Source organism: Leptospira andrefontaineae, assembly GCF_004770105.1.
GTDB lineage: Bacteria > Spirochaetota > Leptospiria > Leptospirales > Leptospiraceae > Leptospira_B > Leptospira_B andrefontaineae.
The window spans coordinates 230,686-287,291 of sequence record NZ_RQEY01000018.1; the positions used below are offsets into that span (position 1 = coordinate 230,686).

At 40.2% G+C, this 56,606-nt stretch carries 58 protein-coding genes and 2 tRNA genes (2 of these 60 only partly in view); 31 read left to right on the forward strand and 29 right to left on the reverse strand.

Features of this window, described 5'->3' with window-relative positions; all coding sequences use genetic code 11:
* The 3 genes in view from EHO65_RS12725 to EHO65_RS12735 are tightly spaced (at most 5 nt apart) and all read right to left on the reverse strand, a layout consistent with a single transcriptional unit that may run on beyond the window.
* Positions 1–666, reverse strand: partial view of an ABC transporter ATP-binding protein gene (locus EHO65_RS12725; RefSeq protein ID WP_135774853.1) — the 5' portion only. Its footprint begins 102 nt before the window's first position; the window shows 666 of its 768 coding nt (coding positions 1–666); its start codon is at positions 664–666; its stop codon lies beyond the left edge, outside the window.
* A gap of 2 nt (positions 667–668) precedes the next feature.
* Positions 669–1,448 carry an MlaE family ABC transporter permease gene (locus tag EHO65_RS12730; RefSeq protein WP_135774854.1) on the reverse strand — a complete coding sequence of 260 codons (780 nt, stop codon included), beginning with the start codon at positions 1,446–1,448 and terminating at the stop codon, positions 669–671.
* Positions 1,449–1,453: 5 nt separating this feature from the next.
* Complete coding sequence (locus tag EHO65_RS12735; RefSeq protein WP_135774856.1) at positions 1,454–2,854, reverse strand: hypothetical protein; 1,401 nt, start codon at positions 2,852–2,854, stop codon at positions 1,454–1,456.
* Between the two features lie 38 nt (positions 2,855–2,892).
* On the opposite strand from EHO65_RS12735, the gene EHO65_RS12740 reads away from it, so the two are divergent.
* Positions 2,893–3,948, forward strand: coding sequence for a D-alanine--D-alanine ligase (locus EHO65_RS12740; RefSeq protein WP_135774858.1), 1,056 nt, complete (start codon positions 2,893–2,895; stop codon positions 3,946–3,948).
* Positions 3,949–4,026: 78 nt separating this feature from the next.
* Here the strand turns inward: EHO65_RS12740 and metW are convergent, their stop codons facing one another.
* The 3 genes from metW to EHO65_RS12755 form a co-directional block, all read right to left on the reverse strand.
* The gene (gene metW, locus EHO65_RS12745) at positions 4,027–4,638 is read right to left on the reverse strand and encodes a methionine biosynthesis protein MetW (protein WP_135613504.1); all 612 of its coding nucleotides are present in this window, start codon (positions 4,636–4,638) and stop codon (positions 4,027–4,029) included.
* Positions 4,635–5,744 (reverse strand): homoserine O-acetyltransferase MetX, encoded by a 1,110-nt coding sequence (metX, locus tag EHO65_RS12750; RefSeq protein WP_135774860.1) that lies wholly within the window; start codon positions 5,742–5,744, stop codon positions 4,635–4,637. Before metX ends, metW begins: the two co-directional genes overlap by 4 nt.
* A 117-nt stretch (positions 5,745–5,861) precedes the next feature.
* Positions 5,862–7,166 carry an O-acetylhomoserine aminocarboxypropyltransferase/cysteine synthase family protein gene (locus EHO65_RS12755; protein WP_135774862.1) on the reverse strand — a complete coding sequence of 435 codons (1,305 nt, stop codon included), beginning with the start codon at positions 7,164–7,166 and terminating at the stop codon, positions 5,862–5,864.
* A gap of 334 nt (positions 7,167–7,500) precedes the next feature.
* Here EHO65_RS12755 and impL63 point away from each other — a divergent pair, with 334 nt between their 5' ends.
* Positions 7,501–9,177 carry a cytoplasmic membrane protein ImpL63 gene (gene impL63, locus EHO65_RS12760; protein WP_135774864.1) on the forward strand — a complete coding sequence of 559 codons (1,677 nt, stop codon included), beginning with the start codon at positions 7,501–7,503 and terminating at the stop codon, positions 9,175–9,177.
* Here the strand turns inward: impL63 and EHO65_RS12765 are convergent.
* The 4 genes from EHO65_RS12765 to EHO65_RS12780 all read right to left on the reverse strand — a co-directional run bounded on the left by EHO65_RS12765 (position 9,174) and on the right by EHO65_RS12780 (position 12,706).
* Positions 9,174–9,935, reverse strand: coding sequence for an RsmE family RNA methyltransferase (locus EHO65_RS12765; protein ID WP_135774866.1), 762 nt, complete (start codon positions 9,933–9,935; stop codon positions 9,174–9,176). The genes impL63 and EHO65_RS12765 overlap by 4 nt on opposite strands.
* Before the next feature lie 4 nt (positions 9,936–9,939).
* Positions 9,940–10,455, reverse strand: a complete 516-nt coding sequence (locus EHO65_RS12770; protein ID WP_425269346.1) for a zinc ribbon domain-containing protein — start codon at positions 10,453–10,455, stop codon at positions 9,940–9,942.
* 5 nt (positions 10,456–10,460) lie between these two features.
* Positions 10,461–11,285 carry a flagellar-coiling protein FcpB gene (gene fcpB, locus EHO65_RS12775; RefSeq protein WP_135774870.1) on the reverse strand — a complete coding sequence of 275 codons (825 nt, stop codon included), beginning with the start codon at positions 11,283–11,285 and terminating at the stop codon, positions 10,461–10,463.
* Positions 11,286–11,410: 125 nt separating this feature from the next.
* Positions 11,411–12,706: an AAA family ATPase gene (locus EHO65_RS12780; protein WP_208744082.1), complete on the reverse strand. Its 1,296-nt coding sequence runs from the start codon at positions 12,704–12,706 to the stop codon at positions 11,411–11,413.
* An 81-nt stretch (positions 12,707–12,787) separates the two neighbouring features.
* Between EHO65_RS12780 and fliN the strand changes: the two genes are divergently transcribed.
* Positions 12,788–13,306, forward strand: a complete 519-nt coding sequence (gene fliN, locus EHO65_RS12785) for a flagellar motor switch protein FliN (protein ID WP_086448896.1) — start codon at positions 12,788–12,790, stop codon at positions 13,304–13,306.
* A 46-nt stretch (positions 13,307–13,352) separates the two neighbouring features.
* Here fliN and EHO65_RS12790 read toward each other — a convergent pair whose 3' ends face one another.
* The 3 genes from EHO65_RS12790 to EHO65_RS12800 are packed head-to-tail and all read right to left on the reverse strand — an operon-like array spanning position 13,353 to position 15,726.
* The gene (locus tag EHO65_RS12790; RefSeq protein WP_135774873.1) at positions 13,353–14,279 is read right to left on the reverse strand and encodes an SPFH domain-containing protein; all 927 of its coding nucleotides are present in this window, start codon (positions 14,277–14,279) and stop codon (positions 13,353–13,355) included.
* Positions 14,280–14,287: 8 nt separating this feature from the next.
* Positions 14,288–15,223: an SPFH domain-containing protein gene (locus tag EHO65_RS12795; protein ID WP_135627010.1), complete on the reverse strand. Its 936-nt coding sequence runs from the start codon at positions 15,221–15,223 to the stop codon at positions 14,288–14,290.
* A gap of 32 nt (positions 15,224–15,255) precedes the next feature.
* On the reverse strand, positions 15,256–15,726 hold the full coding sequence (locus EHO65_RS12800; RefSeq protein WP_135774875.1) for an NfeD family protein: 471 nt from the start codon (positions 15,724–15,726) through the stop codon (positions 15,256–15,258).
* A 72-nt stretch (positions 15,727–15,798) separates the two neighbouring features.
* Between EHO65_RS12800 and EHO65_RS12805 the strand changes: the two genes are divergently transcribed.
* The 6 genes from EHO65_RS12805 (at position 15,799) to fliM (ending at position 21,328) form a co-directional block, all read left to right on the forward strand.
* On the forward strand, positions 15,799–16,236 hold the full coding sequence (locus EHO65_RS12805; RefSeq protein WP_135774877.1) for a heme-binding domain-containing protein: 438 nt from the start codon (positions 15,799–15,801) through the stop codon (positions 16,234–16,236).
* Positions 16,237–16,254: 18 nt separating this feature from the next.
* Positions 16,255–17,676 (forward strand): argininosuccinate lyase, encoded by a 1,422-nt coding sequence (gene argH / locus EHO65_RS12810; RefSeq protein WP_135774879.1) that lies wholly within the window; start codon positions 16,255–16,257, stop codon positions 17,674–17,676.
* Positions 17,673–18,575, forward strand: coding sequence for a peptidylprolyl isomerase (locus tag EHO65_RS12815; RefSeq protein WP_135774881.1), 903 nt, complete (start codon positions 17,673–17,675; stop codon positions 18,573–18,575). Before argH ends, EHO65_RS12815 begins: the two co-directional genes overlap by 4 nt.
* Positions 18,575–19,183, forward strand: coding sequence for a hypothetical protein (locus tag EHO65_RS12820; protein WP_135774882.1), 609 nt, complete (start codon positions 18,575–18,577; stop codon positions 19,181–19,183). The genes EHO65_RS12815 and EHO65_RS12820 overlap by 1 nt, the downstream gene beginning before the upstream one ends.
* Before the next feature lie 139 nt (positions 19,184–19,322).
* A complete protein-coding gene (locus tag EHO65_RS12825) occupies positions 19,323–20,306 on the forward strand; it encodes a hypothetical protein (protein WP_135774884.1) in 984 nt (327 codons plus the stop codon).
* Positions 20,303–21,328, forward strand: coding sequence for a flagellar motor switch protein FliM (fliM, locus tag EHO65_RS12830; protein ID WP_020768525.1), 1,026 nt, complete (start codon positions 20,303–20,305; stop codon positions 21,326–21,328). Before EHO65_RS12825 ends, fliM begins: the two co-directional genes overlap by 4 nt.
* A gap of 116 nt (positions 21,329–21,444) precedes the next feature.
* Here fliM and EHO65_RS12835 read toward each other — a convergent pair whose 3' ends face one another.
* Positions 21,445–21,663: a ferredoxin gene (locus EHO65_RS12835; RefSeq protein ID WP_100766811.1), complete on the reverse strand. Its 219-nt coding sequence runs from the start codon at positions 21,661–21,663 to the stop codon at positions 21,445–21,447.
* A 255-nt stretch (positions 21,664–21,918) separates the two neighbouring features.
* Here EHO65_RS12835 and lsa33 point away from each other — a divergent pair, with 255 nt between their 5' ends.
* Entirely contained in the window at positions 21,919–22,848 is a 930-nt protein-coding gene (lsa33, locus tag EHO65_RS12840; protein WP_135774886.1) for a surface adhesin Lsa33, read from the forward strand.
* 55 nt (positions 22,849–22,903) lie between these two features.
* Here lsa33 and EHO65_RS12845 read toward each other — a convergent pair whose 3' ends face one another.
* Together EHO65_RS12845 and queF are read right to left on the reverse strand one after the other, a co-directional pair.
* On the reverse strand, positions 22,904–23,167 hold the full coding sequence (locus EHO65_RS12845; protein ID WP_165782560.1) for a SemiSWEET transporter: 264 nt from the start codon (positions 23,165–23,167) through the stop codon (positions 22,904–22,906).
* On the reverse strand, positions 23,167–23,580 hold the full coding sequence (gene queF, locus EHO65_RS12850; RefSeq protein WP_100710043.1) for a preQ(1) synthase: 414 nt from the start codon (positions 23,578–23,580) through the stop codon (positions 23,167–23,169). Before queF ends, EHO65_RS12845 begins: the two co-directional genes overlap by 1 nt.
* 89 nt (positions 23,581–23,669) lie before the next feature.
* Here queF and guaA point away from each other — a divergent pair, with 89 nt between their 5' ends.
* Entirely contained in the window at positions 23,670–25,481 is a 1,812-nt protein-coding gene (guaA, locus tag EHO65_RS12855) for a glutamine-hydrolyzing GMP synthase (RefSeq protein WP_135774888.1), read from the forward strand.
* 19 nt (positions 25,482–25,500) lie between these two features.
* Here the strand turns inward: guaA and EHO65_RS12860 are convergent, their stop codons facing one another.
* Positions 25,501–25,953 (reverse strand): DUF4505 family protein, encoded by a 453-nt coding sequence (locus EHO65_RS12860; protein WP_135774890.1) that lies wholly within the window; start codon positions 25,951–25,953, stop codon positions 25,501–25,503.
* Positions 25,954–26,012: 59 nt separating this feature from the next.
* Between EHO65_RS12860 and EHO65_RS12865 the strand changes: the two genes are divergently transcribed.
* Positions 26,013–26,083: transfer RNA gene (locus EHO65_RS12865), tRNA-Cys, on the forward strand.
* Between the two features lie 17 nt (positions 26,084–26,100).
* A tRNA-Leu gene (locus tag EHO65_RS12870) sits at positions 26,101–26,187 on the forward strand.
* Positions 26,188–26,190: 3 nt separating this feature from the next.
* Here EHO65_RS12870 and EHO65_RS12875 read toward each other — a convergent pair.
* Positions 26,191–28,161, reverse strand: coding sequence for an O-antigen ligase family protein (locus tag EHO65_RS12875; RefSeq protein WP_135774892.1), 1,971 nt, complete (start codon positions 28,159–28,161; stop codon positions 26,191–26,193).
* A 109-nt stretch (positions 28,162–28,270) separates the two neighbouring features.
* Between EHO65_RS12875 and EHO65_RS12880 the strand changes: the two genes are divergently transcribed.
* The 9 genes from EHO65_RS12880 to EHO65_RS12920 all read left to right on the forward strand — a co-directional run bounded on the left by EHO65_RS12880 (position 28,271) and on the right by EHO65_RS12920 (position 37,872).
* Complete coding sequence (locus tag EHO65_RS12880) at positions 28,271–29,170, forward strand: glycosyltransferase family 2 protein (protein ID WP_135774894.1); 900 nt, start codon at positions 28,271–28,273, stop codon at positions 29,168–29,170.
* A 1-nt stretch (position 29,171) separates the two neighbouring features.
* Complete coding sequence (locus EHO65_RS12885) at positions 29,172–29,951, forward strand: LBBP_01157 family protein (protein ID WP_135774896.1); 780 nt, start codon at positions 29,172–29,174, stop codon at positions 29,949–29,951.
* Between the two features lie 2 nt (positions 29,952–29,953).
* Positions 29,954–30,541 carry a D-sedoheptulose 7-phosphate isomerase gene (gene gmhA, locus EHO65_RS12890; protein ID WP_135774898.1) on the forward strand — a complete coding sequence of 196 codons (588 nt, stop codon included), beginning with the start codon at positions 29,954–29,956 and terminating at the stop codon, positions 30,539–30,541.
* Positions 30,542–30,544: 3 nt separating this feature from the next.
* On the forward strand, positions 30,545–31,330 hold the full coding sequence (locus EHO65_RS12895) for an ATP-binding cassette domain-containing protein (RefSeq protein ID WP_135774900.1): 786 nt from the start codon (positions 30,545–30,547) through the stop codon (positions 31,328–31,330).
* Positions 31,314–32,789 (forward strand): FHA domain-containing protein, encoded by a 1,476-nt coding sequence (locus tag EHO65_RS12900; RefSeq protein ID WP_135774902.1) that lies wholly within the window; start codon positions 31,314–31,316, stop codon positions 32,787–32,789. Before EHO65_RS12895 ends, EHO65_RS12900 begins: the two co-directional genes overlap by 17 nt.
* 125 nt (positions 32,790–32,914) lie before the next feature.
* A complete protein-coding gene (leuC, locus tag EHO65_RS12905; RefSeq protein WP_135774904.1) occupies positions 32,915–34,312 on the forward strand; it encodes a 3-isopropylmalate dehydratase large subunit in 1,398 nt (465 codons plus the stop codon).
* Between the two features lie 12 nt (positions 34,313–34,324).
* The gene (gene leuD / locus EHO65_RS12910) at positions 34,325–34,951 is read left to right on the forward strand and encodes a 3-isopropylmalate dehydratase small subunit (RefSeq protein ID WP_135774906.1); all 627 of its coding nucleotides are present in this window, start codon (positions 34,325–34,327) and stop codon (positions 34,949–34,951) included.
* A 30-nt stretch (positions 34,952–34,981) separates the two neighbouring features.
* On the forward strand, positions 34,982–35,983 hold the full coding sequence (locus EHO65_RS12915; RefSeq protein WP_135774908.1) for a PLP-dependent cysteine synthase family protein: 1,002 nt from the start codon (positions 34,982–34,984) through the stop codon (positions 35,981–35,983).
* A gap of 5 nt (positions 35,984–35,988) precedes the next feature.
* Positions 35,989–37,872, forward strand: coding sequence for an AAA domain-containing protein (locus tag EHO65_RS12920; RefSeq protein WP_135774909.1), 1,884 nt, complete (start codon positions 35,989–35,991; stop codon positions 37,870–37,872).
* Positions 37,873–37,875: 3 nt separating this feature from the next.
* Here the strand turns inward: EHO65_RS12920 and EHO65_RS12925 are convergent, their stop codons facing one another.
* Complete coding sequence (locus EHO65_RS12925; protein ID WP_135774911.1) at positions 37,876–38,502, reverse strand: NrsF family protein; 627 nt, start codon at positions 38,500–38,502, stop codon at positions 37,876–37,878.
* A 124-nt stretch (positions 38,503–38,626) separates the two neighbouring features.
* On the opposite strand from EHO65_RS12925, the gene EHO65_RS12930 reads away from it, so the two are divergent.
* Genes EHO65_RS12930 through gshAB form a run of 7 tightly spaced genes read left to right on the forward strand, consistent with a single transcriptional unit; the run spans position 38,627 to position 47,310 of the window.
* A complete protein-coding gene (locus EHO65_RS12930) occupies positions 38,627–39,214 on the forward strand; it encodes an RNA polymerase sigma factor (RefSeq protein WP_135774913.1) in 588 nt (195 codons plus the stop codon).
* A gap of 3 nt (positions 39,215–39,217) precedes the next feature.
* Positions 39,218–40,387, forward strand: coding sequence for a GNAT family N-acetyltransferase (locus EHO65_RS12935; protein WP_135774915.1), 1,170 nt, complete (start codon positions 39,218–39,220; stop codon positions 40,385–40,387).
* Complete coding sequence (clpS, locus tag EHO65_RS12940) at positions 40,384–40,707, forward strand: ATP-dependent Clp protease adapter ClpS (protein WP_135774917.1); 324 nt, start codon at positions 40,384–40,386, stop codon at positions 40,705–40,707. The genes EHO65_RS12935 and clpS overlap by 4 nt, the downstream gene beginning before the upstream one ends.
* A complete protein-coding gene (clpA, locus tag EHO65_RS12945) occupies positions 40,704–42,947 on the forward strand; it encodes an ATP-dependent Clp protease ATP-binding subunit ClpA (protein WP_135774919.1) in 2,244 nt (747 codons plus the stop codon). Before clpS ends, clpA begins: the two co-directional genes overlap by 4 nt.
* Complete coding sequence (ggt, locus tag EHO65_RS12950; protein WP_135774921.1) at positions 42,947–44,710, forward strand: gamma-glutamyltransferase; 1,764 nt, start codon at positions 42,947–42,949, stop codon at positions 44,708–44,710. Before clpA ends, ggt begins: the two co-directional genes overlap by 1 nt.
* A 30-nt stretch (positions 44,711–44,740) precedes the next feature.
* Positions 44,741–46,282 carry a glutamate--cysteine ligase gene (gene gshA, locus EHO65_RS12955; protein ID WP_135774923.1) on the forward strand — a complete coding sequence of 514 codons (1,542 nt, stop codon included), beginning with the start codon at positions 44,741–44,743 and terminating at the stop codon, positions 46,280–46,282.
* Complete coding sequence (gene gshAB / locus EHO65_RS12960; RefSeq protein ID WP_167482035.1) at positions 46,270–47,310, forward strand: bifunctional glutamate--cysteine ligase GshA/glutathione synthetase GshB; 1,041 nt, start codon at positions 46,270–46,272, stop codon at positions 47,308–47,310. The genes gshA and gshAB overlap by 13 nt, the downstream gene beginning before the upstream one ends.
* Here gshAB and EHO65_RS12965 read toward each other — a convergent pair.
* The 9 genes from EHO65_RS12965 to EHO65_RS13005 form a co-directional block, all read right to left on the reverse strand.
* Positions 47,293–47,550, reverse strand: coding sequence for a glutathione S-transferase N-terminal domain-containing protein (locus EHO65_RS12965; RefSeq protein ID WP_208744089.1), 258 nt, complete (start codon positions 47,548–47,550; stop codon positions 47,293–47,295). The two genes, gshAB and EHO65_RS12965, sit on opposite strands and share 18 nt — an antisense overlap.
* Positions 47,551–47,554: 4 nt before the next feature.
* Positions 47,555–47,866, reverse strand: a complete 312-nt coding sequence (grxD, locus tag EHO65_RS12970) for a Grx4 family monothiol glutaredoxin (protein ID WP_135774929.1) — start codon at positions 47,864–47,866, stop codon at positions 47,555–47,557.
* Between the two features lie 21 nt (positions 47,867–47,887).
* On the reverse strand, positions 47,888–48,112 hold the full coding sequence (locus EHO65_RS12975) for a BolA/IbaG family iron-sulfur metabolism protein (RefSeq protein ID WP_135613465.1): 225 nt from the start codon (positions 48,110–48,112) through the stop codon (positions 47,888–47,890).
* Positions 48,113–48,177: 65 nt separating this feature from the next.
* Positions 48,178–48,450, reverse strand: a complete 273-nt coding sequence (locus EHO65_RS12980; protein WP_135774931.1) for a BolA family protein — start codon at positions 48,448–48,450, stop codon at positions 48,178–48,180.
* A gap of 1 nt (position 48,451) precedes the next feature.
* Positions 48,452–49,225, reverse strand: a complete 774-nt coding sequence (locus EHO65_RS12985) for an ABC transporter permease (protein ID WP_135774933.1) — start codon at positions 49,223–49,225, stop codon at positions 48,452–48,454.
* Positions 49,222–50,139, reverse strand: coding sequence for an ABC transporter ATP-binding protein (locus tag EHO65_RS12990; protein ID WP_135774935.1), 918 nt, complete (start codon positions 50,137–50,139; stop codon positions 49,222–49,224). The genes EHO65_RS12985 and EHO65_RS12990 overlap by 4 nt, the downstream gene beginning before the upstream one ends.
* Before the next feature lie 62 nt (positions 50,140–50,201).
* Positions 50,202–51,581: a dihydrolipoyl dehydrogenase gene (locus EHO65_RS12995; protein ID WP_135774937.1), complete on the reverse strand. Its 1,380-nt coding sequence runs from the start codon at positions 51,579–51,581 to the stop codon at positions 50,202–50,204.
* Between the two features lie 166 nt (positions 51,582–51,747).
* Positions 51,748–52,563: a hydroxyacylglutathione hydrolase family protein gene (locus EHO65_RS13000; protein ID WP_135774939.1), complete on the reverse strand. Its 816-nt coding sequence runs from the start codon at positions 52,561–52,563 to the stop codon at positions 51,748–51,750.
* Positions 52,564–52,590: 27 nt separating this feature from the next.
* Entirely contained in the window at positions 52,591–52,905 is a 315-nt protein-coding gene (locus tag EHO65_RS13005) for an STAS domain-containing protein (protein ID WP_135774941.1), read from the reverse strand.
* A gap of 275 nt (positions 52,906–53,180) precedes the next feature.
* On the opposite strand from EHO65_RS13005, the gene EHO65_RS13010 reads away from it, so the two are divergent.
* Both EHO65_RS13010 and glpK read left to right on the forward strand, forming a co-directional pair.
* Positions 53,181–54,137 carry an MBL fold metallo-hydrolase gene (locus EHO65_RS13010; RefSeq protein ID WP_086448855.1) on the forward strand — a complete coding sequence of 319 codons (957 nt, stop codon included), beginning with the start codon at positions 53,181–53,183 and terminating at the stop codon, positions 54,135–54,137.
* Positions 54,138–54,168: 31 nt separating this feature from the next.
* Positions 54,169–55,662: a glycerol kinase GlpK gene (gene glpK / locus EHO65_RS13015; RefSeq protein WP_135774943.1), complete on the forward strand. Its 1,494-nt coding sequence runs from the start codon at positions 54,169–54,171 to the stop codon at positions 55,660–55,662.
* On the opposite strand, the gene EHO65_RS13020 is transcribed toward glpK, so the two are convergent.
* Positions 55,663–56,606, reverse strand: the 3' portion of a protein-coding gene (locus EHO65_RS13020) for a hypothetical protein (RefSeq protein WP_135774945.1). 349 nt of this gene lie beyond the right edge of the window; the window shows 944 of its 1,293 coding nt (coding positions 350–1,293); its start codon lies off the right edge, out of view; its stop codon occupies positions 55,663–55,665.

Below are 56,606 nucleotides of genomic sequence, written 5' to 3' on the forward strand. Positions count from 1 at the left end.
AAATAAAACCTGTCCTCCATAAAAAAATGAAATGCGGTCGGCTATCATATAGGCGCTGGACATATCATGGGTGACGACTACCTGAGCCGCACCGGTTTCCTTTTTAATACGGATAATCAGTTCGTTGATCACGTTCGACATAACAGGATCTAATCCTGATGTAGGCTCATCATATAAAATGATCTCTGGATTAGAAGCGATTGCTCTTGCAAGTCCTGCTCTCTTTTTCATACCGCCCGAGATATCATTCGGATAATTATCTTTCGCGACTGTCATATCCACTAACCGAAGTTTTTCGGCGACGATTCGTTGGATATCCTCTTCAGGATATAATTTATGCTCTCTTAAGGGGAGGGCAACGTTATCGAAAACAGTCATCCAGTTGATTAGCGCTCCGGATTGGAATAAAACTCCCATTTTGGAACGGATCCTTTCCCTTTCTGGAATTTCTGCTCCGGAGATTTTTTCTCCGAAGATCTTACATTCTCCGGCATCCGGATCGAGTAGGCCGGTGATATGTTTTAAGGTGACAGACTTTCCTGTTCCGGAGGGTCCGAGCACTACCAATGTCTCTCCCTTTTTTACCTGGAGATTCATTCCTTTTAGGATCTTTCTCTGTCCGAAAGCCTTATGCAGATTGATGAGTTCTATTGCGTATTCTTCCATGACTATTGCCTGTAAAAGATCGCTGTGATCACATAACCGAAAAAGATAACCATCAAGAAAGAAGTTACCACAGATTCTCTTGTGGCTCTACCGACTCCGATCGCTCCACCAGAAGTTCGGAGACCATGAGAACAAGAAATTGCGGAAATGATAAGACCAAATACATAACCTTTGAATAAACCTGTGTAAAGATCTTTTAGGCCAGGGATAGAAGTAATTCTTTCATTCACGTCCTGGAAATATACTATATATTCAATTCCCAATTGGAAATGGCCTACGATTGCTCCACCTAAAATTCCTAATATACTGGAATATACGCAAAGGACCGGAACCATTAAAGAGAAACCTAATACTCTTGGAAATACCAGAAATCTCACTGGATCGATGGACATCACTTCGAGCGCATCAATTTCTTCCGAAACTTTCATGGTTCCGATCTCAGCGGCGATTGCAGAACCAATGGACGCTGCTAAAATAAGTGCGGTCATAAAAGGGGACATCTCACGGGTAAGAGTGATTGTAAGAAGAAGTCCGATCTGTCCTTCTGCGCCGAAATCTTTAAGTCCAAGTCCAGTGTTTAATGTAAGAAGCATTCCTGTAAAAACTGCAACCACCGAAACCACAAACAAACTTCCTACACCCGCGATAAACATTTGGTCTAAAATTTCTTTCCGTTTTTCAACAGTGAATCTTAGATTTAAAAAAGTTTCCGCGATCAGAACGATCGTATAACCTGCAGCGTATAGAGTATCGTTCGCTTTTTCTTTAAAGGAATCCAACATTTCGATTAAAGCCTAATCCACCAAAAAATCTGCACAGTGGTCTTATCCTTTGTTTTTTCTAATCCGAATAGACCGTATAAAAATTGATAAGATGTTTTTTCTGGAGTAGAACTGTATTCCACAAGCAAAGGCACATGGATATGCAATTCTTCTTCGTTCCATCTCTGGGTATAAAGCCTCATTAAAAAAGAGAGCCTTTTTTCTCCATTGGCTAATTTTTGATACTCAACAATGGACCAGACCGGATCCCAGATCCTTTCCACAAGTTCTGATTTTATCGGAAATAAAGAAAGAAAATTCCAAGTCAGGTTCCCTTCTCTGTCTTCATGCCAACGGAAGAGTGGCCAGAGTTTATAATAATTTTCTTCTCTTCCCCACTGAACATAAGTTCTATTTGTTCTCCACCAAAATGGGATAAAATAAGTTTCAGAAGATTTAAGATGATGACTATCTGTACTCAAGCGAAAATAGAATGGAGTGAAAAATCTGGTCTCCTTATACGCGAATCTATAATATCCGTAAAAAGGAAATATGATTAACTTTCTGTAATCCTCGTCATCATTCTGACCATACTGAAAAAGGAAAAATAGGACATTTAGATCTTTTTCATGGGTTCTTTTATCATATCCATACGAAAACAAAGAACCTAAAATTGGGAACCATAGAAATGCTCTAGCCTTCATATTTCCGAATTCTGAATCCTTGGAAAGATAGAAGGGCCAAAACATCTTGTAAGTAAAGGGCTCTCGCTTATCTTCGTTGATACTTCCCCATTGGAAAAATGGCCAAAGAATAGAATAACGTTCGTACTTTCCTTTATGGATCTTGTGAGAGTAAAAGGGAAAGATTCTCAGATCGTTTCTGACTTCCGAACCTCCCCACATAACGAGTGGCCATAAAATCCCATGAGCGTTATAATTTTTATACTTCCAATTGGAATAAAGGGGGAAAAGTGTAAAGTTCAGCTCAGAATAACTGGCCTTACCTCGGAGCCTTCCGAACAAAGGAAAAAATCCGAAATAGGACTCCCTGGCGGTTTCCCCTTTTCCCCAGATTAGAAGTGGAGAAAGCGTGTCCTCATCCCAACCTAGATCATCATGGTAGGTTTCAGTTCCACTAATGAAGAATAGAAAACTCCAGACCCTCCAATAGTCCGTCTTTTCTGAATAATAGATCGGGAATAAAAATGTATCATATCTATAATTAGATTTTGTTTCTTTATAAGTGGAGAAGAATGGTCTGAAGATTTGTTCTTCTTCCCCCAATCTTTTTTCGGATTGGTATAAGAACCAAAACTGTTTGTATTCGGAAGGATAAGGAGAAACCGGTTTGAAAGGGTATTCCGAAAATAGACTTTCCGTACAAACTAGGAAGAAAAGGATCAGTACTAGATTCTTATTTATCATTCTTCCCAGAAAATCCTAAGCAACAGGGGATTAGATCATTGAAAATTGCAGTTTTATTCGGCGGAACTTCCACAGAACACGAAATTTCCCTGCGCACAGGCACTTTCATAAGTAAAACTTTGTCTGCCATGGGACATTCGGTCAAACCCATTCTGATTTCTCGGGACGGCAGATGGGTGATCCCTAAAGAGTATCGACCCGAGTTTCCGGAAGGAAATTCCAAAGGTCCGGAAGAATATCTAAAAGAATTCGAAGAACTTCATTCTACGAATGCCGGCGCATTTTCTTCCTTAGATTGTGATGTAGCATTTTTAGGATTACATGGAACCAGCGGAGAAGATGGTTCTGTCCAAGGTTTCTTAAAAGTTCTTGGAATTCCATTCACCGGTTCAGACGTAAAAGCATCTGCACTTGCAATGGACAAGATCAGAGCCAATCGATTATTCCAACTTGCAGGAATGTCTGTAGCTCCGTTTTGGGAATTGAGAAAAAAAGAATATTCTGAAAATCCGACTTCGGTCGAAAATTCAGGATTAGAATATCCTCTTTTTCTAAAGCCTGTAGAAGGTGGCTCTAGTTTTCATACATTCAGGATAGAAGGACAGGAAGATCTTCGTAAAAGACTGCCTGAATTTTTCGAAGCGGAAGAACATGCGATCTTGCAAAAATTCCTAAAAGGAACAGAAGTTTCCTGTGGAGTTTGGGAAAAAAAAGAAGGTTCCAAAAAAATACTCGAAGCTCTTCCTCCTACTGAGATCATCCCAGGGGGAGAATTTTTCGACGTGGAATCCAAATATAAACCTGGACTTTCCCAAGAGATTACTCCCGCTCGTTTGCCTGAAAAGATTATCTCCAAGATCCAAGAACAATCAATACTTGCTCACAAAACTCTAGGATGTGAAGGATATTCTAGAACAGATTTTATAATCGTAGGAGAAACTCCGTTCGTTCTGGAAACAAACACGTTACCCGGAATGACGGAAACTAGTCTGATCCCTCAACAGGCGAAAGCGGCCGGGATTCCAATCCAAACATTGTACCAATCTTTGATCGACCAAGCCTTAGAAAGAGCAGGGAAAATTCCGGTTGCTTAGTTTCGCACGAAGACACTAAGTTCAAGGAGTTTCAGGAAAACACTTAGTGTTCTTCGTGGTCTTTGTGTGAAATGAAAACTATCTGATCTGAAATAACGCCAACTTTGCAAAAAAGTTCGGACTGAATTTTACTTGTTTTAGATCTGTGAAGAATGCTCTGTCTTCTACAGTGAAACCACGGATATCGCAGAACTCCTGAAAGTCTAAAACGGATAAAAAATGTAGGTTTGGTGTATTGAACCAACGATAAGGAAGAAGATCTGTAACAGGAGTTTTTCCCTGGAACAAGATCCTAAAACGAACTTCCCAGTATCCAAAATTCGGGAAAACAATGATTACACGTTTTCCGATCCTTAAACATTCCTTGATAATATCTCCAGGGTGTCTAGTTTCTTGGATGGTCTGATTTAAGATCACATAATCAAAACGTTTGTCTTCGTGATGATTTAAACCTTCGTCAATATCTCCGTGATGAACATACACACCTTTACGGATACATTCTACAATTGCGTCCTCGTCCTTCTCTATCCCTTGTCCTCGAATCCCTTTTTGTTTTAAAAGATAGAGAAGATCCCCATTACCACAACCAAGGTCTAAAACCCTGGAACCTGGTGAGATCGTATCTAGAATATATGCAAAGTCCGGTCTTTCACTCAAAGTGGTGCTACTTAAGATCTTAGAATCAATCATTCGTTCACCGGCATATTTAAAAAACCTCGGATTACATCCTCTTGTCTTTGGTTCGGAAGAAGAAAACTATCATGACCTTCGTTCGTAGTAAGTTCTACATAAAAGACTCTTTTATCGGATGCTTCCAAACTTTTAACGATCTCTCTGGATTGAGAAGGAGGGTAGAGCCAATCGGAACTATAAGAGACTACTAAAAATCTGCATTGAGCAGGACTAAGTGCCTTAGTAAGCTCTTGTCCTTTTCCTAAACTGAAATGATCCAAGGCCTTGGTCACATAGATATAAGAATTTGCATCAAAACGATCTACGAAACTTTCTCCCTGATAGATTAGATAACTTCCGACTGCAAAATCAGAATTTAGCAAGTTTCCTAAAGGTGGTTTCCTGCCGAATTTTTCTCTCATCTTGTGGTCGGAAAGATAAGTGATATGACCCATCATTCGAGCAAGTGCAAGACCTTTTCTTGGAGTCGCACTATCTTCATACAATCCATTATTCCAATTCGGATCGGAAAGGATTGCCTGTCTTCCCACTTCATTAAAAGCGATCTGCATTGCAGAATGTTCTGCGGAGGAGGCTAGGATAATACAATTCTCTAAAGCATCCGGATAAGAAATACTCCATTGTAAAGCCTGCATTCCACCCATAGAGCCGCCAGCCACACAAAGTAGTCTTTCGATACCGAAAGATTCTACTAAAAGTTTTTGAGCAGCCACCATATCCTTGATGGAAACGAAAGGAAAGCTGGAACCATAAGGTTTTCCGCTGATTGGATTGATACTCATTGGTCCTGAAGAACCCTTACATCCACCGATCACATTAGAAGATATTACGAAATATTGATTTGTATCAAACGCTTTGCCGGGACCAATATATTCATCCCACCAACCAGGACGTTTTTCTGATTCAGAATGAAAGCCTGCTGCATGAGCATCACCAGAAAGTGCATGGCAGATCAGTATTGCGTTGTCTTTATTCGGAGAAAGTGTTCCGTAGGTTTCATAAGCAACTACGGTGGGAGAAAGAACGGATCCGTTGTCCAGGCGTAGATCTCCCAGCACTGCGGTTTTAGGTTCTACTATTCCTATCGATTGATTCGATCCCATGATTTAAGTTCCAAATAACTAAGCCACTTTCCTTTTTCAGACGATCTCAAGCAAGCTTGAGAAAGTAAAAAGAGAAAGTGGCCGATTATTAGACGATTTTTTGGACGGAGTCGGAAGTCACACCTTTTTCAGTGCTTCATCCAAGTCCGTGATAATATCGTCTATATGCTCCAGACCTACGGAGAGTCTGATAAACTCAGGAGTTACACCCGCAGCCAATTGTTCCTCTGGACTCAACTGTTGGTGAGTAGTAGAAGCCGGATGGATCGCAAGTGATTTTGCATCACCTACGTTTGCGAGCAAGGAGAATAATTCCAGACCGTCTATCAACTTCTTCGCTTCCGGAATTCCACCTTTTACTCCGAATCCAATGATCGCCCCGAACAATCCTCTGGTATGATATTTTTTAGCCAGAGTATAGTTTTTGTCAGTTGGAAGACCAGGGTAGTTCACCCAAGACACCTTAGGATGTTTAGAAAGATATTCCGCAACTTTCTGAGCATTCTGAGAGTGTTGAGTGATCCTCAAAGGAAGAGTTTCAATACCTTGTAGGATATTAAACGCGTTAAAAGGAGAAATTGCAGGTCCTAAATCTCTTAAACCTTGGACACGAGCCTTGATGATAAAAGCGATATTCACTCCACCAAAAGGTTCAAACTTACCGAAAACATCCCAGAATTTCAGGCCATGGTAGCTTGGATCCGGTTCGGTGAAGTTCTTAAATTTACCGTTGCCCCAGTTGAATTTACCTGAATCTACGATGATCCCACCGATGGAAGTTCCATGACCTCCCAAAAACTTGGTAAGCGAGTGAACCACCACATCTGCGCCAAAATCGATAGGGCGGATCAGATAAGGAGAAGGTAAGGTATTGTCGATTACAAGTGGAACTCCTGCATCGTGGGCAACCTTAGCAACCGCTTCAATATCCAGGGTATCCAACTTAGGATTTCCTAAGGTTTCGGCAAAAATAGCTCTAGTCTTGTCATTGATCGCTTTTTTGAAATTTTCCGGATTGGATTGGTCCACGAAATGGACTTTGATCCCTAACTTAGGGAAGGTATAGTGGAGAAGGTTATAAGTTCCTCCATAAAGAGAGGAAGACGCTACGATCTCCTGTCCAGCCTCTACTATATTCAAAAGTGCTAATGTTTCTGCGGACTGACCGGAAGCAGTCGCAAGTGCCGCAACTCCACCTTCTAATGCTGCAACTCTTTGCTCTAAAACATCAGTAGTTGGGTTACCGATCCTTGTATAAATATTACCGAATTCCTGGAGACCGAATAGTCTCGCTGCATGATCCGTGTCCTTAAAAACATAGGACGTAGTTTGGTAGATAGGGACTGCCCTGGATGTGGTTGTTGGATCCGGGGCCTGTCCTCCGTGAAGAACGATTGTTTCTGGTTTATAGTTTCTTGCCATCGCTAGGGCTCCTTTTCACTGAATGTAGAAATTTACTCTACAATGTCTATCTAAAATTTAATAAATAAGATAAAATAACCGCTATAGCGAACAAAGGGGAGAAAACGCTGAATTTGAAATTTCTTTACGAAATCCATCCCTTAAGAAATGGAAGTCCCTAAATTTTGGAAAATATTTTCTAAAATACGAGAAATGTTCCTGTTTTATTGGTTTTTCAACGCAAGGTTCTGATAGAATCGGTTCGTCGTTTAGATTCTGCTGGTTTGATACGATACTAGTGGTACTATTTTTGGATGAATTGAAATACGGTTCCCGGAGATATTCCGGCTCAAATATGAAATTAAACTTTTTGAATTTAGTTAAAAGATCTCTTATACTTCCGGGAATTCTACTTCTCTCCCTTTATTTAGTTCCAGGCGAAGAACTTGAAGCCCAACTTTGGATGCCTCCAGGAAGACAGTTCATGCAGCCTCCTGATCCATTCACATTTGATGCAGGGGTGAACAAGTTTAATAACGATTATTATCTATATCTTGCTCCTACCTTAAATTTGAATTTCGGAGGAGAATTCGGACTATCGCTCACAGCTCCGATGAACTTTCTCGCATACGATCAAGACCCAAAAGATCCAACCTTAAAAGTTGGAAGCATTCGTAAGATCGACTACGATCAGAAGAGCGATTATTTAAGACTAATCAATAATATTTGGTATGGAACCTACGGACTTTATAAACCTGGGGAGACTACCTTCTCCTTTTATGCCGGAAAACTTTTTGATGGATATATAGGACACGGGACCATAGTAAACCGTTATGTGAATAACCAGAGGATAGACATTTATAATGTGGGTTTGATGGCTGATTTTAATAATGATTATGGCGGAGTGCAGGTATTCACAAACTCTGTATATACTCATGAGATCGGTGCGGCCAGAGGATATGTTCGTCCATTTGCAATCGCATTCAAATTATTTGATCTATTCACAGGCAGATCTCAGTTATTCGGGATGTTACAACTTGGACAAGGAAACGTAGCAGACGAAGCAGGTAGAAAAAAAGTCTACGAAGAAGCTGGGGTAGATCCGGAAGACAGAGAAAAATACAGGGCATTAGTCGAGGACCAAAAAACCCACCAGATGAGGGAAGAAATGATCCCCATCGAGAAAAAGCCCGAATCTCGTAAGGAAAAGTTAAAAGAATTCTTCAATCAGGACAATTTCGCCAATAGATTCTCTATCGGATATACAACCGCTTTTGATACAAAGGCACCTACGCAACTTGCATTCGACACCACCGGTCGTTTACGTTTGGATACTAATAATAATCCTCTAGTAGAACAGTCGGAAAAATTGGTCATCCAAGGTATGGATGCAGAATACAAACTTATCAGTTCAAAGTATGTGGAGATCACCCCTTACTATGATGTAAATACGATCAAAATATTGAATTCCAAAGGAACTCATACCGGTGCAATGTTCCGCTTCGGTGGAAAAGATATCTACGCAAAGATCAAACCTGAATACAGGAATATGGATGCGAATTATATTCCAATGTACTTCGACAGTTTTTACGAGTTAGAAAGATACCAAGCGAATGTGAACTCTCAGCTTCCAGTGACAAAGTTAGAAGCTGCTAAACTTTTGGATCCGGATGCAGCCAGACTCAAAGGATATTTCACATCCGTAGTGTTTAGTTTTTATAGAGTATCTTTGGAAGCAAACTATGAGAATTATTCGGGACCGAATAATTCCAGGATATTCGTAGGTTTATATTTCCCGATAGGTTCCTTATTCATGATCTCCGGATATTATACACGTAAGAATTTTGATCAGAATAAAGACGCATTCAAGGTGGATGATAATTCAGTGGGAGCAATAGAAGCTGCGTTGAATTTAGGATTTATCGCAATCAGAGTTCAAGATATTCGCAGATGGGTTTACGATAGCACATCTAATAGTTTCGTAGCACAAGACGAGCAAAAGGTTCTATTCTCTAACTCTTTGTCCTTCTAATAATTAGTAGGAACAGAGTTTTCCCATTGGGAAAGGAAGAAGGATACAGCCTGTTCCGATCTTAAAACGGAAGAAGAAAGATGTATCCCTGGGATATTTGATTTTCTGAATATTTCGAGTTCTGCTTTCGTCCAGCCGGGTTCCGGTCCTACCAAAATAGAATATTCTTTTTCATCCAAGGGAAGAAACTCTTGGATAGATTTTCCTTTTTTATCTAAATAAAAAAACTTACGGGAAGAAGAACTCACTATTTCGGAAATGGACTCTTTCTTTTCAAAACTAGTCTTTTTTCCCGGTGGAATAAATCCAAGTTCGAACCTAGGAAGGAACACATTACCACCTTGTTCCATTCCTAGGATCAGTTTTTCTTTTATATTCTCTTCCTTCCAAACAGGGGAGGTGAGATATTCCGTTCTAGAAAGTGTAGCAAGTCTGAATTCAAGAGATTTTACTCCCCAAACACCTGCAAGTTCCAAGATCTTTTCTACGGTGGGAGGTCTTTGTACGGAGACGATCAGATGGATACTGGGACTTCTTCTTTTCGGTTTTATAATGCGGGTATAAGATCCTAAAATTTCCTCGGAGCTTATCTTAAGAATTTTAAAAATCCCTAAACTAGTATCCAATAGACCGGCCTTGATCTTATCACCTTCTTTCTTTTGTAAAACTTTTAGGATATGAACGATCCGATCCTTACTAGAGATCTTAAATTCTCCGGTCCCAGACTTCTGAGAGGGATCCAATAGAAGATAGTTCATAAGTTTAAATTTCTACTTGGGGAGCCTTATCATCTTCTTCTCCTGGAGTTGGAACAGAAGGTTCCTGGGTCTCAGGAGTATTCCAATTTGGAACAGAATCATTCCAGCTTTGAGAGGAAAAGAAACAAGCTCTTGCGATCCCGATAAGGATCAAAATGAATAGAATATATTTTGCGAGTAATGCACCGAAACCTGTGCGGTTTGGATCATTATAATTTTCGAATGAGCCAGTACGTTCGCCAGGATTTTGCCAACCGTAAGAACTGTTCCGGCTAAATCTGGATTTGATGGATTGGAATTTATCCTCTAAAAAACGAAAAAATCCCCGTACTGAACGGGGACTCTTAGTGCCGGAGTCTCCTCCGGGAAGATCGTATCTTCCGCCTCTAAAACTGGCCGGGTCTTCCGGATCAAAAACGAAAGAATGATAACATCTAGGACACCGAACAGTCAGTTTTCCCAAATCTAAGGGAATCCTGAGTTCGGTGCCGCAGGAAGAACAAGGAAGAATATACCGCACTTAGCTTAGTATTTCAGGGATTCCTTGAGCGTGTTTACGTTCTCTTTGTAGTTCTCATTACCTAATTGGTCGTTATAATCGAAAATTTTGGTAAATAATCTGTCGAACGAATCCAAATGTTTAATGTAGAAAGTCTTTTTGAAAGAGTTACGGATAGGGTGGGTCTTAGTATTTTCTACGTTAGCAAGAACGTATTTACCAACACCTTTTTCGCTAGGAGTTTCCGGGCGACCACCTTCAGGATAACCGTTCTTTTGATAAAAAAGTTCGATTTTGTCGTTATGACCTGGCTGATCGTTCGGAGCTCTGTCGATGATCTCGGAAACCGATTTATCTTCGATCAGGAAGTTATTCTTATAAACTCTACTGATAATTTTGCTGATTTTACGAGGAGGTTCCATTCTTGGATCAGGATCGTTTGAGTTTGGTCCTTCGAAGTAGATTTCCATATATTTGGAAAGTCCACCTTGAACGATCTTACCTTGGCCTCTTTCCTCGTCCTTAATGAAATCGTAAACTTCGACACGGATACAGTTATTAGCTGCATCTTCTTGTGCGTTACTGGTGGAAACCACACATTCGTCGTTGTTTGCTTTTCCTTTGAAAAGAACAGTTCTGAACGGAAGAACACGTACTTTCATTTTCATGAGTACTGTATGACGTTTTAGTCTTTCATTAAGAGCTGTAACTCTTTGATCCAGACCTTTTTCCGTATCAAGGATAGCCGCACCGGTTTGACCGTCTTCCTTCTTTTGAGCTTGGTTGTCTTGAGCGTTGAGTATGCCTGCGATTGAAAAAATTGCCAGGCAAAATGCGATTTTGCGTTTCATTGTACCCTATTTCCTTGGTCTCTTCTGCGTTTGAGTTTCCCGAAAGTCGAGAATACCCTGTCTCTAGTATCGGTAAAATAGACTCCCGATTAAATCGAAGACTTACATTTTCGCACCGAAAACGTTTATTTTCCTGATTTTGAACTCGTTTCCAGATACAGTTCATAGGGGGGAGGAGTCGGTTTCAATCCTTTTTCGATCAGGTTGGCAGCCCATCTCCTTTCTACAAAATCGCAGAAATCCCTTAAATCCCGGCCAGAATACGATCCTAATCGTTGTGAAATTGTTAAACGCTCGGAATCCTGTAAATGTTTAGCATAATTTCCTAATATCGCAGCTTTTTCTTTTTCGTTCGGTAAGGGGAAGAATACGGATCTGTCAAATCTAGAAACCAAAGCCTTGTCCAGGTCCTGTTTTCTGTTTGTGGCACCCAGGGTGATTGATTTTTGTCCCCCTTCGAAACCATCCAGTTTTCGTAATAATACGGATAGAATGTTACGGGTTGCCTCAAATAGGCCGTCATCCCTGGATCCGGCCAAGGAATCTATTTCATCTAAGAATAAAAGACAAGAAGGGAATAGGGAAGCAACATCGAAGACATAAGCCATGTTCTGGGCGCTTTCCCCATAATATTTACTTAAAATAGATTCCACCGGCACATAGATAAGAGGGATCTCTGTCATACAGGAAATCACCTTTGCCATGGTGGTTTTTCCGACTCCTGGTTCTCCTTCTAAAAGGATCGCTCTTGGTTTCGTTCTTCCTGGAAATTTACGGGTGAGTTTAGAAAGTTCCTCGAGGGTTTCCGGAGATTTAAGAGGAAGTATAATGGATTCTAATATTTGTCTTTTGACATCTTCGTAACCGGCGATGGTCTCGAATGTCATCCAATCTCCCTTCTTCTTTGCTTCTATTGGATCGAATACATCGATTCCTAATCTGAGTAGAAGTTCCTTTGGATTCTGGACAGACTCTTGTTTGGCAAGTCTGAGATATTTGAATAGATCAATTGCAGAAAAAATTTCCTCTCTGTGGAAATCTCCTTTTTTAGTGATCTCTATTTTGCTTTGGTTCCTTCCCGCATAGAATCTGAACTTTGCATTGTCTAGAATATTTTTGGTCTCGAATAAATTCTCATTCAACGCTTGGAGGCAAACATATCCAGGTTCGAACGTATGGATCCTCAGATTTTCTATATGGTTTCGAACGATCTGGAGACAATCCAGTAATTGTGCTTTGTCTGCACCTGGGATGGGAAATTCTATCCTGAGATCTTTTTTATCCGGTAAAAACGCAGGAAGTTCGGAGTCCTTGACCCCTAGACCTTTTAGTTCCGAATAAAGCAGGTTTTTGGCCTGGGTAAAATCCAGAATATTTCCGGAATTTCGTAGGGGCGCAGTGGTCAAATCTTCAGGTTTCATTCTTTCTTCCCTAGAATTTCTCTTGTATAATCTTTCGGTTCTGTCGAAGAATTTAGAAAGAACCTTTGGAGGCAAGTCCTAATGGGTGAAGGCTCCCTTTCACAAGACGATATAGACGCATTACTAACCGGGTCCAGTCCGGGAGGTGGGGGCGGTGGCTCAGCTGATTTTAACCTGAGCGGAGAATTGGATTCCCTATTAGGAGATTCTGGTGGCGGAGCTGGCGCTTCTACTTCTCCAGCATCCGGAGGAGCTCCATCTTTCGCGGATATTGCTGCGGCTTTGGGACCTTCTTCTACACCGGCTCCCCCAAAAGCAAGTGCTCGTTCTAGTTCCGTTTCTTCCAATACAGCAAACTTAAATCTACTATTAGATGTTAATGTGGCGCTTACTGTGGAATTGGGTAGGACCAATATGTACATTAAAGATGTCCTAGGTTTGAACGAGGGTGCCGTTGTGGAACTAGACAATGCAGTCGGAGAAGACTTAGATATTTTAGCAAACGGCAAACTGGTTGGAAAGGGAAAACTGGTTTTATTGGATGATTATTACGGCATTCGAATTACCGAGATAGTAGATCCATCTAGAAGAATGCTCTAGGGTGAATGTTCGTATCCGGAAGACCTTTCCGGATACGATGATATTCTTAAGCCTTTTTGTCCTCGCTTCCGAGAACTGACTTCATCACAGATTTAAAATTAGATAGGTTTAACGGAAGAACAAGCTCTGTTCTATCCTGTCCTAATTTTTCTACCTCTTTAATAAATCTCTGAGCGATCCTAAGTTTTACCGCCTCTTTTCCGCCTTTTGTTTTGATGGAAGAAGCAAGTAATTCAATACCTTTTGCGGTAGCAGTTGCAATGAATTCAATTTCAGCAGCTTGTCCTTCCGCCTCATTGATCCTTTTTTGTTTTTCACCCTCGGATTTATTGATCGCTTCTTCTTTAATACCTAAGGAGCGGTTGATCCTAGAATCTCTATCTCCTTCTGACAGAGAGATCTGCGCCTTCTTGGTAATCTGTGCTTTTTTCTCCCTTTCCATTGCTTCTATAATAGATTTAGGAGGAGCAATGTTTACGATCTCATAACGATTTACGCGAACACCCCAAGGTTCTCCTGCTTGGTCTAGAACTTCTAGGATCTTACTATTGATCACTTCTCTGGTTTCGAAAGTTGTATCCAGATCCATGGTTCCAATGATAGCTCTCATTGTAGTTTGTACAAGCTGAGTCACTGCAAATCTATAATCTTCTATCCCGTAACTTGCTTTTTGAGGATCGAGTACTCTCAAATAAAGAATCCCGTCCATCTCCACTTTAACGTTGTCTTTTGTGATACAAGTTTGGGGAGGAACATCTATCGCTTGCTCTTTTAAAGTATGATAGTATGCATCATAATCTATAAAAGGGATTAGAATATGAAACCCCGCATGAAGGGTTCTGCTGTATTTTCCGAGTCTCTCTACGATGATACATTCTTGAGCAGAAACAATTCTCAAAGAACGATACAGTTTATAGGCAAGGTAAAGTAAAAACCCGAGCCAAAATATCCATAAAAATACTGAAACAAACATATTAAGTATTACTCCTTCTCTGAATCCAGTCCTGGGAATTTGTTGGTCACTTTGGAGATTCCTTCAAAGAAACCGACTACGTTTGCCATTTCCGTAGGAAGAACTGTGGTTTTAGCTTTTTCTAAAATGATACCTAGGCCTGAGAGATAATCTTCTGTGATCTGAAGGTTGACTGCTTCTGATCCGCCTTCATTCCCGGTGGCTTCCGCGATCTGTTGGATCCCTTTTGCTTTTGCTTTTGCAATGAATTCAATCTCCTTAGCTTTACCTTCTGCCTCGTTTACCTTCTTGATCTTTTCACCTTCGGAAAGATTGATTGCTTCTTGTCTTTCTCCCATAGAGCGATTGATCCTAGATGCTTTTTCTCCCTCTGATATGGTGATCTCAGCACGTTTTACTCGTTCTGCTTTTACTTGTTCTTCCATCTCATGAAGGATCTCTTTAGGTGGAGAAATGTTTTTGATCTCGTAACGAGTTACCTTGATTCCCCAAGGATCTGTTGCCTCATCTAATGCACGGACCACGTTTGCATTGATATCGTCTCTTTCGGAGAATGTATGGTCCAATACCAATTTACCAATCTCGGAACGAAGAGTGGTTTGGGCTAGCTGGATCGTTGCGTTTCTAAAATTCTCGATCTCATAAGAAGCTTTATAAGCATCCATGACCCTTATATACAGAATACCATCCACCAAAATGGAGACGTTATCCTTGGTAATACAAGTCTGAGGAGGAATATCGATAGCGATTTCCTTTAAGAGCTGTTTGTATCTGATCTGGTCTATGATCGGAATGAGAAAATGAAAGCCCGCACCAAATGCTCCACGGAACACTCCCAGCCTTTCCACTACAAAACTGTACGTTTGGGGAACGACAATACAGGTTTTCATAATGAGGTAGATTACCGCTATAACGATCAGCGTAAAAAATAGAAATGGGTCCATTTTGTTAGTTTCTAACTCCTATTTAATAATGATTATATTTCCGGAAGCTCTATCGGCTCCACAACGAATGTAAGGTTTTCTCTCTCTAAGATCCTGGCTCTTTTTCCTGCAGGAATACGTTTGGATTTACTGATCGCATCCCATTCGGTTCCCTGGAATACGACCCTTCCACCTTTCCTTTCTACAAGAATATCTTTGGAAACTAACACGATCCTTCCTGGACCTTCTTCCGGATTGAGAGCTACTTTTTCAGAAGAAGAAGGAAAAAATTTCCTAAGGAAACTTCCTCCTATCCAGATTAGAATTCCTGAAAGTGCCGCCCAGACGATTGCTTGGGTCCAAAATCCACTTTCATAAAAATAGGAAATACTTCCTACAATCGTCGCGGAAAGTCCTAAAAAGAATACAAAGGTTCCAGGGACAAAAAGTTCCGCCACCATGAGTATGATCCCGGACGCGATCCAAAGATAAGAGAGGTTATGTCCGTCTTGTAAAAAGTCCATGGTTTTTAGGTAGAAGAAAGGGGAAAAATTCTATTTTCAAAAACATTCCCGTCCATATTCTTAGCGGGAGTGATGAGAAAAATTTGGATTCGTCTTGGAATCGGACTACTAGCCATATTCCTTGCTCTTCAGTTAATCCCCGTCCAACCTCCGTTGGGAAAGAATGCTAATGAAATCAAAACGGAAGAACGCGTCAAAAAGATTTTTCGAAAGTCTTGTTATGACTGCCATTCGGATCTAGTTCAATGGCCTTGGTATTCTAAGGTTTTTCCGGTTTCTTTGTATATCTCTCATCATATAGAAGAAGGCCGTGAAGAATTGAATTTTTCGGAATGGGAAAGTTTAAAACCGGAAAAAAAGGCAGATCTGGCTGAAGAAATATTAGAAGAAGTCGAAGAAGGTCATATGCCTCCCAAGGATTATATTTTCTTACATTCAAACTCTAAACTGGATCAGGAAGAGATAGAGATCTTAAGAGACTGGCTCCAAACTTTTGCGGAAAATCAATAAGGCATCGAAATCATTTTAATGAACACACCTGAGGACAAGAATTCTAAACTTTGGGGAGGAAGATTTAAAGAAAAAGCTTCTTCCATAATGGAAAGGATAGGAGAATCCATTTCCTTCGACCAAAAATTATACAAGGAAGATCTAGAAGGAAGTAGGGCTCATGCCAGGATGCTTGCAAAGATGGGCATCTTAAATTCCACGGAATTAAAAGACATACTAGATGGATTAAATCAGGTAGAAGAAGAAATAGAATCCGGAAATTTTAAATTCAGTTCTGAGTTGGAAGATATTCACATGCATGTGGAATCCAGACTTACAGAATTGAAAGGAGAAGTAGGGAAAAAATTACATACTGCAAGATCTAGGAATGATCAAGTATCCCAAGATACAAGGCTTTATGTAAGAAATCGTATCCAAGAAATTCTAGTTCGTTTGGATTCTTTGAGAGAAGCTCTTCTCGAACAGTCTTCTAAAAATATAGATACGATCATTCCTGGTTACACACATTTACAAGTTGCACAACCGATCAGAGCCTCTCATTTTTTATTGGCTTATTTTTGGATGTTCACCCGCGACCTTGAGTTTTTCGAATTTGCTCAGAAGACTGCAAACATTCTAGTTTTAGGCTCCGGTGCGATGGCAGGAGTGAATTACCAAAACGATAGGGAGTTTTTAGCCTCTGAATTAAAGGTAGATTCAATTTCTCCAAATAGTATGGATGCGGTTGCAAGCAGGGATCATCTTTTGCAATTTTTATCTGCAGCGGTCCAAACCATGCTACATGCTTCACGCTTTTGTGAGGATATAATCATCTATTCTTCCCAGGAGTTCGGTCTCGTAAAACTGCCCGATTCACTCACTACCGGATCTTCTATCATGCCCCAGAAAAAGAATCCGGATATCGCAGAACTGATCCGCGGAAAATCCGCGAGGGTGGCTGGTAATCTAAATCATTTAATCGGTCTCTTAAAGGGATTGCCTCTTACATACAATCGTGATTTACAAGAAGACAAGTTAGCTGTTTTTGATGCTGTGGAAACTGTTCTATTAAGTCTGGAAGGTTTAGAAGCAATGGTTTCAGAAATGCAATTCAGACCGGAAAGAGGAGAAAGATCCTTGAAGGAAGGTTTTGCCACTGCTACAGATTTGGCCGACTTCCTAGTGGGAGAGAAAAAAGTCCCATTCAGAACGGCTCACGAACTTGTAGGAAAACTCGTCTCCGAATGTGTGGAAAGAAAAGAGAATTTATTCACGATCTCAGAAGAGGTCCGAAAAGGAATTTCTCCTTATTTTACGGGAGAAGAATATTCCAAGGCTGTAAGTCTGGAACTTTCTACGGACAAAAAATCTAGTTATGGTGGAACTTCCAGGACTAGACAGTTGGAACAATTAGGACTCGCGAAACAATCTATCAAATCAATCCAAAGGAATACGAAATGAATTATCTGAATGTAAAATCTAAATCTAAGATCGGAATTGTCGGATCTTTAGCATGGTTTACGATTTTATTATTTTCTTTTGCCTGTAAGGCAAATCCATATGCGGAACAAAGATATGTTCCGGAAGCATATAGCCCTGTCGAGGTTGTAGTAAAAAAAGAAGAAAAACCTCGTGTGGCTCTTCCTGAAAAACCCGCTATTTATGCTCTGATAGAAAGTACCCAAGGAAATATGCTTTTCGAACTTTATGATAAGGATGCTTCGAAAACAGTCCAAAACTTTATCGATCTTGCACAAGGAGAGAAAGAATTTACTCTGCGTAACGGCCAACCTCAGAAAAGACCATTTTATGATGGATTAACCTTTCACAGAGTGATCGAAGGTTTTATGATCCAAGGGGGATGTCCTTACGGAGATGGATCTGGAACTCCTGGATACAGATTTGCTGACGAGATCAATGCTGCAAGCCTAGGCTTAGACCAAGCTAAAATAGGACAGTCACAATATTATACCGGTTACCTTTACAGATACATAGGCGGTGAACTTGGAATTCGTAGCCAAAGAGAAGCAGACGAAAGAAGAGAAGAGCTTGAAAGCAATTTAGAGAAGGCCAAAAATCTTTCGGTTATGGAGATCCTATATAGATTAGGATATCGTTATAATAATGTTGTGAAAAGTAAAAAGGCAATCAAAGGAGCATTGGCAATGGCGAATGCCGGGCCAAACACAAACGGTTCTCAATTTTTTATCAACCAAGTAGATACTCCTCATTTGGATGGATTGCATACTGTATTTGGACAGATCGTACAGGGTGCAGATGTAGTGGATAAGATCATCGCTTCCGGAAACGGTAAAACTACCATTCGCAAAGTGTCCATCTACGATAAGAGGGCAAAATAATGAGTACTTCCCTGGACCAAAATCCTATCTTTCTTTCGGTTGCTCGAGAGATACAGGGCTCTGGGTCCACGGGAAGAATATTAGAAAAACTTTCCGGGTTGCAGGTGGACGATTCCAGAGGCGGAGAAATGTTCCCTGAGATCCGGAATAAAAAAGACACTGCTTGGGACTTCCGCTCAGTAGTTTCAGTAGTAAGACTGATCCAACAAAACAGGCAATCAGTCAGCCATTCTTATGAAGAAGCAATGGCTCGTTACAGCAAAGTAAATAACTTAACAGCAAAACGGAAAGCAAACGAAGAAGAAGTCAGGCTTAAACAGACTCTAACGGATTATATCCTAAAGATAGAATCCAATTTTGAAAAGAACGATAGGGCGGATGAGTCCATCTTCAAAGAGATTACCCGATTTTTCGATAGTTTGGAATCTGCTGAAAAACTTTCCGAATCCAATATTTCCAGCCTGAACTTATCTCCTAAGTCAGTGACCCAAATCGGGCCAATTCTGGAGAAATACGAGGAATGCTACCAGGAATACAGTAAACTTAAACCGGTTCTTGGAAGGCTGATCCGGATCGCAGACTATATTATAGAAGATGCAGAAGGCTGAAAAAGGCCTTGGTTTCCTCGATAATTTCCCGGATTTTTTAGCAGGTTTTGTCTCTTTTTGCCGAAATCTAAAATGTAGAGCTGAATAGCTCTCTAGGTCCGAAGTGTCGAAACCTGGAAAACCGGATTGAAATTTTAGAATGAAACGAATTCTGATCATACTAATTCTTTTGAATGCATTCAGCTTGGGATCTTATCCAAACAGGAATGCAAGGGGAGAAGTTTCCGAAAATTATATCCAAGCCCAAGGCATCGTGGATATCAAACTTCCTAAAATGCAGTTCCGAGAAAAGGAACCGATTTCTGCTGTACTTTCCGTTAGAAACACAGGAAATGAGGTCCTTAGAATTTTCCCTTATGGAAAAGATCTACGTTCCTTCCAGGTGATCGTAAGAGATGAAGACGGTAGAACAGTAACAAGATTAGAAGAAGAAAGAAAACAAGATCCTGTCTTAAGAAGAAGGAACAAAGTCGAGAATCTCGTAGGTGACGAGGTCAAAGAGATCATTCTTCATAAAGACGAAACATTTTCAAAAGAGATCAGAATCGATCATTTATACGAATTAGAGCCTGGCAAAAAATATTTTGTAACCGCTTACTTCTATCCTAATATCTCCGAATATGGAGACCATTTTGTAAGATCAGAAAGCCATCCTTATTTCAGCGTAGAAGAACGTAAAAAAGATTGGGTTCTTCCTGGAGTTCCTTACCAAGATCCAACAACAGACGGATTAGAGCCGGAAGAAGTGATCCATCTATTCTTAGGTGCTGAAAAAAAGAAAAACTGGAAGCTCCATTTTAAATGGATCCATTTCCCAGAATACATACAAGCTTATGACAGATTTGCCAGAGATTGGCAACAATCGGAAGAAGCTGAAAAGGATTTTGTTCTGGAAGAATTTAGAAATTATCTAACTGAAAACAGATCCGGTATGTTACAATACTATAAGATCCTGGGAACGGAGAAGGTGAGTTCCAATCTTTCCAAAGTAAGAGTTGCAGTGGAAAGAAGAGTGAACAAGGTCCCTGTCCGATACGAATACGAATTTACTTTGAGAAGAATGCCGGAAGAAAACGGAATGTTCTGGAAAGTGGCTAATCTATTAGCGAAGGTAAGAAAATGACCGAGATATTATCCCAAGACGAGATAGACGCATTATTAAACGCGATCTCCAGTGGAGAAGTGGCGGAGGATGAGTATTCTTCCGTTGGGGAGCAGAAGAAGGTCAAAATTTACGACTTCAAACGTCCCGACAAATTTTCTAAAGACCAGATCCGTACTCTACAGATGATGCACGAGACCTTCGCTCGTTTGGCAACTACTGGACTTTCTGCTCAGCTTCGAGCTCTCGTTCACGTTCACGTTGCTGCGGTGGATCAGTTAACATACGAAGAATTTATTCGTTCTATTCCAAACCCAACCACACTTGCTGTGATTAACATGGACCCACTTAGGGGTTCCGCAATTTTAGAAATAGATCCTTCTATTTCATTTACGATCATTGACCGTTTATTCGGTGGTAAGGGAGAAACTGCAAAAATCTCTCGAGAACTTTCAGAGATCGAGATGAGCGTAATGGAAGGGATTATCGTTCGTATCTTGGGAAACATGAGAGAAGCCTGGTCAACTGTGATCGACCTTAGACCTCGTCTTGGTAACATCGAAACAAACCCTCAGTTCGCTCAGGTTGTACCTCCGAATGACATGGTGGTTTTGATCAACTTGGAGACTAAGATTGGTGAGGTAGAGGGATTGACCAACCTTTGTATCCCGTACATCACGATTGAGCCTATCATCAACAAACTTTCCGCTCAGTACTGGTATTCCTCCATTCGTAAAGGTGAGTTGGATGAGAACAGAGCAATCATCCAGGAACGTTTGGATCAGGTGCAAATTCCTGTGATCGCAGAAGTAGGTTCGGTAGATATTTCTATTTTGGATTTTATGAACTTAACGGTGGGTGATGTTGTAAAATTAGAAAACACAACTACCAGATCGGATATGCTTGTAAAAGTAGGAGAACGTAAGAAATTCAAATGTCTACCGGGACGTGTTGGAAATAGGTTAGCCATCCAGATCGGAGATAGGGTAGAAGATATTCCGGACGAATTACTTGGTTCCACTAGATCAGAACAAGAATATTGATCTGATCATCACAACCTGAAACTTTTGATTTAGATCAAAAGTTTCAACAAGGCACAAAAAAAGCGGGAAACAATTCCCGCTTTTGCTTTTTATAGAATATAGAAATCGGAAAACGATTACTTTCTCCAGTGAATACATTCACCGGGACATTCATCCATTTCCTTCTGAACTGTTTTCCAATCTTCCTCAGGGATCTGAGCTTGGTTAACATTCTCTCCTCCGATATGAGTCTCGGAAGTATCGTTATCGTCCATTTGAAAGTACTTAGGTAGATTGTCTGCACACTGGTTGCAAGAAGTACAGTTGTCCTTATCTACGTAGGCTATTTTGGTCATTCTGTCACTCCTTTGGAACTTTTTAGTTCTTCTATTTGGCGGTCTAGGGCTACAATTTCTAGACTGGGGCTATGGCGCAATACCTTTTCGTTTCAGATTCCGCCACTGATTGCCAGTCTCAACGCGATTTGAAGCCGTATATCGATTAGACAAGGTCCTTCCCGAATAATTCGATAGGTCGGTGTAAAAATGTGGACGGAAATTTCTTTCATCGATATTCTTCCCAAACCTATTTTAAGGGAGAATCAGAACTAAATGAAACGGATTGCCATAACCTTCTTTTTGGCCCTAAGCATTATAATTGTAGATTGTAAGAAAGCCAGAGAAGATCTCCAAGGTGGAGTGATCACATTCACCAAGGGAACAGTAAAAATATTTGATAAGGCCGGGAAAGAAAAAGCGGTTTCTGTGGATACTTTCCTTTTACCGGAAGATAAGATAGAAACCGGAAAAGATTCTTATGCAGACCTTCAATTGACTGAAGGAGTTCTTGTAAGGATCAAAGAAAATACAAGTCTCACTCTGAATAAAATTTTTATCGATTCTGCAAATGGAGAAACCTTCGCGGATATGGGGCTTACCAAAGGGAAAATTTTTACCAAGGTCGCAAACAAGCTGACGAAAACTTCCAAGTTCACAGTTTCCACTCCAACAGTCGTTGCTTCTGTTAGAGGAACTGAGTTCATTGTAGAAGAGACTGGTAAAGGAACAAGCACTAGAGTTTCTGACGGATCGGTCGAAGTTGCAGATGCGGATAATCCAGAAAGCCAAGCTATTGCCGACGCGGGTGAAAATGTTAGCTCTAATGGGGATACATTCAAAGAACAACCCTTAACAGAGGATGAAACCCAAGAGTTAAAAGAAGATTCCGCTACCATCCAATCTATTACGGAAGAACAAAGAGCACGTATCCAAGAGATCCTGAAAGATTTCCAAGAGAATAAGGCTCGTATCCTTCAAGGTTTGGAAGAGCAAAAACAAAGAAATAGAGAATTGATCGAAGGCGCAAAAGAAGAAAATCGTAAACTTCTTGAAGAGGCTAAAAGTGCCGGAAAAGAAGAAAAAGAAGCCATCCAAAAGGCAGGCAAAGAAGAGAAAGAAAAAGTAAAATCTTCTATGGATGATGCCAAGAAGGAATTGGAAAACCAGCGTAAGTCTTTAAAAGACCAAGCAGCTCCTAAATAATTAGGATTTCCATTCTAAAAAATAAAGAGCCGTTTCTGCAAGGAAGCGGCTTTTTTTATTCTTCTTCTTTGGAACGGAGTTTGTACCAGAGAATTGTGGTGGTAAAAAGTAAGGTGAAAGCGTTTGCAAGAATGATCGGAAAATCATTTTTCAGAACGCCGTAACAAAGCCAGAAAAACACTCCCACTGAAAGAACAAGATACATGTTCCTGGAAATATCTCTGGTCCTTTTTTCCAGGATCACTTTGATGAGCTGGGGAAGAAATGCCAGAGTAGTCAGAGTACAAGCGATAAATCCAAGTAAAGAGATCGGATCCATCATTTGCTTGTGTACTCTCTTGTGACTATTGTCTTAATCCCACCTCTTAGGTTATAATCACCCTTGACTTTGATATATTTTGGATCTACAGATTGGATCAGATCTTCTAAGATATGATTTACCACATTCTCATGAAAGATCCCAAGATTTCTGTAGGCGAGAATATATTCTTTCAAGGATTTTAACTCTATACATTTTGCCTTTGGTATATAGCTGATCTCTATCACCCCAAAATCCGGCAGACCGGTCTTAGGACAAACCGCAGTGAATTCTGGAATGGTAAAATCGATTGTGTAATCTTTACCTTCGTACACATTGGCGAAAGATTCTATCTCGGGAAGTTTCAGACTGGGGATATGGTCCTGTCTTCCCTCATAAGCGGAAATTCCTATCGACTCTTGTTGATGGCTCATGATTCCCTCTTTAAACCAGAGTTTTCCGGACTTTGTCTCTGGGAATCTTTTTACAACTCACATAAAGGAAACGTTAAGGATACCTTGGAATGAAGCACCAAAATGTAATTGGGATTGTGGATTTTGGAGGGCAGTACGCCCATTTGATCGCGTCCAGAATTCGTCGTTTGGGGGCTTATTCCGAAATTATAGGTAACGACGAACCTATTGAAACATATTCCAAACTTTCAGGCATAATTCTTTCCGGAGGACCGGAAAGTGTATATGAACCGGATTCTCCATCGCTACCCGTCGAAGTTCTAAAACTGGGAATTCCTGTTTTAGGGATTTGTTATGGCCACCAACTTATGATGAAACTTTTGGGTGGAGAAGTTAAAAAAGCAGGCATAGCAGAATACGGAAGAGCCGCTTTAGATTTTATTGATACTCCTAAAACAGAATTACTCAAAGGTTTTGCGGGCGGGGAAGTAGTATGGATGAGCCATGGGGACGAGGTGACTCGTTTACCTTCCGGTTTCACCCGCACCGCTTCCAGTCAAGACTGCGAATATGCAGTGGTTGAAAATCCTACCCAAAAATGGTTTGGGATCCAGCTTCACCCAGAAGTGACTCATACTGAAAAAGGTTCTGTCCTTCTCGAAAACTTTGTAAAAATTTCCGGGGCAGAAGGCACCTGGAATCTAAAACAATTCTTAGATCTAAAGGAAGAAGAATTACATTCAATCGTTCCTGCAGACAAAAAGATCTTCTTACTTGTATCCGGAGGAGTGGACTCCACTGTTTCTTACCTTCTTCTTTCCAGAGCTTTAGGAAAAGATAGGGTTAAGGGTGTTCTGATCGACACCGGATTTATGAGAAAGGACGAAGTAGCAAGTCTTCAGGAAAAACTTTCTCCTCAAGGGATCCAATTGCATGTTCACGATTCTTCTGAACTTTTTTATTCCGCTCTAAAAGGAAAAAAGGATCCGGAAGAAAAACGAAAAATTGTAGGAAATCTATTCTTACAAGCACAGGCAGATTGTGCTAAAAGTTTAGGATTGAATGCAGACGAATGGTTACTCGGACAAGGGACCATCTATCCGGACACAATTGAAAGTGGCGGGACCAAACATTCTCATACGATCAAGACCCATCATAATAGAGTAGAAGCCATTCAAAAATTAATGGAAGAAGGCAAGGTAGTAGAACCGATCAAGGACCTCTATAAAGACGAAGTCAGAGAACTTGGGAATTACCTTGGGCTTCCTAAAGAATGGACAGGAAGGCATCCTTTCCCAGGGCCTGGACTTGTGGTCCGAATGATCGCTCAAGAAAAGCCTACAGAAGAATCTGTTCAGAAAAAATTAGATGAGCTGGTGGGAACAGAATCTTCTCTACAAGCAAAACTTCTTCCTGTAGCTTCCGTAGGAGTAAAAGGAGACCAAAGATCTTATGCTCATTGTGCTGCAATTTCCGGAGACAAAACCTGGGATGAGTTGGATAAAATTTCTACAGCCATTACAAACCAAATTTCTTCCGTAAATCGAGTCGTTCTATATTTAGGTAGCCCTGAGTCCTTCTCAAAAGCAAACTTCAAGTTCCAACCAATCGACTTGGACAAAAAAGATTCTGATATCTTGAGAGAAGCAGACGCTGCGGTAGAGAAGGTCCTACAAAAAAGAAAGATCTATGATCAGATCTGGCAAATGCCTGTGGTACTTCTTCCTTTGGGCTCTGAATCCGGAAAAAGAAGTATCGTTCTTAGACCAGTTGATTCTCAAGAAGCAATGACTGCTAGTTTTTTCCGATTGGAAAAAGATGTTTTGGAAGAACTGGTTTCAGAAGTTCTCAAAATTCCTCAAATTGAATATTTGTTTTTTGATCTAACCAACAAGCCGCCTGGCACGATTGAGTGGGAATAAATTTCACTCGAGTCCGCGCTTAGTCTGAAAGATCAGTTGGATCGAACTTTGGGATCAGGAATTTTTTTTCGCCCCAAATCAGATCCCAATTTTCAGAATTTTCTCTCCATTCTAATTCAGGATCTAAAAGGATTTCGGTAGAGATCCTTCCCCAGATTTCCTTACGAAAAGGGTGGAGCAGATTTCCGAAAGTATCAAATATCAAATTTTCCGGTTGGAATAAGATCCCTTTTTCTCCTCCATAATAGAGTTTATCTCCAATTCTTTGTTTAAAAAGAATTGGATAATGTTCCGTTTGCACAAAATTCAATTCTTTCCCACAAGGAGAGATATAGGCACATTCCGGATATTTGCCGGTCTGATTTTTTTCTAGATGAGTGAAAAAGAAGTCTAAAAACTTTTTATCCGTCAGTTCGGAATCCGCGTGGAAAAGTCTAGAATTCGAGTCGATTCGATAGAAATAGATCCTCAAAGTCTTTCCTCCACTTTTCTATTGACACCTTGCCCACACACAAAATCATACCTCATATCGGCGTCGTGGCCAAGTGGTAAGGCATGGCTCTGCAAAAGCTTGATCCCCGGTTCGAATCCGGGCGACGCCTGGCAGAGTCTCAAAAACGCCTGGATGGTGGAATAGGTAGACACCCAGGACTTAAAATCCTGTGAGTTCACGCTCGTGCGGGTTCAAGTCCCGCTCCAGGTACCAACTTTACTTCAATTTAAAATCGCAGAGATCTCCCAAGTCTAGGACAGGAAGATCCATCTGCTTCTCCGGACTGAAACCCCCAAATCGAATCTTAAAACTCCTAAAAAATACGATATCCGGAAAGATCGTAATTTTAGAAAGCCCCAAGGTCTCTTTCCACACGAATGAATTCCAACCAGGTTTTAGATCTAATTCCTTCATCCCCAAATCGTATTTTCTATGAGACCAATATAGTTTGTCCTCATCAAAAGATTCTTCTGAGAAAACTGTTACGTTCATCTTGGTAGGTGAGTTTTTCCATGTAGGAGAAATATAAATTCCGAAAGAATAATCTTCTTCTCTGAGTTTTGCTGGATTTGGATATCTATGAGTAAGGCAACCTTCTATAGAAAATTCTGAATTTCCTTCGGAAGGTAAAACTGAAATAGTTTCCAAAATTCTTTTCTCTCTTTCTTCCCTTTGATTTCTAAAAGGAAGGATACGCCTTTCTATCTTTTTAGCAAGCGGAGAAGAAGAAGCAAATACCTGTCTTCCATACGCGAGTTCCGCCGGGATAGAAAGTCTCCAAATCCAAAAGGAAGTGTTTAAGAGGAAGGTAAGCCCTAAGAAAATTGCAGAGGTTTTGGAAAATTTAGAAGAAGTTTCCTTTTCCCTTCCCCATAAAAGTCCTGCCAATGCAAAGAAGGGAAGTGCGACTTCATCATCCAAAAGATAACATTGGAAAAATCCAGCTACCCAGATAAATCCAATACCTATTAAAGGAAAGTTACCGTCTTCCAAACTAGAATCAGAGATCTTTCTAAATAAAAGATAAAAAAATCCAATCCATAAAATCCCGGAAAGCCAGCCGCCTACTATCGCAAATTCTAAAATATCATTATGAGCATGTTTATTCGGAGTGATATATAGCTCATACCAGAGTTGTTCATTCTTCTCTATAAATGATTTAGAAACTTCTGAACTTGTTTCTTTGAATCTTCCTCCTCCCGTTCCTAAAATCGGGTTTTTTGCAAGCAAGGGAAGGCTGAGTTTATAGATCCAATATCTTTGGTTTTCAGGAGTTTGTATCTCTGTGAGTTGGGCGAGTGTCCTTTGTAATAACCAGTTTTTCTGATAAAAGAACCGAACTGTTCCTCCTAGAATGATTAAAAGTCCGATAGCGATCGTAATTCTTGTAAAAGTTACCCTCGGAAATTTACCTGAGAAATCTCTCCATTTGTTTAGAATAAAATAAAGAGTGACTGCAAGAACTCCTAACCAGGCAGATTTACTTTGGTTGAGCAAAAATACCCATGAGGCTAATAAGAGAAGGACCGCAAATCCTAGAGTGAGTTTAAAATCCTTCTTCTTTATTTTTTGTAAAACCAGAAGTGCAAGTCCCGGAATATAAAAAGAAATCAATCCACCATAAGTCAAATGAGTGTTCATTAGTCCGATCGGAAGATAAGTCTCCAGACCGAAAAGTGGTCCAGCAGGATGTTGCCTTCTATCTCCAGGGGCAGGAGTGAAACCGTTTGAGATAAATTTACCCAGTCTATATTCGCTGAAAACGGAGGCAATCCCCGAAATCAGAACGAGTAAGAATGAGATCCAAAGATATTTATAGATCAGCTTTCGATTGTTTTCATCAGAAGAATGTACCGCCGCAATTGGAAATAGGATAGAAAGCCAAAAATCTCCCGCCTCCGATTGCCTTGTAAAGGTTTTCCAAAAATTGGAATATTCTTCCCAGTGATATAAAGATGAAATGAATACGAGTGCATAGGCTCCTAAAATGAATCCCCATGGCAAAAGATACGTTTTGATTTTTTGAAAATTCTCCTTAGGGGAGAATATAAAACAGAAAATGCTCAGGCCCGCCAGGATTTGAGAGGCAGAAACAGAAAGTGGAAATGCTACTAAAAATAATAATAAGGAATGTAAGGAGATCTTACCTGAGATCTCGGAAATTTGAGAAAAGAAGCTAGGTTTCACCGGTCCCCAGACTTTCCTTTTCCTCTCAGATTTCCAGAAAAAACCGCTGACAAAGAAGGAAAACCTACTATTTTAGGAATTCATTCGCTCCTTTGCGATATTCGAATATATGGCAGAATCCGTTAAAACCAAGGAACCTTCTTCCCCTAAAAAAAAGAAATCTAAAGCCAAAGCTCCTCTGAGTAGAAACGAGGTCCGGGAAAGATTTCTAAAAAAACTTTCGGTAGCAATCATCACTTATAATGAAGAAACGAATATCGGAGACTGCATCAAATCCTGCAGGGATATCGCAGACGAGATCATTGTTTTAGATTCCAATAGTACAGATAAGACCAAAGAGATCAGCGAGTCTTTTCCGGAAGTCCGTTTTTCCTCCCAGAACTTTAAGGGACATGTAGAACAGAAGAATGATGCAATCTCTCTTTGTAGGAATGAATGGATACTTTCTCTGGATGCGGACGAACGTCTGAGTGAGGAACTAAGAGATTCACTTCGTACATTTTTGGAAAGTCCGGAAGATCCTTCCTTAAATGGGCTCAAAGTTTCCAGGCTTACATTCCATATGGGAAGGTTTATCCGCTTCTCAGGCTGGTATCCTCAGACTAAATATCGTATTATCCGAAAATCCAAGTCAAAATGGACCGGGGAAAATCCTCATGACTATTTGGTGGTAGAGGGGAAGGGCAAAAAGATAAAAGGGGATATCCTACATTATAGTTTTGCAGATCTCGCACAACAAGTAGATACGATCAATAAATTCTCATCTATTGTTTCTTGGACCCGTTGGAAGAAGAATAAAAAATTCTCTTTGGCCCGTACGATCATCAAACCTTTTGGGAAATTTATAGAGATATATGTTTTTAAACTTGGGTTCTTGGACGGATTTCCCGGATTTACGATAGCGATCTCTTCAGCATATTCCACTTTTCTAAAAGAAGCAAAGGTCTACGAAATGGGGAAAAAATTGATAGAACGCCCTTCTAATCTCCGAAAAGATTACGGGAACTAAGATGGCCAAGGGCAAACAAAAATCAGGTTTTTGGAATAAACTCTTTTTCTGGAGGAAGAAAAAGACTGTCTCTACAGGATCAGAGAAAGAACTAGTTCGGGATAGTCGAGGTTATACCTGGGAATTAAAAGACCTAAGAGAAAAGGCGGACCGCTTTTTTGTGACCCGTAAAAAACCTTCCGGCGTAATTTTTGAAAACCCCTCTCTTAAACTTACAAAAAACAATCGCAACTTATTTCGCTTAGAAGGTAAGGAAAAATCTGGTAGAGAATATTCTTTGGTCGTGTCCACCGGAAACTATTTAACTGAGCAAGGTGATAAGATCAGCGGAGTGATTTTTTTAGGAGAGGCTGATTTAAACCGACTTTTAAGCGGAGATCATAAGAGTCTAAAAAGTATCTTATCCGGGATCAATACTCCGAATTGGGATGAAGAATCTTGGGCAGTTTTGCAAGAAGAACCGGACTTAAAACGTTCTGCAGATTCTTGGAAAGAGATCTTAACTTGGGATCCGATCTGGAAACAACAAATATTGATTAATCTCAGGCCTAGCACAATCGCAGTGTTATTGGTTTTTTTGGGAAAAGAATTTGAAGATGTTTTCCAGGCAAATTCTTCTGAAAGAGTAAAACAGATCGTTTCCAAAGAACTGTATTTTTTAAACGTAAGCGGGAATAGGAATTCTCCGCATTCCGAAAATTTGACACTGTATGAATTCGATTCTGCTAAAAAAGATTTTGAGTCGGTGCTCTCTAAAATTCGGTCTAAAAAGGATAAATGAGAATGAACTTAACAGAAATCGCGTCCAAGCAGATCCAAGACTCTATTGAGACTAAAAAAGCGGTATTGGATACACTTCTTACTGAAATTGAAGAAGCAGGAAAAATTGCTTCTGAAGTATTAAAAAAAGGGAATACGATCCTTTTTTGCGGAAATGGTGGTTCTTCTTGTGACGCATCTCATATTGCTGCAGAACTTGTGGTCCGTTACAAATCGGGAAATGAAAGAAGAGCTCTTCCTGCACTGGCATTAAATGCCGACTCAGCAGTTCTAACTGCATGCTCGAACGATTATGGATATGAATTTGTGTTTTCTCGTCAGGTGGAAGCTTTTGGAAAACCTGGAGATCTACTCGTTGGACTTTCAACCAGCGGGAATTCTAAAAACGTGATCGCAGCAATGGAAGCGGCCAAAAAGATCGGGATGAAAACGATCTCTTTCTTAGGTGGAGACGGTGGAAAAATGAAAGGAATGGCGGATCTAGATCTGATTATTCCTAGAAAAGAGACTGCTCGAATCCAAGAGTCCCATATTCTGATCGGTCATATTCTTTGTTCTATCGTGGAATACGAACTCTTTCAGTTGGGATAAAACTTGGAGAGAGATTCCTCAGAAACAATTCTTTCTATACAAGACCTGAATGTAAAAATCGGGTCTTCTTACATTCTTAAAAGCTTCGATTTCCAAATTTCAAAAAAAGAAGTACATGCTTTGGTCGGAGAATCCGGAAGCGGAAAATCCACTTTTGCAAATACAGTTCTTGGGCTTTTAGATAAAAAGGCTTCCGTATCTTGGAAAAAATTCCATATCTTCTCCCAAGATGTACCTAACGGAGATTTTTCTCTCTGGGAAAATTGGCGAGGAAAACGGATCAGTTTGATCCCTCAAACCGCAGCGATCGGTCTTCATCCATTCTTGAGTATTGGATCTCAGATCTTGGAATATTTTTCTCTCATCCAACCTGAGTTTGCAAACGAGGAAACTTGTATTCGTTTATTAAAAGAATTCGGACTTTCGGATCCGATTGCTGCTTGGAAGTCGAAACCCCACCAACTTTCCGGCGGAGAAAGACAGAGAATTTTAGTACTACTTTCGGTGTATTCCGGAGCAGAGCTGATTCTGGCCGATGAACCGACATCCGCTTTAGATCCTAATACTGGAAAGGCGATCCTGGAACTTCTAAAATCCAGGGTGAAAGAGCTGGGAGCGGGGCTTCTATTTATCAGCCATGATCTTAGTTCTGCTAGGGAACTGGCCGATACTATTACTGTGATGAGATCTGGAGAAAAACTGGAGACCCTAAAAAACCAAAACGGGTCCTGGGAACCTCATTTAGAGTATTCCAGAAAACTGTTTACTTTGGATGAAAATCCCGCTTAAATTGCAAAACCTTATGATCCGTTCCTTCTTCTTTCATTTTCTGATCTTAGCGGCTTTCGTATATTCTACGTTTGTCGGGGCGGAAAATATTCATTTGGAAGAATATGATATTTCCAGATATCCTAAAGTAGAATTAAAATTGAGAGCAGGTAAGGGTGTATCCTTAGATCAGGAAATTCTCACGGTTTCGGAACAGAAAGAAAATCGTTCCAGAAGAGTAGGACCTCTTAAGATCCATAGACCGGAAGGTACAAGACCGGTCCATATTTATCTGATTACTCAAATGACGAATTCATTCGATCATAATGTGCAGGCCACAGAGATCTTAAAAACAATTGTGGAAAGAGCAGATTCTGCGGATAGGTTCAGTTTTGTATTTTTTACGGATGATGTATTCTTCTCCAAAGATGACTTAAGTAAATCGGATGCTTTAAAAGAAGCCAAGGTACCGGGTGGGAAGTCCAACAGGAATACTTCTGCAAACCTAGACTATGTTTTCCAAAAGATCTCTTCCCGTTTGAAAGATACGGATTATATACTCACAATCTTTTACGACCAAGATTTTATTCCATCCAACGAAGCACAGAATGGAGAATACACTCCCAATATCCCCATCAATGTTTTGTCCTTTCCTTCTAATGGAGGAAAGTTTTTACCCAAAAGATATGGTGGAACATTCTATTCATTGAATAGTCCTGATTTTAGGACCCAAGTTTTTGGAGATCTGGATTATTTCAGAAAAGAGCCTTGGTCCCTGGTTTATGAGTCTCCTTTCCAAGACGAATGGCAATTCCAAGGAAGTGGAAATCTGGAAGTAGAACTAGAAACTAAAAATTCCAGAAGACTTAGCTTTTCTTATGATCTTCCGTTTAGAACCAGGCTAGCTGTTTTCTTATTACATCCTTCTATCTTTTTGCCTAGCTTTACTTTCTTATTAGTTCTTACTTTGGTTGCTCTGATCGTGGTTTTGAAAAAAGGAAAAAAGCAAAATCCTGAAGGAACTGTTAGTCCGGAAGAAAGACTTCATACAATAGAATTTGAACAAGACGCTTACCGTAAAATGTACGGCAACCAATACCAACTCGTTTACTCCGAGGAAGATCGGATCGAAACGGAAAGGGCGGCTCCGGTCGCTTTAAAGGAATTCGAACAAGGTGAGTCCTACGAAAAGGCCACCCTTGTTTTTAAAGAGGGAAGAAATCCAGGTAAACAATACTCACTCGCAAGAGCTGAGACCAATATAGGAAATTCAGACCTTTGTGATCTGGTCTTATACGAACAATCTGTCAGTAAAAATCATGCAAGGATCAGAAAGGTTCGTAATCGTTATGTTCTATACGATCTGGTTTCAGAATCGGGAACCTTCTTAAATGGTAAAAAAATTCTGAGACCGAGGATCTTGTACGATTTTGACGAGATCGGAATCGGCAAGGCTCTACTCGTTTTCCGAGGCAAATGATAGAATCGGGACCTTCGTCCCGGAACCTTCTTTACGAAAAACCCGTGATTTTTAGCATGGAAGAGAGCTTCCGTAAGGAAGTCTAATCATTACTCTTGAATTACCCCCTGGGGGATCTGCGCACCATGAAAACGATGTTCGAAAAAATCTGGGAAGACCATTTGGTCGGTGAATTGGATGGAGGGTCTTATCTACTTTATATAGATAGACATCTGATCCATGAGGTAACGAGTCCCCAGGCTTTTGATGGTATTCGTATGGCTTCTAGAAAGGTCCGCCGTCCGGAAGCTACTTTTGCAACCATGGACCATAACGTATCCACTCGGATCCGTGACCTGGAATTGGCTGATCCGATCTCTGCCAACCAGATGAAAACCCTTATCAAAAATTGTAATGAGAACGGTATTACTCTTTACGACCTAAATCACCCTGACCAGGGGATCATCCATGTGATCGCTCCTGAGATGGGACTCACTCATCCGGGGATGACTATTGTTTGTGGGGATTCTCACACTTCTACTCATGGTGCTTTCGGAGCACTTGCTTTTGGAATAGGAACTTCCGAAGTAGAACATGTGCTTGCTACTCAAACTCTTTTGCAAAGAAGAGCAAAGACCATGGAGATCAGAGTAGATGGCCAACTTTCTCCTCATGTAACTGCGAAGGATATCGTCCTTGCGATCATCGGTAAGATTGGCACAGGTGGTGCGACCGGATATGTAATCGAATATAGAGGATCTGCAATTTCTTCCTTAAGTATGGAAGCTCGTATGACTGTTTGTAATATGTCTATCGAGGCTGGTGCAAGAGCAGGACTTATCGCTCCTGACCAAACTACTTTTGATTATCTGAAAGGAAAAGATTTCGCGCCTAAAGGTGCAGAATGGGATCTCGCTGTCCAAAGATGGAAACGTTATGTAACAGACGAGGGAGCAAAATTTGATACTAGCATCGTATTAAAAGCAGAAGAGATTGCTCCTCAAGTTACTTGGGGAACTTCTCCAGGACAAGTAGTTCCTGTAACTGGTATTGTTCCCGATCCAAAAGATGCACCTGATGCTGTAGAAAAGATCAGTATCGAAAACGCACTCAAATATATGGACCTGAAACCTGGACAAAAGATGCAAGATGTCTTTGTTAATAAGGTATTCATCGGTTCTTGCACAAACTCCAGAATAGAAGATCTGAGAGTGGCTGCGACCACTGTAAAAGGAAAGAAGGTTTCCAATAAAGTCCAGGCAATTGTAGTTCCAGGTTCCGGAAGAGTAAAACGCCAAGCAGAAGCGGAAGGACTGGATAAAATTTTTATAGAAGCAGGCTTCGAATGGAGACAACCAGGTTGTTCTATGTGCCTTGCTATGAACGACGACGTTTTACAACCTGGGGATAGATGTGCTTCTACTTCTAATCGTAACTTCGAAGGAAGACAAGGAAAAGGTGGAAGAACTCACTTGGTCGGTCCTGCAATGGCTGCCGCCGCTGCTGTCGAAGGACATTTTGTAGATATTCGGAACTGGAAATAAGGATACTGACTCATGAAACCCTTTACTCAACACGAAGGTTTAGCGGTCCTAATTGATCGCCCAAATATAGATACGGATGCAATCATCCCTAAACAATTTTTGAAAAAAATAGAACGCACAGGTTTCGGGATCCATCTATTCCATGACTGGAGATACTTGGATGACGAAGGAACTAAGCCGAATCCGGAGTTCAGTCTGAATCAAGACAGATACAAAGGAGCTTCCGTTCTTGTAACCAGAGATAATTTTGGATGCGGTTCTTCCAGAGAGCATGCTCCTTGGGCATTGGAAGATTTCGGATTTAGAGCGATTATTGCTCCTTCTTACGCTGATATTTTTTATAATAATTGTTTCAAAAACGGTATGCTTCCGGTTGTTTTAAAGCCGGAAGAAGTGGACGAAATTTTCAAGATCGTGGATAAGACTCCGGGAGCCAAAATTAAGATCGATCTGGACAAACAGAATGTGATCAGTCCTTCCGGAAACGTTTACAATTTCGAAGTGGATTCTTTCCGTAAGTATTGTTTGTTCAACGGTTTGGACGATATCGGTTTAACTCTGCAGCATGCTGCAGAGATCTCTACTTACGAAGAGAAAAATCGAAAAGATGTTCCTTGGTTGTACGCTTCTCATAAGTAATTTTCTAAAAATACAGGACTCTAGAAGACTATGTTCGACGAAATTTCACGCTCCATTGATGAATTCGGCAATAGCCTTCTGGGGGCTTTGAATAATGTTCAAAATGCTTTTGGAAGGGAACTAAGTGTAGCTAAACCGATCAAGGAGAATGTTCTCCAAATGATCGGTAACACACCTCTGATCAAACTCAATCAGATCGGTTCTCATATTCCTAACGTAGAAATTTATCTAAAAGCCGAGTTCTGTAATCCTACAGGAAGTGTAAAAGATAGGACTGCACTTTCTATGGTGCTTGCCGCAGAAAGAAGAGGGGAATTAAAACCAGGCGGTTCTATTTTCCAAGCTGGTTATAATACTACTGCAATCTCTTTAGCTTGGATCTCTACTCTTCGCCAATACAAGTTCAAAGTATTTTTAGCTCCGGATACAGATCAGGAAAAAATTAAAGAATTAAAATCTTACGGCGCAAGTGTTGAAGTTGTTCAACTTGCAAAAGGTAACTGGGACGATTCTCTTTTAGAAACTGCGAAGGCAGCCAAAGATAAAGAAAAGAATAGTGTGATCTTGAATGAATTCAAGGACATGGCAAACACGAATGCGCACTTCTTATTTACCGGGCCGGAGATCTGGAGAGATCTTGGCGGGAATGTAGATGCATTTGTGGCAGGAGGAGGTTCCGGTGGAACTCTTTCCGGTGTTGGAAGATATTTAAAAAGCAAAAAGCCTTCTCTAAGAGTCATTATGGGAGTGAGTAAAAATTCTCGCTTCATCCGTAAAATGATCCAAGGTGATTCCAGTATCCGACTTCCTGAATCTTTCGATCCAAAAGTGACCGACCAGTACATTGGAGTTGATAGAGACGAGGCACTTCGTTATCAATCTGAGCTCTACCAAAAAGAAGGAATTTTTGCGGGGTTAACTACCGGTACCACGCTTGCATCCGCTATCCATTACGCGGAAAGTCTTCCAACTCGAGAGGATCAAAAAACTCCTAGCTATAAGATCGTAGTACTTTCTCCTGACCGACTTTAATTGGAATGGAAGAATCTTATTATTCTGCATTACGCGAATCTTTAAAAAAAGAAAGAAAAGCGGAGCTGGATAAGTATAAGGAAGAAATTTCCTCCTCCGATCTTAATCAAAGGATCCAAGACGGATTCACAGTATTTCCATTAGTATTCGAAGACGCCGAATTAAGTGCAGATGGAAACTGGAAAGTTTTACTTAAACCCACAAAATCCAAAAATATTCCGGAATTATTCAGACCGGGGACACCTGTTCGGATCGTAAAAGAATCAGAAGAATATATTTCCGTTCTACTCAAAGCAAACGAAGACTCTTACCTAGTTTATATGGAAGAAGTCCCGGATTGGGTGGAAGAGGGCAAACTTGCTTTGGAAATCCTTCCCGATGAGACAAGTTTTAAAGAATGGGATCGCGCCTTAGAAAAGGTGATCTCCGCTAAAAAAGGTTCCAGAGAAAAATACTTTGCGGACCTATTTTCCAATCAATTAGAAGTTTCTAAACCGAATTTTAAACCTCTCTCTAATCTTCCGGAAAGTCTGAATGATTCTCAAAAGAAAGCAGTCTCTGCAATTTTACAAACGGAAGATTTTATTTTAGTCCACGGTCCTCCCGGAACTGGTAAGACCAAAACGATTGTGGAGTCAATTCGACTCTTGGCTTCCGAAGGTAAACGAATACTCGCTTCCGCCCCGACAAATTCCGCTTCCGATCTACTTGTAGAATCTTTAGAAAAATTAAAGGTTCCTGTTTTAAGAATTGGTCATCCTGCCAGGATGAATCCTGATATTCTCCAGAATTCCTTGGAGATGAAAGTAAATAATTCTCCGGAAGCAAAGTTGATAGAGAGGGATAGAAAGGAAGTCCAAGAGTTGTTAAAGAAGGCCCGTAAATTCAAAAGGAGTTTTGGGAAAGAAGAAGCAGAAGAAAGAAGAAGTCTTTATAAAGAAGCTGACTCCTTGCGTAAAAGTATCAAGGAAAGACAGAAAGTTTTGATCCGATATTTACTCGAGTCCCATCCAGTCATAGTATGTACACATACTGGGGCTTCTTCCTACCAACTTCATAATTTAGAATTTGATTATGCCATTTTAGACGAGGGTAGCCAGGCAATAGAACCTTCTTCTTGGATCCCGATCTTAAAAGCGGAGAAGTTCGTGATCGCTGGAGATCCATTCCAACTTCCTCCCACAGTCATCTCGGAAGATCCTTTACTTAAGGTTTCTTTAATGGAGAGACTTCTTCCAGTTTTCCAAGATAAGGAAAGAGTATTTCTTTTGGATACTCAGTATAGAATGACTGACCCGATCCAAACATTTCCGAATCTGAAATTTTACGAAAATCGACTGAAATCCGGATTACAAAAAGATCTTAGAGAAAAAGTTCCTTTTGATTCCGGAGAACCATTCGGTTCTAGTTTAGTATTCTTAGATAGTTCTGGAACGGATACTTCGGAAGAAAATTCAGAGGGAAGTTTGGGAAACCCCTGGGAAGCAGAGTTTACTGTAAACATAGTAAAGAAAATTTTAGATTCAGGATGGGATCCTAAAAATCTGATCCTTCTTTCTCCATATAGATACCAAAGATATCTTCTGAAACAAAAATTGGAGGAAATACTTCCGGATCATTCTTCTCAATTAGAAGTTGAAACTGTGGATTCTTTTCAAGGAAGGGAATCTGATGCAGTGATTTTCAGTTTGGTTCGTTCTAATCCAAAAGGACAGATTGGATTTTTATCCGAAACTAGAAGATGGAATGTTGGAATGACCAGAGCTAAAAAACTTTTAGTAATGGTGGGTGACGGTTCCACCTTAGGACAGAACGCCTTCTTTAAAGATTTATTAGAGACGGTGGAATTAGCAGGTGAGCTTAGGACAGCCTGGGAGTTTATAGATTAAAATTTACCAACTGAATTTTTTCCGGACAGGAATGTATAAGACCCCGATCCAAACCAATGTAAATGCCAAATGAGAGATCAAAATATGAGAAGGATCTTGCACGGAACATACGAATTTCAGACCTAAATTAGAACTCGCTAATAAAAGGTTTAGGAATAAAAATCCGGATAGCCCTGGCCTGGAACTCGCTGTATTTTTCAAAAGAAACCAAGCACCTGCTCCAAGTAAGATCGACGTGCTAGCTATAATTGTGGGACAAAGTCCTAGATGAATATGAGCTGGAACTTCTTCTATAAAAAGCCGACCTATTATAAATACGATCCAGGCCCCTAAAAACGTGCCTGCGGCCCAGAATGCCCAAGCGGATCTTTCCTCTGGGAAGGCAAGTCTGCAGAATAGGTACGCCGAGACAATTCCCCATATTAGTAATAATGTTGGTTCTGGCCACCAGCCAGGAAATGCATTCGTTCTACCTACCAGATTCGAAACGGACCAGCCTAGGATGATTCCAAGGACCACTAAACCCAAACAGGAAAGGAAGAGGGTATAAATGTTAAGGGTCCCTTTTTCCAAGTCGGAACTCAATGTTTGGATCAGTTTACCCGTCTTGTCCGATTCTGAATTTGACATGCTTCCTCCTGGTTTAGATTTTCCGCATTAAAGTAAGAAAGATTGGACATCCTTAAAAAATCCAGTCCAATAGCTTTCTTTATACGACTCATATAATCATTCGAGTCAAACTGCATAAGGTTACATGGCGGAAAAGCAAGATATCTGGCAAATTCTTTCGGAAAGAATGCGCTTAGCCCAAGAAGGAGATTCCAAGGAATATGAACTCCTACTCTCCAAATGCAGGGAAATTTTAAACAATCATTTAAGTTCAAAGGTTCGTGACAAGGAAGATAGAGAAGACCTGATCCAGGATATTCTGATCGGAATTCACAAAGCCCGGGTTACGTACAGGAAAGAAAAACCGTTTGCACCCTGGTTTTTCTCCATTGCCAGATATAAGACCATAGACTATATCCGCAGGAAGGGAACCAGGGATAGAATGGTCTCTGCTGAGATGGAAGGATTTGCCCAGGAAGAAAAAATTTCGATAGAAGACCGATGGGAGGTCCAACAAGGACTGGAATCCTGGCTAAATGTTCTGGAACCGCGTCAGAGAAAGATCCTAACCATGGCTAAATTGGAGGGCAAATCGGTCCGAGAGATCTCGGAAACTACGGGTCTTTCCGAATCCAATGTAAAAGTGATCGTCCATCGTTCTCTGGAAAAGTTGAAACGATTTTTTTCCGAGTCTGAGAGAACGATAGAAGGCTCGAAAACGTCCAAGAAATAGAAAATGCCCGGTAAAACAAAGATCACCAGGATACCTTCTCTCCAAGAAATTTCAGCGGAAGAATGGAATCTTTTGGGAGATCCAGAAAATCCTTTTTCCAATCATGAATTTTTACAATCGCTGGAACTTTCTTCCTGTGTAGGTGGAAGGACTAGCTGGCATCCTGAGTATTGGGTTGCGGAAGATGAGAGCGGGATCCATTCTTCTCTTCCTTTTTATCATAAATACGATTCTTACGGTGAGTATATTTTCGATCATTCCTGGGCCAATTTTTTCTCTCAGAATGGACTTTCTTATTATCCTAAAGGTCTTGTTGCTTATCCATTCACTCCAGTGAACGGTAAGAAGATATTAAGAAGGAAGAATGTATCTGCGGAAGAAGCGTTGGATATCCTACTTCCGCCTTTATTAGAAAATGCAAAGACAGAGGGACTATCCAGTATACATTTTCTTTTTTTAGAGGAAGAAGAAGCTAGGGCTTTAGAAAGAAGAGGATTTGCCACTCGGATCACTCATCAATTCCATTGGAAAAATAGAAGTTATACTAGTTTCGAAAACTTTTTGGGAGATTTCAGATCTAAAAAAAGGATCCAGATCAAAAAAGAAAGAGAGACGGTCAAAGAATCGGGAATTCGGATCTTATGCAAAGAAGGTAAAGATATCACTGAAAAGGACATGGATTCTATCTATTCCTTTTATACAGAGACCTATTCCAGAAAATGGGGATCTCCTTATTTGAATCGTAAATTTTTTAAGATCATTTTGGAGAAGTTTTCCCAAAATCTGGTATTATTTTTAGCGGAGAAGGATGGAGGCACGGTAGGCGGAACATTCAACCTGAAAAAAGGAAAGAAGTTATATGGAAGATACTGGGGTTCTTCTTCGCATTATCCTTTTCTACATTTCGAATGTTGTTATTACGCCCCCATCGAATACGCGATCAAGAATGGTTTTGAAATTTTTGAAGCAGGGGCCCAAGGAGAGCAGAAATTTTTAAGAGGATTTCCTGCCGTTCCTACTTATAGTTCCCATTTTATTTTCCATGACCAGGCTCGAAATGCGATTGAACGTTTTTTAGAAAACGAAAGAATGCATATGCAGGAAATGATAAGGGAAACTAATCTTTCTTCCCCATTAAAGGAGACCGTAAGGGGAGAATCCGAAGACCAATGAGTGATTTAAAAACCGAAGAGCAGGTTCTCACAAAAGAGAAACTGAAACTCAAAAAACCAGCCAAGTATAGGGTAGTGATCTTAAACGACGATTATACCCCTATGGAGTTTGTGGTCTGGATCCTCAGGGTGGTATTTTATCGGACCCAGGTCGAGAGCGAACAAATTATGCTACAGGCACATACAACCGGAAAGGCTCTTTGTGGAGTCTATTCTCATGACGTTGCCAGAACTAAAGTGAACGAGACTCATATGCTTGCAGAGGAACATGGACATCCTTTGCATTGCCAAATGGAAATTGAAGAGGGGGAAGAAACATGACATTATCCGAAGAACTAGAAAAATCTCTTAACCAAGCAAGAACGGAAGCCCTCAAAAGAAGAAACGAATACATCACTCTTGAGCATATTCTTCTTTCCTTAACTTATGATCCTGTTGCTGCAGAGGTTCTCCTTGCTTGCGGTGCGGACCTGGATCAATTACGCTCCGAATTAAAAGAATATTTAGATACTGAAATGGAATCGGTTCCAGAATCCTTTGGGGAAATCGAGCCTGAATATACAATTGGAGCTCAAAGAGTTCTTCAGTTAGCTGCATTTCATGTACAATCCACTGAGAAGAAAAAATTGGATGGAGGTTATGTATTAGCCTCTCTGTTTAGAGAAGATCAGTCTCATGCAGTTTTCTTTTTAGGAAGACAGGATATTTCCCGCTTCGATGTGGTTCGTTATATTTCTCATGGAATTAAAAAATCAGGTGAGAAGGTAGGAGAAGGTAATTCTACTGACGAGACTTCCAAAAAACAAAGTGGAGATGCTCTCGCTGATTTTTGTGTGAATCTGACAGAAAAAGCGAGTCTTGGTAAATTAGATCCTCTGGTAGGAAGAGCAGAAGAAATAGAAAGAACCATTCATATTCTTGCAAGAAGAAGGAAAAACAATCCTATCTTCGTAGGAGATGCAGGAGTTGGAAAAACTGCAATTGTGGAAGGGCTTGCTCTTCAAATCGTAAATGGAAAAGTTCCGGATGTATTAAAAAATACGAAAGTATATTCCTTGGATATGGGATTACTTCTGGCAGGAACAAAGTTTAGAGGAGAATTCGAGGAGAGACTGAAGAATGTAGTGCAGGCAATTTCTTCAGATCCGGACAATGTGCTTTTTGTCGATGAGATCCATACTATCATAGGTGCAGGCGCTGTATCGGGAGGATCTTTAGATGCTTCTAACCTTTTGAAACCTGCACTTTCTAATGGAGAACTTCGTTGTATTGGAACTACAACATATAAAGAATACAAAGCAATATTCGAGAAGGACCATGCACTTTCTAGAAGATTCCAAAAATTAGAAGTAAACGAACCGAGTGTAGAAGAGACCATCCAGATCTTAAAAGGACTTCTTCCTAAATACGAACAATTCCACTCCGTTAAATATTCTTCAGGTGCTGTAGAAGAAGCAGCAAAACTCGCGGAACGTTATATCTTAGATCGCAAACTTCCGGACAAAGCGATCGATCTAATCGACGAGGCAGGGGCAAAAGTTAAACTCAGAGAAAGTTCTAAATCCAAGATCGTAACTGTAAAAGAGATCGAAGAATTAGTATCAAAAATTTCTAAAATTCCTCCAAGAACTGTTAAAGCGGACGATAGAGAAAAACTGAAAAACTTGGATGAAGAGTTAAAGGGTAAAATTTACGGCCAAGATAAGGCGGTGATTGAGCTAGTCCAAGCGATCCGACTGTCCAGAAGTGGATTATCAGAACCTGGAAAACCTGTGGGTTCTTTCTTATTCGCAGGGCCTACCGGAGTGGGTAAAACAGAATTATCTAAACAACTTGCCGCTATCTTAGGTGTGGAATTCATCCGATTCGATATGAGTGAATACATGGAAAAGCATACTGTATCTCGACTCATAGGCTCTCCTCCAGGTTATGTTGGCTTTGAACAGGGTGGTCAATTGACCGATGCGATCGTTCGCACTCCACATTGTGTTCTTCTATTGGATGAGATCGAAAAAGCACATGAGGATATTTATAATATTTTGCTCCAGATCATGGACCATGCCACTCTAACTGATAATAATGGTAGAAAAGCAGATTTTAAACAAGTAATTCTGATCATGACCACAAATACAGGTGCTAGAGAACGAGCTTCGAACCCATTAGGATTTGATAATACTGCTTTGACCGATAGAGGGCTAAAGGCAATCGAGAAACAATTTTCTCCGGAATTTAGAAATAGACTTACCGCGGTCATTGAATTTGCATCACTTGATGAAGGTACTGTTTCCAAGGTCGTTCGTAAACAATTAGAGCTTCTGGAAACCAGGCTGAAAGAGAAAAGTATTCAACTTCATTACGGAGAGGATGTTCTAATCTGGATCGCTAAAAAATCCTACGATCCTCTTTTCGGAGCAAGGCCGGTCCAGAGGTGGATCGACTCTAATATTTCCAAAAAACTATCTGAAGAGATCTTGTTCGGAGAATTAAAAAACGGCGGGGATGTGAATTTGGAAATACAAAACGAGGAACTTAAATTAGTCTTCCGTTCTAGAGAAAAATAATGTCTTTTAGAACGGTTAGACCTAATCCCAAAAGTTTCTTCCTACTTTCTATTTTACTTCTTCTTGTTTTTACTTCTTGTAAGAAGAACGTTCTATTCATCGAAGGAAGGGAAGTTTCTACCCAGAACCTTGTAACTCCTAAGTTTGGGATAGATCCGAACACTTTATTTGCAGAATCCAAGAAGATCATGATCTCTACGGATTCAATTGATTCTTCCAAGGTCGGATTAGAGATCTATAAAAAGGGAGGAAACACGATCGACGTTGCGGTTGCTTCTTCCTTTGCAGTTTCCGTTACTCGTCCTTCTTCCACAGGGATCGGTGGAGGTGGATTTTTAGTCTATCACCATGCTAAATCCGGAAAATCATACGCTTTTGATTTTAGAGAAAGAGCACCTTCTTTAGCAAATCGTAATATGTATAAGGGACGTCCTAAGGAAGAATCCTTACTCGGATATAAATCAGTTGGTGTTCCTGGAATGGTGGCGGGTCTTATTCAGATCCACAAAAAGTTCGGAAAACTTCCATTAAAAGAAGTTTTAGCTCCCGCAATCCGATTGGCGGAACATGGATTTATAGTATACCCTGATCTTTCCGAGGCAATCCAGGAATCGGAACAGGACATGAGTCCCGGTATGAAAAAGATCTTTATTCCGGGAGGAAAAATCCCCGAGCCAGGCGAGGTATTGGTCCAAAAAGATCTGGCAAAAACTCTTAAGATCATTTCAGAAACTGGAGATAAGGATTTTTATACCGGGGCAATTGCAAAGGCACTCGCAGAAGAAGTTTCCGCAAACGGGGGAGCTATTCATTTTGCCGATCTGAAAAATTATAAGGTAAAAGAAGAAAAACCTCTAGAGATCACTTATAGAAATTATAATATTCGGACCATGTTCCCTCCTTCTTCCGGAGTTCATCTTTTTACTATGTTAAAGATGTTAGAAACCAAAGAACTTCATTCTATGTTCGATTTTTCCCAAAGTGATTATTACCACTTTTTAGCGGAAGTCATGAGAAGAGGGTATTCTGATAGGGCAGTCTTAGGCGGAGATCCCGGATATACAAAGATCCCGGTCGAAACTTTAGTCTCTTCTGAGTATGCTAAAGAAAAAATTTCAGACTTCAATCCTACTAAGTCGACCCCTAGTTCTACCTACTTAGATAGATTAAATTTAAAGGCGGAGTCTCACGAGACCACTCATATCTCAGTTGTGGATGCAGAAGGAAATGCAGTTTCTACCACTCATTCTATCAATTATAGATTTGGCGCAGCCGTTGTGCTGGAGGGATATGGTTTCGTATTAAACGATACAATGGATGATTTCAGCCGCTCCCCTGGAGAACCTAACGTATATGGGCTTATCGGAGCGGAAGCAAATTCTATCCAGCCTGGAAAGACACCTCTTAGTTCCATGTCTCCTACCATTGTCCTCAAAAATGGAGAAACCTTTTTGGTTACGGGTGCGCCGGGTGGTTCTTATATCGTAAATGCGGTTTTGCAATCCATATTGTTTACACTAGACTTAAATCTTACTTTGTATGAGTCTGTTGCAAGAGGAAGGATCCATCATCAATTCTTTCCGGACGCACTTTCTATCGAAGGGCCTGCGACTGATACCGCCACGTTCAATCAGTTGAAGGCAAAAAAACACGAGGTAAGACTAGGCAATAATATGGCGAAACTATTTTGTGTAAAAAGAGAAAATGGAACATTATATGGTGCGGCTGACCCAAGGGGAGACGGAATCCCTGTGGGGGAATAATATTAAAAAAAAGAGATATAGGAATATAAAATGAATCGATCCGCCAAAACTCCGGTATTTCCAAATTTACGTCATGCTGTAAAAGCAAAACACGGTTTGGAAAAGGAAAGTATGCGTATATTTTTCGACGGAAAAATCGCGACTACTCCTCATCCGGAATCATTGGGTTCCAGTCTTACGAACCATTTTATCAAGACTGATTTTTCGGAACCTCAACTCGAATTTGCCACGAATCCTCGACCACGAATCGAAGCGATCGTAAGAGAATTACAAGATTTGCATATATTCACTTCCAGGCATTTAAAAGAAGAATGGATATGGCCTTTTAGTATGCCTCCTATTCTGCCGAAAGATGATAAGGACATTCCTTTAGGACAGTATGGTCATTCTTTTTCTGGAGAATGGAAAACAGTCTATCGTAAAGGACTTGGTCTTCGTTATGGGAGAAGGATGCAAACCATCTCCGGAGTACATTATAATTTTTCTTTTTCGAATTTATTCTTAAAACAAATTTTTGGAAAAGAGATACATTCATTCACTAAAGAAGAAGTTTCGGAATTATATCTTTCTGTCACTCGCAACTTCATGAGAAGGGTGCCAGAAATTTTATATTTAACGGGAGCCACTCCTGTTTTCGATGAAACATTCTTGCCTATACCGAGCGATTTCCCATTCGTAAAACATAAGGAACACACGTACTATGCTCCTTATGCTACTTCCTTGAGAATGAGTGAGATAGGATATACAAGTAAGGTCCAAGATGAACTTCCTATCAATTATAATTCCTTAAAGGAATATATAGATGGGATGTGTTATGCAGTAAGTACTCCATATCCAAAATACCAGCCTTATGGTGGAATTCCAAACCAGCTTAACGATCATTATCTACAGATAGAGAACGAATTTTATTCTCCGATCCGACCTAAACAGATCCCAAAAAATGATGAAAGGCCATTGGATGCTCTTCAAAGTAGGGGAATCCAATACATAGAGATCCGATGTTTGGACCTTCAACCTGAATCTCCTACAGGAATCCATAAACCAAGCCTCGGTTATATACAGATGGTTCTTATAGATGGATTATTAAAAGAAAGTAAATCCATAGACCAAAAAGAGAAACTTAGGATCAGAGAAAATACTAAACGTATCATCTGGGAAGGAAGAAAGCCAGGCTTAAAAGTTTTGGATGATGAAGGCGGAGAAGAGGATTTCTTAACTCGCGGAAAAGAATTCACCCAAAGTCTTTTACCTATTGCAGAAGAATTGGATCGTCATACCGGAAAAAGATTCTACCAAGAAATTTTAAATATTATGAATAAACGTTGGGATGATCCAAAATGTACTCCTTCCGGAAAACTAATGGATAGGATCCTGACTGAAGATTGGGAGTTTAGAGATTTAGGCATCCATCTGGCAAAAGAGAATTATAGAAATCAATCACAGATGGAACTTACGCCGGGTAAATTCGCTATGTTTGCCAAAGAAGTCCAAAAGTCTTTGGCGGAAAAAGTCAAAATAGAAGAATCAGAAAAAGTAAAAAAGAATCCTACTGCAAGGATCTGCAACCATTGAAATATAAACTGGAACCGGGACAAAAACTAGATCCGAACGAATTTATCCTAAAAGGGTTCGAGGATCTGGAAATTTCCACTCAAATCGTGATCCGAGACGCTCTTAACCGCGGATTAGAGGTGGAAGTTTTAGATCGTCCCAGTCATTTTATTCGCCTAAATGGCCAGGGAATCACCAGGCTCGTAAAAGAAGCCTCCAAAACGGAACTGGATTCTTATATGACTTTCCTTGTGATGGAAAACAAGACAGTTACTAAGCGTATTTTAGAAGAATCGAATATACTGGTTCCAAAAGGAACGGCAGTTTCAGATTTAAATTCTGGACTAGAATTTTTAAATAAAAACTCGGATAGAAAGATGGTAGTGAAACCTGTTACTACCAATTTCGGTATTGGGATTAGTATTCTTCCTCCTTCTTCTTCCATTGAAGAAAAGAAGAAGGCCCTGGAAATTGCACTTGGATTTTCGGAAACTGCCATTGTTGAGGAATTTGCAGAAGGCAATGAATATCGATTCTTAGTGATAGGTGATGAATGTGTCGCAGTATGCAATCGTATTCCTGCGAATGTAACAGGTGACGGCAAAAAGACCATCCGTGAACTGATCGAAGAAAAAAATTCAGATCCAAGAAGAGGAGTGGGGCATGTAACTCCTCTAGAAAAGATCCGCTTAGATGATACTGAGCTAAATGTTTTGAAAGAATCGGGTAGAAGTCCCGAATCGGTCCCGAGCCTAGGGGAAATTATTTTTATTCGTAAAAACTCCAATATCAGCACAGGCGGAGATTCTGTAGATGTGACTGATATTGCACATTCTTCTTATAAAAAATTAGCTGTACAAGCTGCGAAAGTCGTAGAAGCGAAGATTTGTGGAGTTGATATTATAGTAAAAGATCTGGAATCGGAAGGAGATTACAGGATCTTAGAATTGAACTTCAACCCTGTATTATATATTCATAATTATCCCTATTCGGGAAAGAATAGAAAGGTAGGAGAAAAAATCTTGGATGTATTAGGTTACAATTCCTAATTTTTGCATCTTACTTTTTACATAGTCCACAATGTCTCTGGACTCATACATTTTGATATCACCATCTACCAGAAAAGGAACCTGAGAAAGTCCTCCTAAACGTAGGACTTCATCTCTACCTGGGGTTCCTCTACTGGCCTCTACCAATTCGTAGTCCTTACCTTCTTTCAGACCCATTTCTGAAAAATGGCCACGAACGAAAGCGCAATAAGGGCAGGTATCGTATTGGAAGAGTTTCATCATATTAAGTGCCGATCTTTTTTTGAAGTTCTCCGCTTCTTGCCATTTCTACAACTATGTCATGACCACCGATAAATTCCCCGTCAATGTATAACTGAGGAATAGTTGGCCAGTTTGCAAATTCTTTGATCCCTTCTCTGACCGACATGTCGGAAAGAACATTAAATGAATTATAATCTGCACCCAGACTTCTGAGAACATTGGTCACTCCTGCAGAAAAACCGCACATTGGAGCATCAGGAGTTCCCTTCATAAACAGAAATATTTTTTTAGAAGCAATTAGTTCTTCAATCTTATCTTGTAATTCTTTTTCCATGATACTTGTTCCTATAATAAATTATGATACCTTGGTTTCAAGTCCTAGAGCATGGACTTCTGCCTTCAGCTCATCCTTTAATGTGGCGTACACCATTCTGTGTTGTTCCACGATGGATTTTCCGGCAAATCCGGAAAATTTTACGATCGCTTTGATATGTACTCCGTCATTGTACGGATCTTGTATCTCTACTTCCGAGCCCGGAAGTCCGGCTTGGATTTTTTCCTGAATTTCTTGGACAGTCATCTGTTATATCTTAGACTCTTATTGTATCAGCACTTTTTAGAATCTCTTCTGGGACAATCTTTTTTCTAAGGGATAGATGTCTTTAATTCTATAGCATGGACGCCCCATTCTTTTAGGAATGGATCCATAATCTGGTAAACGGATCTATGTTGTTCCAAAAGTGACTTTCCTTGGAACTCAGGGCTTGAGATAAAGATCCGGATATGAGTCCCTCTTTTTTTATGACTAGGATTTCCTGAATGGCCTGCATGTTGTTCTGAAAAGTCCTCTATTTTTAATTCGGCTGGAGAGAGTCCGTTTCTCAAAAGTCTTTCCATTTCGATAAACATATCTTGCATATTAGGTCCTAGTTCCGTAACCGCGGCTAAGTAAAAATACGGAGAGGGAATATAGAAAAATTGTACCTACCACCAAAAGGCCGATCGCCTCTAATGGATCAATATCACTTACTCCTAAAAATCCGTAACGGAAAGCATTTACCATATAGAGAATAGGGTTGAATTTAGAAACGATTTGCCAAGCATCTGGAAGCATTTTGATAGAATAGAATATTCCACCCAAGTAGGTGAGAGGTGTTAGTATGAACGTAGGAATGATCGTAACGTCATCGAATTTTTTGGCATAGAGTGCATTTAAAAATCCACCCATGGAGAACATTAAGGCGGAAAGTGCTACTGTGATAATTACGATTCCTGTATCGTATAATTTTATTTCAGTGAAGAATAGTGATACCAGTGTTACTATAAATCCTACTAAAACTCCTCGGATCACTCCACCAATGGAATATCCAAGAACGATTAAATAAGCAGGAGTAGGGGAAACTAATAGTTCTTCTATATTCTTTCCGAATTTTGCTCCAAAAAAAGAAGATACTACATTGTTATAGGCATTCAGTATCACCGACATCATTACAAGTCCAGGGACTATAAACTGGATATAGGTATGACCACCCACATCTCCGATCTGAGATCCCACTAATTTTCCAAAGATCAGAAAGTATAATGAAATCGTAATGCCTGGTGGAATTAATGTTTGGATCCATATCCTTAGGATACGAACTGTTTCTTTCCGGACGATTGTGGAGAATGCGTTAAATTTTTCTTCGAAGTTCATAGTTTTTTCTCCACTAGTTTCAAGAATAATTCCTCCAATCTATTGGATTTGTTTCTCATACTTGATATTTGGATCCCACTTTTATCTAAAAGTCGAAATAATTCGTTTAATGAATTATTCTTACCTATATCCACTTCCAATGTTAGATCATCCACCTTATTCAAATGAAAACCATTTAGGTCGATTGTAGAAGAAACCGGTTGTTTTAGATCCAATACAAATGTTTGTGAATCCAATTTTACAAGAAGTTCCTTCATGGAAGTGTTCTCTACGATCTTTCCTTGATCGATGATTGCTATCTTTTTACAAAGATTCTCTGCCTCTTCCAGGTAATGTGTGGTAAGAATGATTGTGATCCCGGATTCGTTTAGTTTAACTAAAAAATCCCAGAGAGATCTTCTAAATTCTATATCCACTCCGGCAGTCGGTTCATCCAAGATCAGAACTTTTGGATTATGGACGAGGGCTCTTGCGATCATCAGCCTTCTTTTCATCCCACCGGAAAGCCTTCCTGCACCTTCCTTTCTTTTTTCGTAAAGTCCTAGTTGGCTTAAATAATTATGAGTCCTTTCTACGGCTACTTTTCTCGCGAGGCCGTAATATCCGCCCTGATTGGCGACTATTTGTTCGACTCTTTCGAAAATATTAAAATTGAATTCTTGGGGAACTACACCAATATAAGATTTTGCTAATGTGAGTTCCGTGTCTATATCCGCTCCGTAAATTTTCACTTCTCCTGAAGTTTTATTTACTAAGGAACTTAAGATACCGATCGTAGTGGACTTCCCCGCACCGTTTGGACCTAAAAGGGCAAAAAAGTCCCCTTCGTCCACAGTCAGATCAATTCCTTTTAAGGCCTGCACCCCTCCGGCATAGGTCTTCACCAAATTTTTTATCTCTAAGGCTTTGTTCATTCGCGAAAAACCGCTCCAATTCTATGATTTTGAACAAGCCCTGTTTCGACAATCTTTTGGCTTTAGGAAGAGCTTAAGATTTCTCTTGCTTTCCTGGCAGCGTTTCTCGCGATTTCAGGCAAAGCGGGATGAACATAAATCATCTTTAGCAAGTCATCTAGAGTCCCACCCATGGTCATCAAGAGTATAAAAAGATGGATCAGGTTGGAAGCTTCTTCACCCAGTATATGAGCCCCTAGGACTTTTCTAGTTTTAGGACTTACTAATATTTTGACGAATTGGTCTTCGGATAGTCTAGCCATTCCTGTGGCACTTCCGGAATATGGATGAAGTACGGAGATATACTCGGTCCCTTCTTCCTTCAATTGTTGTTCTGTTTTGCCCACAGCTGCTACTTGAGGATGTGTGAATACGGAATGGGGAACTGGAGGATATTCGACCGGTGTCCTATGTTTGTCTACATATAAGGAGTTAAATAGAAATTCCCCCTCAAAGTTTACCGAATGTCTGAAGAAATACCTTCCAATAATATCTCCCAAAGCATATACACCGTCCGCAGTTGTTTCGAAGTATTCGTTCGTTTTGATATAACCTTTTTCATCCGTTTGGATGCTCGTATGTTGGAGGTCCAACCAATCTGTATTCGGTTTGATGCCAGTGGCTACGAGCAAGGCATCTCCTTCTAATATATAAGTTTCCTTAGAATTTTTACACTCTAAACGGAAAATTCCATCCTTATACTCTACCTTCTTCACTTCTGTTCCTAAACGAACATCTTCTCTTTTTGAAAAAGCCTTTTCGAAACCATCTATAATATCTTTATCTTCATGTGAGATCATTCTATTACGAACGATAAAAGTGGTTTTAGAACCGAATGCAGAATAAGCAAATCCAAGTTCCAAACCGATATAACCTCCTCCGATTACCAAAAGCCTTTTAGGAAGTTCAGTTCTTCTGAGCGCTTCTCTGCTAGTCATATAAGGAGTTCCTGCAAGACCAGGAATATCTGGGATAGAAGGTCTACATCCTGCAGCAATAAAGATACGATCCGCAGTGAGTAGTTCATCGTTTACTTTTACTATCTTATTCTCTACGAATCTGCCTTCATGAGGATAAAAATCTATATTCGGGTTTTTTTCGTAAGCCGGGATAATACTATCAGAGTCCGCATCTACTGTGGCTGAAACTCTATCCACCAAAGTTTTAAAATCCACTGTGAATGGCCCAGGGATTCCCAATTGAAATTTAGAAGCGTCTTTTGCCTGGGCTAAAATTTCCGCAGGATGGATGAGCATCTTGGAAGGGATACAACCCCTATTCAAACAGGTCCCTCCCAAACGATCTTTTTCTAAAATCGCTACCTTATAACCAAGTTTAGAAGGAGGTGTGACTAGTTTAGTTCCTCCTCCGGAGCCTATTACGAGAATATCATACTTTTTCATGCGGTTAATTCAATGGAGAATAGGATACTTCTAAACGAAAAGAATTCTTTTGGAAAGAACCTCAGATAAATCTCAAAATTTACCAGAATTCTCTCTTACTCACAAAATATTAGATATTGTTTGTACTGATTTCGGGAAAATAAATGCGGATAAGATAGGATATCTTCTACCATTTATCTCGAAGGGATCTTAGAGCTATAAACAAGGTTTCTGGATCCGAAGCCAAGGACTGATTTTGCATTTTGTTTCGAATGCCGGAAACTAGATTTTCTTTTGGGTCAAATACCAGGAAGAATGGATTGAATGTCCTTTCTTCCGAGAAGTTTGTGGTCCAAAATTCTTGGTCTTCCTTCATACCTTCTGCCTTCAATAACGCTTTGGAAGCAGCTTCATTTTTAGGATCTATAGAAAGACTGAATTTCAGATTGTTTTTGAGATAATCATGTCCAGGGTATAATCTAACGTTTCCAGGAAGATTTTGGAATTCTTTCAGAACGGTCCGATACAGAGTTTTAGGATCTCCACCTCGGGTGCAATTTCCCACACCTGAATTAAAGATGGTGTCTCCAGTGAACACTGCATAAGGAGAGCCATTTTCTATCTGCAAAAGGCAAACATGTGCGAATGTATGACCAGGTGTATACATTACTTTAAGATAGGAATTTCCGTCCGGACTTTCTAAAATTTTTTCTCCATCTTCTAGAGAATGAGAGGCATGAGGAATTTTTCCGAATCCTGCAGGATGGGCCAGAACCTTGGCTTTATATTTGGAAACAAGACCATCGTTTCCGCAGGTATGATCATTATGTTCGTGAGTATTTAGAATATAGTCCAGGTCCCAGGACTTCTTCTCCAAAACTTGGGAGATCTGGTCCGGATCATACGGATCAATAGAAAGTGTTTTTTGGGAATTCGGTTCTCTGACTAAGTACGTAAAATTTCGAAGAGGGCTGTCCGTGTAGATCCTAAGGATTTCCAGCATAGATTTAAGACAAGTTGGGGGACTGGTTTATTGGATAATGTCCAGATGTTTGTCTAGATTCGCGATCCTTAAAATAGTCATCACGTCTCTACTTAGGTTTCTGAGTTTCAGATGACCATGTCTTTCTGTGACGTACTTTTGGGTATTGAAAATGGCACCGATCCCGGAAGAATCTAAATATACATCCCCTTCGAAGTCTAGGATGATATCTTTATGCCCCTCGTCAAACTGGCGAATGATGAGTTCTTTTAACGCAAATGCGTTCTTTAGGCTTACATTCCCTTGGATCTTGACTATACAAGACCCTTCTTCTAGGGATACGTCTGTTTGAAAACCTTCCAATGCGTGGCTCCGATCTCTATTTCTCTGACTATCCTCGGGCTAAGAAAACAACGGATCTCTGAAGAAATCTCAGAATTAATTTCCAAACCGGGAGGGAACCCGAGCCAATAGACTAATTTGTGGCAAAGAAGAGGTAAACTCTTTTTTAGAACGAAAACTGATCTAAATCTATTTCAAATAAAATAAGAAATCGCTCGCAAAAACTACTGATTCAGTAAAACTGAGTGCTCGATTTTGTACCGAAACTTAAGAATTCGGACGATATTTAAAACTGTATGCGGATCAAATTCTGGGGAGTGCGGGGCTCCATTTCTTCCCCCGTTCAGGGCGACCTGATTCGATCTAAAATTCTTAGGATACTAAGCTTGGCATCTCCTTCCGACCTCCAAAGTCCGGAGGCGATCGAGGATTTTTTAGACTCCTTGGCACTATCCAACTGGAGCACCTACGGTGGAAATACGACCTGTATAGAGATCCGAGATAAAGAAGATAAACTTGTTATCATAGACGGTGGTACAGGACTCAGAGAACTGGGGAACTCGATTTTACACGAAGGTTATGCTTCTGGAAAAGGAAAGGCCGTTTGGATATTCACCCATACCCATTGGGACCATATCCAAGGGATCCCGTTCTTCGTTCCTTTGTATACTCCGGGCAATAAATTCGAATTTGTAAGTTCTGTTGAAAATCTAGAAGAAAGATTAAGATACCAGCATACCTTCACTCATTTCCCAGTTCCCTTTGATGGTTTCCAAGCGGAGAAAATTTTCCGTCATGTTCCGGAAGGTAGGGCATTCAGAGTTACGGATTCTATAACTTCGATTTCAAAAGCAGTCCGCCATCCAGGTGGAAGTTTTTCCTATAGGTTTGAAGAAGATGGTAAGGCTCTTATCTTTGCTTCAGATGCGGAATTCAATTTGGATGAAATGGAGAATATAGAAGACTATCTGAACTATTTTAGAGGAGCTGATGTTCTAGTATTCGATACACAATATACTTTCGAAGAGTCCTTACAAAAAATCGATTGGGGGCATAGTACTGCTTCCATGGCGACGGACATTGCTCTAAGAGCAAATGTTAAAAAATTAGTAATGTTTCACCATGATCCTTCTTATGATGACGAAAAATTGGATGCAGTTTATCTGCGTGCGATTAAATACAAAGAAATGTTTGATCCGGACAACCAATTAGAGATCATCATGGCAAGAGAAGGTCTGGAAATCCAAATTTAATCTTTAATTCAATCGATCAGGGAGTAATCGAATGAGTGAATACATCATCGGAATAGATGCCGGCACCACAGGTATACGTACTTTTTGTTTTAGTAAATCCGGGACAGTGATCTCAAGCGCATATTCCGAATTTAAACAACATTTTCCTAAACCAGGTTGGGTAGAACATGATCCTGAAGAGATCTGGGCAAAAACTGAAAAGCTTATCTTAAAAGCGATCCGCAATGGAAAGTTAAAACCTGAAAAAGCGGTAGCAATAGGGATCACCAACCAAAGAGAAACCACAGTATTATTCGATAAAGATACAGGCGCTCCTGTTTATAATGCGATCGTATGGCAATGCCGTAGGACCTCCGACTTCTGTTCCGGATTAAAGAAAGAAGGTTTAGAACCAATATTCAGAAGAAAAACCGGCCTAGTAGTTGATGCTTATTTTAGCGGTACCAAGATCAGATGGATCTTGGACAATGTTAAAGGTGTTAGAGCAAAAGCAGAAAAAGGTAAGGTTCTTTTTGGGACTATAGATACATATCTTCTATATCGTTTGACTGCTGGAAAATCACATAAAACGGACCATACAAACGCGAGTAGAACTCTTATCTTTAATATAGAAAAGAAAGAATGGGATAAGGAACTATTAAAGATATTACAAATACCGGAAGCAATCCTTCCTGAAACTCATAACTCCAGTAGCCTATTCGGACGAACAGAAGGAGTGAAGGGGCTACCGGATGGGATCCCGATCTCCTCTTTAGTGGGAGACCAACAGGGAGCTCTTTTCGGACAATTATGTACCGAACCTGGAGAGGCAAAAAACACATACGGAACCGGATGTTTCTTATTATTCAATACTGGAAATAAATTACAAATTTCTAAAAATAATCTGATCACAACTCTTGCCTGCGGACCGGAAGGAAAAACAGTCTATTGCCTGGAAGGTTCTATCTTCATAGGTGGAGCAGTAATCCAGTACCTCAGAGATAATCTCAGATTCTTTAAGGAATCTAAACTTTCCGAAAAGATGGCTTCTTCCGTAACCAAGGACGATGAGGTAGTATTCGTTCCTGCATTTTCAGGATTAGGTGCGCCTTATTGGGATATGAATGCAAGGGGAGCTATCTTAGGGCTAACCAGAGATACTACCCAAGAGCAGATTACCAGAGCAGCATTAAAATCAATCGCATTACAATCTTATGAACTAGTAGAAGCTATGGAGAATGATACTGGCTCCAAGCTGAAAGTCCTAAAAGTGGATGGGGGAGCTACCGCTAATAATTGGCTTATGCAATACCAGGCAGATATTCTAGGGAAAAAGATCGTGAGACCTTCTAACTTAGATACAACTGTTTTGGGGGCGGCATACCTTGCAGGATTGGAAAGAGGTTTTTATTCTTCCGTAAACGATCTGAAGAAGAACCAGAAAACTAATAAGGAGTTTTCTCCTAAACTAAGTTCCAGCTTAAGAGAAAAAGAGATCCGAGTCTGGAAGAATTCAGTAAAAAGGATTCTTACTTCCGAATCCTAATCAGTAAGAAAAAGAGAGCAGGCTAAATTCCAAGGGTTTTCTTTCCGAATTGATGCCTGCTCCCACGATCAGTTTTGCCTGATCATACTTAGGAATTTCTAAAATAGAACCCGCAGAAATTTTAAAAAACTCGTACTGATCTCTTTCTTTTTTAGAAAGATAAATATCCATTCTAATAATTTCCATATATTTTAGAATACGGAGAAGGATTTTATCCTTCGTAATCGCATAGAGTTCAATCTCGTTAGAAGATCTGTTCAGATTGAACTTTTCGCTCTGAATTCCTTCGAATTCGATTTCCGTCTTAGAAGTTTCCTCTTCTACAGATGTTTTATATACCGGGAAGGTTCCTTCTTCATAATAGATCCTTCTGGAAAAACGTCTGAAGATCTCCTTTTCCACGATTTCAGGAAATGATTCTCCCGGTTCCGGTTTTTTACTAGGACCGTCTAAGATCTGTTTCCATTTGTTTTTGGAAACATTCTTCTCCACCATTCTTCGGACAGGAGGAGAAAGTTTTGGAACTGAAAATTTTAACATCCTTTCATCGAATTTGTTCAAAATAGAATTTAGGAATGGACCATGTATTAGAGGGAGTATCTCGATGGAAAAGATATGATCCCTAAGAAATTTTGCGAATTCTATCTCATATGTGAATAGATGAGAGACTAATCCTTGTTCTTCTGCGGGAGTTCCTGCATATAAGATCTTTACTAAACGAAATAAATAAGTTTTACTTTCTGGGTCAAAATAGAGTTCTTCGATTTTTTTGATCACTTCATCTTCATTTAATTCTGGATTCATTATATCTCTTAGGGAAAGATATTTGGTAGAGAACATTCTTTTTCGGAACATTCTATAGAGTATAAAACTTCCAGTTTGAATACTCCCAATTTGGGTTTGGAGATTTTCTCGGACGATTATAATTGGTGCTGTAGATCCCG

What these genes read in the sequence shown, in the direction of transcription:
- metW (WP_135613504.1), bottom strand. Translation starts at nt 4,638, where the DNA reads ATGATTGATTCTAAGATCTTAAGTAGCACCACTTTGAGTGAAAGACCG.
- EHO65_RS12835 (WP_100766811.1), bottom strand. Translation starts at nt 21,663, where the DNA reads ATGACCAAAATAGCCTACGTAGATAAGGACAACTGTACTTCTTGCAAC.
- EHO65_RS13010 (WP_086448855.1), top strand. Translation starts at nt 53,181, where the DNA reads ATGCGGATCAAATTCTGGGGAGTGCGGGGCTCCATTTCTTCCCCCGTT.
- EHO65_RS12820 (WP_135774882.1), top strand. Translation starts at nt 18,575, where the DNA reads ATGAGTACTTCCCTGGACCAAAATCCTATCTTTCTTTCGGTTGCTCGA.
- EHO65_RS12790 (WP_135774873.1), bottom strand. Translation starts at nt 14,279, where the DNA reads ATGTTTGTTTCAGTATTTTTATGGATATTTTGGCTCGGGTTTTTACTT.
- ggt (WP_135774921.1), top strand. Translation starts at nt 42,947, where the DNA reads ATGTCTTTTAGAACGGTTAGACCTAATCCCAAAAGTTTCTTCCTACTT.
- grxD (WP_135774929.1), bottom strand. Translation starts at nt 47,866, where the DNA reads ATGGAAAAAGAATTACAAGATAAGATTGAAGAACTAATTGCTTCTAAA.
- metX (WP_135774860.1), bottom strand. Translation starts at nt 5,744, where the DNA reads ATGGGATCGAATCAATCGATAGGAATAGTAGAACCTAAAACCGCAGTG.
- gshA (WP_135774923.1), top strand. Translation starts at nt 44,741, where the DNA reads ATGAATCGATCCGCCAAAACTCCGGTATTTCCAAATTTACGTCATGCT.
- EHO65_RS12765 (WP_135774866.1), bottom strand. Translation starts at nt 9,935, where the DNA reads ATGAACTATCTTCTATTGGATCCCTCTCAGAAGTCTGGGACCGGAGAA.
- EHO65_RS12815 (WP_135774881.1), top strand. Translation starts at nt 17,673, where the DNA reads ATGAATTATCTGAATGTAAAATCTAAATCTAAGATCGGAATTGTCGGA.
- EHO65_RS12980 (WP_135774931.1), bottom strand. Translation starts at nt 48,450, where the DNA reads ATGCAAGATATGTTTATCGAAATGGAAAGACTTTTGAGAAACGGACTC.
- EHO65_RS12990 (WP_135774935.1), bottom strand. Translation starts at nt 50,139, where the DNA reads ATGAACAAAGCCTTAGAGATAAAAAATTTGGTGAAGACCTATGCCGGA.
- EHO65_RS12930 (WP_135774913.1), top strand. Translation starts at nt 38,627, where the DNA reads ATGGCGGAAAAGCAAGATATCTGGCAAATTCTTTCGGAAAGAATGCGC.
- fcpB (WP_135774870.1), bottom strand. Translation starts at nt 11,285, where the DNA reads ATGAAACGCAAAATCGCATTTTGCCTGGCAATTTTTTCAATCGCAGGC.
- guaA (WP_135774888.1), top strand. Translation starts at nt 23,670, where the DNA reads ATGAAGCACCAAAATGTAATTGGGATTGTGGATTTTGGAGGGCAGTAC.
- EHO65_RS12900 (WP_135774902.1), top strand. Translation starts at nt 31,314, where the DNA reads ATGAAAATCCCGCTTAAATTGCAAAACCTTATGATCCGTTCCTTCTTC.
- lsa33 (WP_135774886.1), top strand. Translation starts at nt 21,919, where the DNA reads ATGAAACGGATTGCCATAACCTTCTTTTTGGCCCTAAGCATTATAATT.
- EHO65_RS12805 (WP_135774877.1), top strand. Translation starts at nt 15,799, where the DNA reads ATGAGAAAAATTTGGATTCGTCTTGGAATCGGACTACTAGCCATATTC.
- EHO65_RS12780 (WP_208744082.1), bottom strand. Translation starts at nt 12,706, where the DNA reads ATGAAACCTGAAGATTTGACCACTGCGCCCCTACGAAATTCCGGAAAT.
- EHO65_RS12920 (WP_135774909.1), top strand. Translation starts at nt 35,989, where the DNA reads ATGGAAGAATCTTATTATTCTGCATTACGCGAATCTTTAAAAAAAGAA.
- leuC (WP_135774904.1), top strand. Translation starts at nt 32,915, where the DNA reads ATGAAAACGATGTTCGAAAAAATCTGGGAAGACCATTTGGTCGGTGAA.
- EHO65_RS12825 (WP_135774884.1), top strand. Translation starts at nt 19,323, where the DNA reads ATGAAACGAATTCTGATCATACTAATTCTTTTGAATGCATTCAGCTTG.
- impL63 (WP_135774864.1), top strand. Translation starts at nt 7,501, where the DNA reads ATGAAATTAAACTTTTTGAATTTAGTTAAAAGATCTCTTATACTTCCG.
- EHO65_RS12795 (WP_135627010.1), bottom strand. Translation starts at nt 15,223, where the DNA reads ATGGACCCATTTCTATTTTTTACGCTGATCGTTATAGCGGTAATCTAC.
- queF (WP_100710043.1), bottom strand. Translation starts at nt 23,580, where the DNA reads ATGAGCCATCAACAAGAGTCGATAGGAATTTCCGCTTATGAGGGAAGA.
- EHO65_RS12995 (WP_135774937.1), bottom strand. Translation starts at nt 51,581, where the DNA reads ATGAAAAAGTATGATATTCTCGTAATAGGCTCCGGAGGAGGAACTAAA.
- leuD (WP_135774906.1), top strand. Translation starts at nt 34,325, where the DNA reads ATGAAACCCTTTACTCAACACGAAGGTTTAGCGGTCCTAATTGATCGC.
- EHO65_RS12975 (WP_135613465.1), bottom strand. Translation starts at nt 48,112, where the DNA reads ATGACTGTCCAAGAAATTCAGGAAAAAATCCAAGCCGGACTTCCGGGC.
- clpA (WP_135774919.1), top strand. Translation starts at nt 40,704, where the DNA reads ATGACATTATCCGAAGAACTAGAAAAATCTCTTAACCAAGCAAGAACG.
- EHO65_RS12985 (WP_135774933.1), bottom strand. Translation starts at nt 49,225, where the DNA reads ATGAACTTCGAAGAAAAATTTAACGCATTCTCCACAATCGTCCGGAAA.
- EHO65_RS12800 (WP_135774875.1), bottom strand. Translation starts at nt 15,726, where the DNA reads ATGGACTTTTTACAAGACGGACATAACCTCTCTTATCTTTGGATCGCG.
- EHO65_RS12925 (WP_135774911.1), bottom strand. Translation starts at nt 38,502, where the DNA reads ATGTCAAATTCAGAATCGGACAAGACGGGTAAACTGATCCAAACATTG.
- fliN (WP_086448896.1), top strand. Translation starts at nt 12,788, where the DNA reads ATGGGTGAAGGCTCCCTTTCACAAGACGATATAGACGCATTACTAACC.
- EHO65_RS13000 (WP_135774939.1), bottom strand. Translation starts at nt 52,563, where the DNA reads ATGCTGGAAATCCTTAGGATCTACACGGACAGCCCTCTTCGAAATTTT.
- glpK (WP_135774943.1), top strand. Translation starts at nt 54,169, where the DNA reads ATGAGTGAATACATCATCGGAATAGATGCCGGCACCACAGGTATACGT.
- EHO65_RS12965 (WP_208744089.1), bottom strand. Translation starts at nt 47,550, where the DNA reads ATGAAACTCTTCCAATACGATACCTGCCCTTATTGCGCTTTCGTTCGT.
- EHO65_RS12730 (WP_135774854.1), bottom strand. Translation starts at nt 1,448, where the DNA reads ATGTTGGATTCCTTTAAAGAAAAAGCGAACGATACTCTATACGCTGCA.
- EHO65_RS12845 (WP_165782560.1), bottom strand. Translation starts at nt 23,167, where the DNA reads ATGGATCCGATCTCTTTACTTGGATTTATCGCTTGTACTCTGACTACT.
- EHO65_RS12885 (WP_135774896.1), top strand. Translation starts at nt 29,172, where the DNA reads ATGGCCAAGGGCAAACAAAAATCAGGTTTTTGGAATAAACTCTTTTTC.
- clpS (WP_135774917.1), top strand. Translation starts at nt 40,384, where the DNA reads ATGAGTGATTTAAAAACCGAAGAGCAGGTTCTCACAAAAGAGAAACTG.
- fliM (WP_020768525.1), top strand. Translation starts at nt 20,303, where the DNA reads ATGACCGAGATATTATCCCAAGACGAGATAGACGCATTATTAAACGCG.
- EHO65_RS12735 (WP_135774856.1), bottom strand. Translation starts at nt 2,854, where the DNA reads ATGATAAATAAGAATCTAGTACTGATCCTTTTCTTCCTAGTTTGTACG.
- EHO65_RS12755 (WP_135774862.1), bottom strand. Translation starts at nt 7,166, where the DNA reads ATGGCAAGAAACTATAAACCAGAAACAATCGTTCTTCACGGAGGACAG.
- EHO65_RS12935 (WP_135774915.1), top strand. Translation starts at nt 39,218, where the DNA reads ATGCCCGGTAAAACAAAGATCACCAGGATACCTTCTCTCCAAGAAATT.
- EHO65_RS12915 (WP_135774908.1), top strand. Translation starts at nt 34,982, where the DNA reads ATGTTCGACGAAATTTCACGCTCCATTGATGAATTCGGCAATAGCCTT.
- argH (WP_135774879.1), top strand. Translation starts at nt 16,255, where the DNA reads ATGAACACACCTGAGGACAAGAATTCTAAACTTTGGGGAGGAAGATTT.
- EHO65_RS12880 (WP_135774894.1), top strand. Translation starts at nt 28,271, where the DNA reads ATGGCAGAATCCGTTAAAACCAAGGAACCTTCTTCCCCTAAAAAAAAG.
- gmhA (WP_135774898.1), top strand. Translation starts at nt 29,954, where the DNA reads ATGAACTTAACAGAAATCGCGTCCAAGCAGATCCAAGACTCTATTGAG.